27 protein-coding genes and 1 tRNA gene (2 of these 28 cut by a window edge) are annotated in these 57,671 nt (G+C 45.6%); 17 read left to right on the top strand and 11 right to left on the bottom strand.

Annotated features, from left to right (window positions below; all coding sequences use genetic code 11):
- The 3 genes from L1286_RS19440 to alr all read left to right on the top strand — a co-directional run.
- A protein-coding gene (locus tag L1286_RS19440) for a DUF4097 family beta strand repeat-containing protein (protein WP_235408677.1) crosses the window boundary here: on the top strand, positions 1-584 show its 3' portion. 358 nt of this gene lie to the left of the window's left edge; only the last 584 of its 942 coding nucleotides appear in the window; the start codon falls outside the window, past its left edge; it ends in the stop codon at positions 582-584.
- Positions 585-714: 130 nt separating this feature from the next.
- A complete protein-coding gene (dnaB, locus tag L1286_RS19435; RefSeq protein ID WP_235408676.1) occupies positions 715-2,094 on the top strand; it encodes a replicative DNA helicase in 1,380 nt (459 codons plus the stop codon).
- A gap of 25 nt (positions 2,095-2,119) precedes the next feature.
- Positions 2,120-3,202, top strand: a complete 1,083-nt coding sequence (gene alr / locus L1286_RS19430) for an alanine racemase (RefSeq protein WP_235408675.1) — start codon at positions 2,120-2,122, stop codon at positions 3,200-3,202.
- A 24-nt stretch (positions 3,203-3,226) separates the two neighbouring features.
- On the opposite strand, the gene L1286_RS19425 is transcribed toward alr, so the two are convergent.
- The 4 genes from L1286_RS19425 to L1286_RS19410 all read right to left on the bottom strand — a co-directional run bounded on the left by L1286_RS19425 (position 3,227) and on the right by L1286_RS19410 (position 7,209).
- A complete protein-coding gene (locus tag L1286_RS19425) occupies positions 3,227-3,658 on the bottom strand; it encodes a secondary thiamine-phosphate synthase enzyme YjbQ (protein WP_235408674.1) in 432 nt (143 codons plus the stop codon).
- The gene (locus tag L1286_RS19420; RefSeq protein WP_235408673.1) at positions 3,655-4,122 is read right to left on the bottom strand and encodes a chemotaxis protein CheX; all 468 of its coding nucleotides are present in this window, start codon (positions 4,120-4,122) and stop codon (positions 3,655-3,657) included. The genes L1286_RS19425 and L1286_RS19420 overlap by 4 nt, the downstream gene beginning before the upstream one ends.
- 71 nt (positions 4,123-4,193) lie before the next feature.
- Positions 4,194-4,628, bottom strand: a complete 435-nt coding sequence (zur, locus tag L1286_RS19415) for a zinc uptake transcriptional repressor Zur (protein ID WP_063356315.1) — start codon at positions 4,626-4,628, stop codon at positions 4,194-4,196.
- 43 nt (positions 4,629-4,671) lie between these two features.
- Positions 4,672-7,209 (bottom strand): putative bifunctional diguanylate cyclase/phosphodiesterase, encoded by a 2,538-nt coding sequence (locus tag L1286_RS19410; RefSeq protein WP_235408672.1) that lies wholly within the window; start codon positions 7,207-7,209, stop codon positions 4,672-4,674.
- Positions 7,210-8,157: 948 nt separating this feature from the next.
- Here L1286_RS19410 and L1286_RS19405 point away from each other — a divergent pair.
- The 10 genes from L1286_RS19405 (at position 8,158) to L1286_RS19360 (ending at position 46,962) form a co-directional block, all read left to right on the top strand.
- A complete protein-coding gene (locus tag L1286_RS19405) occupies positions 8,158-18,180 on the top strand; it encodes a non-ribosomal peptide synthetase/type I polyketide synthase (RefSeq protein WP_235408671.1) in 10,023 nt (3,340 codons plus the stop codon).
- Positions 18,181-18,182: 2 nt separating this feature from the next.
- Entirely contained in the window at positions 18,183-28,133 is a 9,951-nt protein-coding gene (locus L1286_RS19400) for a non-ribosomal peptide synthetase (RefSeq protein WP_235408670.1), read from the top strand.
- Positions 28,130-40,171: a non-ribosomal peptide synthetase gene (locus tag L1286_RS19395; RefSeq protein ID WP_235408669.1), complete on the top strand. Its 12,042-nt coding sequence runs from the start codon at positions 28,130-28,132 to the stop codon at positions 40,169-40,171. The genes L1286_RS19400 and L1286_RS19395 overlap by 4 nt, the downstream gene beginning before the upstream one ends.
- Before the next feature lie 52 nt (positions 40,172-40,223).
- Positions 40,224-41,189, top strand: a complete 966-nt coding sequence (locus tag L1286_RS19390; protein WP_235408668.1) for a TauD/TfdA family dioxygenase — start codon at positions 40,224-40,226, stop codon at positions 41,187-41,189.
- A 78-nt stretch (positions 41,190-41,267) separates the two neighbouring features.
- Positions 41,268-42,638: a serine hydrolase domain-containing protein gene (locus L1286_RS19385; RefSeq protein ID WP_235408667.1), complete on the top strand. Its 1,371-nt coding sequence runs from the start codon at positions 41,268-41,270 to the stop codon at positions 42,636-42,638.
- Between the two features lie 206 nt (positions 42,639-42,844).
- Positions 42,845-43,429: a YcjF family protein gene (locus L1286_RS19380; protein ID WP_235408666.1), complete on the top strand. Its 585-nt coding sequence runs from the start codon at positions 42,845-42,847 to the stop codon at positions 43,427-43,429.
- Positions 43,430-43,511: 82 nt separating this feature from the next.
- Entirely contained in the window at positions 43,512-43,688 is a 177-nt protein-coding gene (locus L1286_RS19375) for a hypothetical protein (RefSeq protein ID WP_235408665.1), read from the top strand.
- A gap of 80 nt (positions 43,689-43,768) precedes the next feature.
- Positions 43,769-45,430 (top strand): cyclic peptide export ABC transporter, encoded by a 1,662-nt coding sequence (locus L1286_RS19370; RefSeq protein ID WP_235408664.1) that lies wholly within the window; start codon positions 43,769-43,771, stop codon positions 45,428-45,430.
- On the top strand, positions 45,427-46,611 hold the full coding sequence (locus L1286_RS19365; RefSeq protein WP_235408663.1) for a prohibitin family protein: 1,185 nt from the start codon (positions 45,427-45,429) through the stop codon (positions 46,609-46,611). The genes L1286_RS19370 and L1286_RS19365 overlap by 4 nt, the downstream gene beginning before the upstream one ends.
- Positions 46,612-46,794: 183 nt before the next feature.
- Positions 46,795-46,962, top strand: a complete 168-nt coding sequence (locus L1286_RS19360; RefSeq protein WP_235408662.1) for a hypothetical protein — start codon at positions 46,795-46,797, stop codon at positions 46,960-46,962.
- 184 nt (positions 46,963-47,146) lie between these two features.
- Here L1286_RS19360 and L1286_RS19355 read toward each other — a convergent pair.
- The 6 genes from L1286_RS19355 to cutA all read right to left on the bottom strand — a co-directional run bounded on the left by L1286_RS19355 (position 47,147) and on the right by cutA (position 52,067).
- Positions 47,147-47,223, bottom strand: a tRNA-Ile gene (locus tag L1286_RS19355).
- A 188-nt stretch (positions 47,224-47,411) separates the two neighbouring features.
- Positions 47,412-48,752, bottom strand: coding sequence for an acetyl-CoA carboxylase biotin carboxylase subunit (gene accC / locus L1286_RS19350; RefSeq protein ID WP_023400706.1), 1,341 nt, complete (start codon positions 48,750-48,752; stop codon positions 47,412-47,414).
- Between the two features lie 20 nt (positions 48,753-48,772).
- Entirely contained in the window at positions 48,773-49,234 is a 462-nt protein-coding gene (accB, locus tag L1286_RS19345) for an acetyl-CoA carboxylase biotin carboxyl carrier protein (protein WP_023400705.1), read from the bottom strand.
- Positions 49,235-49,253: 19 nt separating this feature from the next.
- Positions 49,254-49,715 carry a type II 3-dehydroquinate dehydratase gene (gene aroQ, locus L1286_RS19340; RefSeq protein WP_235408661.1) on the bottom strand — a complete coding sequence of 154 codons (462 nt, stop codon included), beginning with the start codon at positions 49,713-49,715 and terminating at the stop codon, positions 49,254-49,256.
- A gap of 217 nt (positions 49,716-49,932) precedes the next feature.
- Entirely contained in the window at positions 49,933-51,747 is a 1,815-nt protein-coding gene (locus tag L1286_RS19335) for a protein-disulfide reductase DsbD (RefSeq protein ID WP_235408660.1), read from the bottom strand.
- The gene (gene cutA / locus L1286_RS19330) at positions 51,747-52,067 is read right to left on the bottom strand and encodes a divalent-cation tolerance protein CutA (protein WP_235408659.1); all 321 of its coding nucleotides are present in this window, start codon (positions 52,065-52,067) and stop codon (positions 51,747-51,749) included. The genes L1286_RS19335 and cutA overlap by 1 nt, the downstream gene beginning before the upstream one ends.
- A gap of 241 nt (positions 52,068-52,308) precedes the next feature.
- Between cutA and L1286_RS19325 the strand changes: the two genes are divergently transcribed.
- The 3 genes from L1286_RS19325 to groL all read left to right on the top strand — a co-directional run bounded on the left by L1286_RS19325 (position 52,309) and on the right by groL (position 55,008).
- Entirely contained in the window at positions 52,309-52,842 is a 534-nt protein-coding gene (locus L1286_RS19325; RefSeq protein WP_235408658.1) for an FxsA family protein, read from the top strand.
- A 168-nt stretch (positions 52,843-53,010) separates the two neighbouring features.
- A complete protein-coding gene (locus L1286_RS19320; protein ID WP_023400700.1) occupies positions 53,011-53,298 on the top strand; it encodes a co-chaperone GroES in 288 nt (95 codons plus the stop codon).
- Between the two features lie 60 nt (positions 53,299-53,358).
- Positions 53,359-55,008 (top strand): chaperonin GroEL, encoded by a 1,650-nt coding sequence (groL, locus tag L1286_RS19315; protein WP_063356331.1) that lies wholly within the window; start codon positions 53,359-53,361, stop codon positions 55,006-55,008.
- An 81-nt stretch (positions 55,009-55,089) separates the two neighbouring features.
- On the opposite strand, the gene L1286_RS19310 is transcribed toward groL, so the two are convergent.
- Entirely contained in the window at positions 55,090-57,228 is a 2,139-nt protein-coding gene (locus L1286_RS19310) for a winged helix-turn-helix domain-containing protein (RefSeq protein WP_235408657.1), read from the bottom strand.
- A gap of 248 nt (positions 57,229-57,476) precedes the next feature.
- Here L1286_RS19310 and L1286_RS19305 point away from each other — a divergent pair, with 248 nt between their 5' ends.
- Positions 57,477-57,671: the beginning of an alpha/beta hydrolase gene (locus L1286_RS19305; RefSeq protein ID WP_235408656.1), read on the top strand. It continues 651 nt past the right edge of the window; only the first 195 of its 846 coding nucleotides appear in the window; the start codon lies at positions 57,477-57,479; its stop codon lies off the right edge, out of view.

Below are 57,671 nucleotides of genomic sequence, written 5' to 3'. Positions count from 1 at the left end.
TTCAAGCTGGCGCGTTTATCAAAACCGTGAATGGCGATATAAAAGCGAGCCAGATAGAAGGAAAGGTGAGACTAGAAACGGTGAATGGCGACATCGATGGTACCGATTTAAGCGGGCGAGTTCGCTATGAGACGGTCAATGGTGACATAGAGGACGTAGACTCGGCGGGAAAACTGCGTTTCAATGCTGTCAACGGCTCAGTAGAAAGTAAGACCTCAGCACAAGAAATCCGTTTGGAAAATGTCAATGGAGAAGTTGAGTTTGATATTGCTGAACTGCAAGAGCTTAGATTGAACACCGTGAACGGCGAAATTGAGATCCGTACTAAAAAATTATTGCCGAATGCGAGAGTCAGCATAGAGTCTGTAAGTGGTGATTTAGATTTGTATTTTCCCACTGATATCTCGGCGCGTTTTGACATTGATGCCCATGCGGGTGGTAAAATCATTAATGAATTGAGTGGTGATAAAGTTAAAAAAGCAAAATATGGCCCTTCGCGTGAACTTGAGTTTAGTGTCTCGGGGGGGAGCTCAGATATTGAAATTGATACGGTGAGCGGGCGCATCGCTTTGAAAAAGAATTAAATAAATGGCGCAGCCTGCTTTGCCAGGCTGCTTTAATGTTTTTACTGAACCTGTCGAAAGTTAAACGGCATTCAGTTTTTTTTGATTTAGGGTTACAATAACCAATCCACTCATTTGTTTTTGTCGTAATATGGCCAAACCTGATCAACAAGTCGATACACTAAAAGTTCCTCCACATTCAATTGAAGCAGAACAATCTGTTTTGGGTGGTCTAATGCTAGATAACCAAGCATTTGACCGTGTTGCAGAGCTTGTCGTTGCTCAAGATTTTTACACGCGAACGCATAAACTGATCTTTGAAGCAATGACTAAACTCGTTGAGCTTGGTCAGCCAATAGATTTAATCACCATCTCTGAAAATCTGGAAAAGAACAACCAGCTCGATTCCATTGGGGGATTTGCCTATTTGGCAGAGATCGCAAAGAATACCCCAAGTGCTGCCAACATAGACGCTTACGCCAGTATTGTGCGTGAAAGAGCCGTTGTGCGCGAGATGATTTCAGTTGCTAATGAAATTGCAGAAGCGGGCTTCAACCCAGAAGGACGTAATAGTCACGATTTACTCGACCTAGCTGAAAGTAAAGTCTTTAAGATTGCAGAGCAGCGTAGTAAAAGTACCGAAGGTCCTCAAAATATTCACAGTATCTTGGAAAAAACCATAGATAAAATTGAAGAGCTATACCAGTCTCCACAAGATGGTGTAACTGGGGTCAGCTCGGGCTATTCAGATTTAGATAAGATGACAGCCGGGCTACAGCCATCCGATCTGATCATTGTTGCGGCCCGTCCTTCAATGGGTAAAACGACTTTTGCCATGAACTTGGCTGAACACGCTGCCATGACACAAGATAAGCCAGTATTGATTTACTCTTTGGAGATGCCCTCAGAACAGATCATGATGAGGATGTTGGCATCTCTTGGTCGCATCAATCAGACCAAAGTGAGAACAGGTCAATTAGATGATGATGATTGGGCGAGGCTGTCGTCAACAATGGGACTGTTGATGGAAAAGGGGCAAATGTACATCGATGATGCCTCAGGTCTAACCCCAACCGATGTGCGTTCTAGAGCGCGTCGTATCGCACGAGATCATGGCGGTATTAGTATGATCATGGTCGACTACTTGCAGTTAATGCGTGTACCGAGTTTATCGGATAATCGTACTTTAGAAATTGCGGAAATATCTCGTTCATTGAAAGCTCTAGCGAAAGAGCTTGAATGCCCAGTTATTGCACTCTCTCAGCTTAACCGTACACTAGAGCAACGTGCAGACAAGCGACCGGTTAACTCTGACTTGAGGGAATCGGGCTCAATCGAGCAGGATGCGGATTTAATCATGTTTATCTATCGTGACGAAGTATATAACGATGATAGCCCTGATAAAGGTACAGCTGAAATAATTATAGGTAAACAGCGTAATGGTCCAATTGGTAAGATTAGGTTAACCTTCCAGGGTCAATACTCTCGTTTTGATAATTATGCTGGGCCTGCACTGGATGATGAGTATTAAGCCCAAATAAATGAGGGTGTAGTAAATGCGATTAGCAACAGCCGAAATAGATATTAATGCGCTGCGACATAACTTAGAAATCGTCAAACAGATGGCGCCATCTGCCAAGGTGATGGCGGTACTAAAAGCCAATGCATATGGACATGGCTTGGTAAAAATTGCGCAGTGCCTAGACGGGGCCGACGCGTTTGCGGTTGCCCGCATTGATGAAGCCTTAGCGCTTCGGGCTGGGGGATTGACCAAGCCCATCATTCTGCTTGAGGGGTTTTTTGACCCCAGCGATCTGCCTATTTTATTGGCCAATAATTTCGAAACGGTTGTGCATGATGAGAATCAATTAGCAGCGATAGAAGCGTGCCAGTTGGAAGCGCCTATTTCTGTGTGGCTAAAAATAGACACCGGTATGCACCGTTTAGGGATAGAGCCTCACCAGTTTGAGCAATTTTATACGCGCCTCAAACACTCCCCCAATGTAAAAGCAGACACCAAATTGATGACACACTTTCCCTGCGCAGATGATCTCAATAATGACTTTACTGCGATTCAGATAGCCTCATTTACAGAGCTGGTAAAAGGGCGCAGTGATGCCCTCTGCCTGGCTAATTCTGCGGGGATTATTGGCTGGCCTGATGCGCACTTCGATTGGGTCCGCTCAGGCCTCATGCTGTATGGCGTCTCCCCCATGCTTGATTGTATTGGGGCGAATCATGCATTGAGGGCGGTGATGCGTCTGAAAACACGTGTGATTGCGATTAAACAGGTCGTTTCTGGCGACAGGATAGGATATGGTGGCCGATGGACGTGTGAGCAAGATACCACGCTCGCTGTTGTGGCAATGGGGTATGGGGATGGATATCCCCGTCATGCAAAAGAAGGCACGCCTGTGGTTATTAAGGGAAAACGTTATGGCATTGTAGGCAGTGTATCAATGGATATGATTACTGTAGATATAGGGTCTAATACACAGCAAATTAAAGTGGGTGACGAAGTTGAGATGTGGGGGCCTAATTTGCCTGTAGAGGAGATAGCCAGTTGTGCAGGTACTATCCCTTATGAATTACTCTGTAATATCACACCGCGTGTGAGTTACGACTACCAACTTGGCTGATATTCACACCACATAAAGCGCATATTAGTCCAGTAATTGTCCTTGCAGTGTGGCAACAACGTTGCGAGGACCACCGTGATCTCTGTGCTCACCCAAATAGATACCTTGCCAAGTGCCTAATTTTAAAGCGCCTTGATAAATCGGGATCGTAACTTCACATCCCAGTGTACTCGATTTGATGTGTGCGGGCATATCATCGTCACCTTCATAATCGTGTCTATAGTAGCTTTGATTTTGCGGCACAAAGTGATTAAAGTGGCTTTCCATATCCATTCTTACAGTCGGATCTGCATTTTCATTGATCGTGAGGCTGGCAGAAGTGTGTTGAATGAACAGATGTAACAGGCCAACTTTGTAACAGCCTAATTGTGGAAGGTGAGTAAGTAGTTCATCGTCAATAAGGTGAAAGCCCCGAGCACGAGGCTTCAACGTAATTACTGTTTGGTGCCAACTCATAGTTTGTCGAAGCTGACCTCTATGTTTGCGTTACCATCTTCAGATGTGAATGGCATAATAATTTTCGCTCCTTCACATTTATGTGTGATGGTATGACCGGGCCCTGACACAACCAAAGGGGTTGCCATGTCGAAATCATAGCCTTTTTCACCCAGTAGATTTTTGGCGCCACCAGTCACCATATTCGTAATTTCACCGACCATGTCGGTCACTTCTTCGTTAATACCATCCGGTTTTTCTCCCAGCATTCTTTCCATAATGGCCAGTGCTAAGCTTTCGTCAAAAGTGATGGAGAAAGAGCCTTTAGTTTGCGGGCCAACCATGCCAATTAGTCCCGATACGTCTCCTCTGGCGACTTCATCTTTTTTTATCTTTGGCTTACCGGGCGTTAGCTCAGTTTGTGCCATAGTAGCTAATACATTTATTAGTGAAGATAAAAAAGGGTTGATGAACTCAACATTCATATTATTGTTCCCTTGTTTTATTCATTGTTGCAGTCATTGTTTTAAGTGTAGTGGCTTTTTTAGCCGCTGCACTACTGTTGGCACTTTTCACAAAGCCCGTGGGCTTCGATTGTTTGTGCTTTAACTTTAAAGCCTTTTTCTGCTGATAAGTTATTCAATTCGTGAGAAATCGCACCAGAATGCAGCTCTTGCACGTGTCCACAGCTATCACAGATCAACAACTGAACTGGATGAATATGGTCAAAATGGTGGCACAGCATAAACGAGTTAGTGCTCTCAATTTTATGAATGAATCCAAGTTCAGCCAAAAAATCTAGCGCACGATACACGGTTGCGGGTTTTGCACTGGCTTCTGTCAATTTTAATTCTTCTAACAGATCGTATGCACCTACTCCACCTTGTTTCGTCGCGAGCAATCGAAATACTTTTTCTCTAATCGGCGTAAAACGGGCACCGCGGTTATCGCAGACCTGTTTCGCTTTACTAACAAGTAGTTCTATATTCATCTTCTAAATCCTTACACTACTTCCCAATACTAACATATTCATTTTAATAGTCTTGTATCGACAAGGATTTATTCTCAATATTCAACGGTTGGAGAGCATATTGCGCCAACCACGCTTCAAAATCAATTTTTGACATAGGTTTACCCAAAAAGTAGCCTTGACCAAAGTCACAATTCATTGAGGCCAAGGTTTCTAATTGTAGCTGTGTTTCGATCCCTTCGGCGATTACTTTTATACCTAAATTATGCGACATGATGATGATCGCATTGACGAGCTGCTGTACTTGTTCGCTGGTATTCATATCGAAAATAAAGCTCTGGTCTATTTTTAAAACGTCAAAAGGGTATTGCCGTAAATAGTTGAGCGAGGAATAACCCGTCCCAAAGTCATCCATCGAAATCAAAATACCCAGTTGATGCAACTCAAAAAGAGCATCTCTGACCAGCTCATCGCCACTCAGTAGAACCCCCTCAGTTATTTCTAATTCCAGCAGTTCAGTGTCAATTTTAAATTCATTGATTAAATGACTGATGGTATTAACCAAACTGGGATCTTTGAATTGTCTGGGGGATAGGTTAACGGCAATACGAAAAGGTGTACTTAAAGCATGTTGCAAACTATTAATTTGCTGGATTGCTGTGTGCAGCACAAATTGACCTAATTCAATGATGTAGCCCGTTTGTTCTGCCAAGGGGATAAATTCTCCGGGAGAGATCCAGCCTAACTCTTCATCATGCCAACGCAGTAAGGCCTCAGCACCAACAACATACTGACTACGCAGATCATACTGTGGTTGAAAGTAGACCTCAAATTGGTTATTCGCCAGAGCCAAGCGCATTTTTTCCTCCAGCATGAGGCGTCGATTGAGATCCTGACTCATGCTTTCTGTAAAAAAGGAGAAAGTATTACGGCCCAGTTGTTTTGCACTGTACATGGCTGAATCGGCTTTACGTAGCAACTCATTGGGCGTCATTGCATCACTGGGAAAAACAGCCAGACCCAAGCTTAAGGAAATCGTAAACGAGCGGTCGTCTATTTCAAAAGGGGACCGAAATAGGTGTACCAGCTTGGTTGCAATCGCAGATATGTGGTGTTGATCTGCAATGTCGCCGAGCAACACAATAAATTCGTCTCCCCCTAATCGCGCCACTGTGTCGTGCTTTCGCAGGGCGTTTTTCAGTATCTTGGCAGAATGCACGAGTAGTTTGTCACCCACTTCATGGCCCATCGAGTCATTCACTTTTTTAAAATCATCCAAGTCAATAAATCCAACTGCGATCAGTTGATTGTTACGCTTGGCTTCGTGGATCATTTGCTGAAGTCTATCAAGCGCTAAAAAGCGATTTGGTAGCTGGGTTAAGGTGTCATAAAAGGCATGGTGCAAGATAACCTCTTCTTGACGTTTTTTATCTGTAATATCGCGAACGGCGACAACCAGTTTTTGTGATTCAGGAATGGCACTGAGGCGTGCTTCAAAGTGTTTTGTAACATCATCGCTATCGATTCGATACTCAATTTGCGTGAGCTGTCCGCTTTGTTCGGTGGCAGAAATCGCCTTAGTAAAGTGTTTAGCTGCATGAGCAGGTAGCACATCCACCAGCTTCTGACCTAAAAATGGGGTTTCAGGGATATTCATTGTGCCGTTACTGCCATAGTGGCACTCTAAAATTTTACCGGCTTTATCTACGATAAAGAAAATATCGGGCAGGGCTGAAAAGATACCTTCAAGGACACTTTGTTTTTCCAAGGCGGTCTGCTGTGCAAGTTTTTTTTGCTCAAAGCCTTGTTGTAGGGTGCTAGAGGCTTTGTGTAAATTGTCAGACAGCTTTTTGAGTTCTCCACTTCCTGCGATAGACGTTGCATGGTTAAACTGAAAATCGGCCAAGCGATTACTGAGCGCAAGTAATACGGAGATAGGTTTGTGAATAAAGTAATAGCTAATTGTGATGGCCAACACAGATATTACCAATACTGCGCTGATGACAATCCAGATATTGCGGTTATAGTGTGCATACAAATTACTGACTTTATTTTCCAGAGAATAGTGAGTCATGATGAGAAAAGGCCGGGCAACAAGGTTGTTCACTGATTCATCCGAGTATGCAACTTTTCCAAAGCTGGTGAAAAGCTGTCGCTGTGTATCATATTGATGTTTTATCGGTGTTTCGGCTGTCAGCCCAACGAGGGTATTTGACAGTTGAGGAGAGAGTGTTAAAGCATTTTCACCTGTTTGATTAGGGGAAGTACTGAACAAAACATTGAGTCGCCTGTCGGTGACGATAATTTGAGAAAACTGCTGAGCGTGCAGTGTGTTGGCGATGATTTCAGCCAGAGAAGATGTTTGGGGTGTTGATTCAAGGCGTGTTAGGGCATGTGTAATCGCATGTGATAAGTCGCTTTGCGTGTCTTCTATTAAGAAATCCTTCTTGACTTGCCAGCTGAATAAGATCAACGAAAGGGCGAAAATTGCTGCGCAACAAGTGGAAATCAAAGTAAGCCATAACTTGAGGTTAATAGAACGCGCTTTATCCATTCTTAATCCTTCAGCACTCAGTTGGTGATCAGCGATAGCAACTATCACTCAATCGTTAATCCTTTAACTCACTACTGCTCATCGTGCGGATACACTCCTGTTAAAAAACAACACCAGCTAACAAATGATAAAACAAGGGTCTAGGCTGCTTGGCTGGTCACCTTCGAGCTAAGTATAGTTGAATTCACAAGATGTGAGCGGCTGAATTTACAAAGCAAGTAGTGTAACGATCGTTGAAGCGCATCGTAAGCCTGTTGTCGGTTTGCTCCATATGGTTTGGAGGAGCATGACGAAAATAGGTTATGCATGACCCTAACCTGTTGTAAGCGGTCAGTATATGTCTTTAGTCAGTTCGTCAAAAAATCTTCATACAAGGTCAATGTGGTGATTGTCCTACCTTAAGCAATGATTTTGTGTGAAGGCATATGTCCCTATTTGTATAAATATGTGTAATCCAGCGTAATTTACCCTCGGAGATGAATTGAGTAGTGTTCAATTATGGAACATAAAAATGATTCGGTACTTAAAATTAAGTCAATGTTAATTTTAAGTAATTTTGATTTATTTTTTTGTTTTGTGTGTTAGCATCATAAACACAGTATTTTTTCAAAAAAGAATATTCAGTATTCTAGGTATTGTAATTTGTAGTCTAGCTGTCGTGCCTGCGTGAGTAGCATTTTCTTTTAACGGCCTTGCTTTAAGCTTTTGTTATTTATTGGCTTTTCGTTGGGTTTGGCGCAGTTGGTTAACTGAATTTAAAACGAATTTAAGTTGATCAGCCATGTTAATTTACAACAACAGATCCGCTTTTGGTGACTAAACAAGGTCGTATACATTTCGGTATGTTCGTTGTGAATTTCGAATTGATTATATTTATTCAATTTTGTGGTTAAAGCTAGGATTGCGATAAAGTACCTAATTCAGAAATCTTCACTTTGTACGTTGACCTAGCGCTTAACTGAGAGATCATCTAATCACTCTTGTTGCGGGCATGGCATGAAAACAGATTTAGTGACTGCATTAGTTACATTGGCAAATACGCGTGGCGACGATACCGCTTTTCATTACTACTTTTCTGACGACCAACCAAGTAAGACTTTAACTTACAAGCAATTAGATTATCGAGCACGACAAATCGCAGCGCAGCTCAGTCTCCATTTTGAGAAGGGGGATAGGGCTTTACTGCTATATAACTCTGGATTTGAGTTTGTCGAAGCATTCTTTGCCTGTTTGTATGCGGGCGTGGTCGCAGTACCTGTTTACCCGCCGAAAAAAAATCAAAATATAGAACGATTAAGAAGCATCATTTTTGATGCGGGTGCGAAAGGAGCACTGACGAGCGAAAAAATTACTGCTATCGCAAGACCGCTATTCGAAGCGGAGCCCAGCCTCAATAATTTGGCTTTATTTGCAACAGACGCTATGCAAAATGACGTACCTGAGTGCTGGCAGATCTGTAACGTGTTGCTAGATGAACTGGCGTTTTTACAATATACCTCCGGCTCAACAGGGGCGCCCAAAGGCGTGATGGTAAGCCATGGCAATATTGTAGATAACGAAGAGATGATGAAAGTGGCATTTGGCCACGATGAAAACACGCCGATTGTCAGCTGGTTGCCTCATTTTCATGATATGGGACTTATTTTCGGAATTTTACAGCCAATCTATATTGGTGCCCCGGCTTGCTTGATGAATCCCACCTACTTTTTACAAAAACCATTTCGCTGGTTAAAACTGTTGAGTGAATTCAAAGGTGTCACCTCCAGCGCACCGAACTTTGCATATGATTTATGTGTGGATATGGTCAGTGAGGAACAAATTTCCGAGTTGGACTTATCTCATTGGCAGTCCGCATTAAATGGTGCTGAGCCCGTCAGAGCAAGTACGCTAGAGCGCTTTTACCAAAAGTTTAAACACTGTGGATTTCGACGTGAGAGTCTAGCGCCTTGTTATGGTATGGCTGAAACCACGTTGTTTGCAGCAGGTGGCGACGTGCTAAAAGAGCCAACCATACTGTGCTTAGACAGTAAAGCGATGCTGCAAAATCGTGCTGACGTTATCACGCCACCCGACAAGACCAATTTTATTAATGATGGTGATTACTATTATGCCGTATCGAGTGGCCATAGCTGGCAACATCACAGTATTGCCATTGTTTGTCCTGAGACCAAACAACCTTGCCCAGATGGAGAGATTGGTGAAATTTGGGTTAAAGGAAGTAGTGTGGCAAAGGGGTACTGGCAAAAGCCTGAACTGAGCCGTGACATCTTTGAGGCACAGATTGCAGAGGTCGAAGAGGGACCGTACTTACGTACTGGTGACCTTGGTTTTTTACAGCAGCATACGCTGTTTGTAACGGGCCGCACAAAAGATGTCTTGATATTTAGAGGTAAAAACTATTATCCGCAAGATATCGAACTGTCAGTGAGTGAAGCGGACGAAGCGTTGGATGGCAATGGAGGGGCGGCTTTTTCAGTTACAGTGAGAGATCAAGAGCGCTTGGTTGTGGTGCAGCAAGTTAAACGGACAGCCGTTCGCAAACTTGATACGGACAAGGTTTTTGCAAATATTACCGCAGCTATTGTTGCACAGCATGGCATCACACCTTACGACATATTATTGATTAAGCCAGGCCGTGTATGCAAAACCTCGAGTGGTAAAATTCAACGCCAAGAAAATAGGAAGCAGTACCTTGAAGCACGTTTTGAGCCTTTAGCATCGTATCTGCAACTTGCAGAGGCCGACCGTCTAAAGCAAGGAAACTCGATTGACACGTCGAATGACATAGCGCAGCGTCGATTGTTGCAGGCGTGCCAGCTGTTGCAGCGAGTGATCGCTTCCGAAGTGGGCGTTGAAGCCGCGACTTTAGAGTTGGATGCCTCTTTTCTCTCTTTGGGGGTCGACTCAATGAAAGCCGTGCGAATTTCTGGTGAATTGATGGAATTACATGGTATCGAGTTAGAGTCGACAGTTTTATATGAATACCCATGTATTACGCAATTGGCTGACTATTTGTGCCAATTTAAAGAAGTCTGTGAGGCGCTGGATAAGATAGAAGCGCATCATACACACCCAGTAACGCAGTCGGTGTCTAGAGATATCGTGCAAGCCCCTATCTTCACTGAGCGAATGCTTTCCCAAGAATGCCTAGAAACCCACCCGAATGACATTGCGGTCATAGGGATGGCGTGCCGTTACCCAAATGCGGAAAATACGCACGCTCTGTGGCAGCTACTTGAATCCGGCAGTGACGCCATTTCATTACCGAGTGATGCGCGCAAGGCATTGGGGCAGGAGCTAAATGGAGAACGCTTCGGGGGCTATCTGGAAGATATAGAGCATTTTGATCATGCGTTGTTTGGTATCGCGCCAAACGAAGCAATGCATATCGACCCTCAACAAAGGCTGTTGTTACAAAATAGCTACCACGCTATCCAATCAGCAGGCTATGAGCCAACGGCACTCGCGGGCCAGCAGGTGGGTGTGTACGTCGGTATTTCGCAAAGCGATTATTTCTCGTTATCTCAGCAAACGCAGAAAAGCCATGCCTATCTCGGTACGGGTACGGCGCTCAGCATTGCGGCAAATCGTTTATCGTATTTTTATAATTTCACTGGTCCGAGCCTCGCGATTGATACGGCGTGCTCTTCTTCATTGGTCGCGCTCCATCACGCCATGCAAGCCGTGCGGTCAGGTCAAATACCTATGGCCATGGTGAGTGGGGTTAACTTAATCTTGAGTGATGCGGTCAGCGCTGCATGTGATAATGCGCAAATGCTCGCCAGTGATGGTCGGTGCAAAACCTTTTCGGCTGAGGCAAATGGATATGTACGCAGTGAAGGGGTCGGCACGGTATTGTTAAAACCCTTATCTCAGGCTTTGCATGACGAGGATGTGATTTATGGCGTGCTCAAAGGCAGTGCCGTGAATCAAGACGGTCGTAGTAATGGGATCACCGCCCCCAATGGACGTGCACAACAGGATGTGATCCGCGCGGCACTCGACAGCGCACACGTATCGGCACAGCAAGTGCACTATGTCGAGGCCCATGGCACAGGTACTGAACTTGGCGATCCAATCGAAGTGTCGGCATTGCAGCACGTTTATGGCGAAAAGCGTGAGGGGGAAGCACTTTGGGTGGGTTCCGTGAAAGCGAATATAGGACATCTCGAATCTGCTGCAGGACTCGCTGGATTAATTAAAACCATGCTGTGCTTTACTCACCACCAAATTCCGCCCCAGCGCTATATTGACAAGCTTAACCCCCATATTGCGTGGGACAAGATGTCGATAAAAGTGCCTGATAAACTCGTCTCCTGGCCTAGGGCTGAAAATGGCACCGCAGTTGCGGGTTTAAGTTCATTTGGTTTTGGCGGCACAAATGCACATGTTATTTGTTCATCGGCCCCGTCGCGTCAGCAAGCGCATTCAGCACTTTGCCAAGACCCGCCATTTTACGTGCTGCCGCTGAGTGCGAAGTCGGCAAGTTCATTGGCGCAGTTAGCAAAGCGTTTTGGAGAGCGCCTAGCGAAGGTTGATGCACAAGAGTTTAATACGCTGGTTTATACCTGTGCCCAGAGCACCCCAATTAAAGGTGTACAACAGGCATTCTATGGAGCGTGTAAAGCCGACCTTATTCAACATCTACACGCATTAAATGACCCTGCCAAACTTGAGCAGTTGACGGGAAATGTACGCCATGTTGCCGCCTCTAAAGTCGTGTTTTTATTTACCGGTCAAGGTGCGCAATATCCTGATATGGGTAAGGCCCTGTATGCTTCTCAACCTGTATTTAAAGCGGCAATCGACGAATGTGACGCATTGCTTCGTGAGCATTTTGATGAGCACTTATTCGACGTTTTATATCAAGACCCTGACGGTGTTTTAATTAATCAAGCTCGCTGGGCCCAATTGAGTGTGTTCGCCATAGAGTATGCGATGGCAAAATTATGGCAAAGTTTTGGTATTGAGCCTGATTTGTTGATAAGTCACAGTGTTGGTGAGTATGCAGCGGCATGTATTGCCGAGGTGATGTCATTACCGGCCTGTTTAACGTTATTGGCGACGCGCGCACAGTTGATGCAGCAGCTACCAGAAAATGGGATGATGATTGCGGCACGATGCACTGCAAAGTTAGCCAAAGACATCGTGCATCCTTATACTACTGAGGCTGCAATTTCTGCGTATCACGGTGAAGCCGGAGTGGTCTTTTCCGGCGGTGACGAGGCAATGAGTAACATCACGCAAGCGCTTGAGAAAAGACAGATCCGTTACAAAGTGCTCAATACTGCACGTGCCTTTCATTCGCCACTGATGGAACCTGTTATTACGCAGTTTGCTCAAGTGGCGCAAAAGACCTGTTTCAATGCACCTAAATATCGTTTTGTGTCTTCACAGACGGGGCGTTTGGAAAGCGCAGCGCTAACCAAAGCTCATTATTGGGTTGAGCAGATAGTGCAGCCTGTGCGATTTGAGTCGTGTTTTGAGACACTGATCACGCAGGAGCATTTTGTTACTCTCGAAATGGGGCCAAAACCGATTTTGAGCGCACTTATCCAAGAAAATTTGCCGCGTGTTGATGCGGAGTATTTAACGGTCTTAAATGCGGTGGGCTGCGACAATGAAAGGTTGGCAGCGGATGTGGCAAGGTTATTTGAAGCGGGTTACACGTTGAATTGGTCGCAAGTTTACCCTGTTTTAAACTCGCTATCGTTACCCAAGGTACCTTTGCCGTTATATCCTTTTGAGCCAACCCGTCATTGGATTACCACTGCGCGGCAGGGGCCAACTGAAAGCTTACCGACTACCACCATCGCCTCTGGGACGGAGGGAGAAAGCCAGCGCATTGATGCCATTCGAGCGTTCGTACTTGATACATTGGCCAATGAACTTGGCACGCCTGCAACTCAAATTGATATCCATATGCCCCTGCTAGAAATGGGGGTTGATTCGTTGATGATAATGCGGGCGGTACGCACCTATGAAAAACAGTTTGATTTAGAGTTTAGTGTTAGGCAGTTTTACGAAGAGTTAAAGAGTGTTGAGCGGTTGGTCGCACATGTTGTTGAACACAGCGACTATCTCACATCTTCACCGACGAGCACTGAACCACAACATGCCCCTTCAGTTGCGCTTGATGAAACAAGCGTGTTATCGGCATCTCATTTTAGCAAACCTGAGTTAATTACCTCGATATGTCAGGCACAGCTTCAAGCGGCGGCCACAATTACCAGTGACATTGCTCGCCAGGGGGTGGAATCTGTGACTGCGCAGCAATTAAGTTGGCTGAGTGGGCAGACAATAACGCAGGATGAGCGCACCGTCCCTCAGCGAGATGCTCCCAAAGCAGAACAAAGCAGCACGGCCACTCAAGTTGCGGATCAGCACGCGCGCGCTATTTTACCCGGTTTTCAACAAAAGCAGCTTCAAGCCGTAACAAGTTCTACTGAGATAAAGACGCACGCTATCTCGCTTTGTGAAAGCTATTGTGAAAAAACAAGGGGCTCAAAGCAATTGGTGGCTGCCCATCGTAAACATCTTGCAGATTGTCGAGCATCAGCCGGTTTTCGTTTGTCGAGTAAGGAAATGCTCTACCCTGTCTTTGCGAAGCGCTGTGAAGGAGCACGTATTTGGGATGTCGATGATAATGAGTATATCGATATTACGATGGACTTTGGTGTTAACTTGTTTGGTCATAAGCCGGAGTTTGTCAACAATGCACTGAGGGCGCAATTGGATAACGGCATCCAATTAGGGCTCGCAAGTCCTGCTGCATGCGAAGTGGCTGAGTTGGTTGCCGAGCTAACTGGCTTAGAACGCGTTACTTTCTGCAACTCAGGTACAGAAGCTGTGATGACAGCGGTTCGATTAGCGAGAAATAAAACCAAACGAGATCGTATCGTGCAGTTTTCGGGCGCCTATCATGGTCACTATGATGGCACGCTTGCAACCCATGCGCCCGATGGTTCTGGTGTGGAACCGATGTGTTCAGGGGTTCAAGCTGGTGCAATAAATCGCAACTTAGTCTTGGATTACGGAGAAGCTTCTGCATTGGCACAGATCCGTCAATATGCAGATTCGATTGCGGCTGTATTAGTGGAGCCGGTGCAAAGCCGTCACCCCGATCTACAACCTTTCGCTTTTTTGAAGCAATTAAGAGCATTGACCGAGGAACTCGGTATCGCACTGATATTTGATGAAATGATCACTGGATTTCGTGCACATCCTGGTGGAGTACAAGCCTTGCTAGGGATCCATGCTGATATGGCCACGTATGGAAAAATCGTCGGTGGCGGTTTACCAATTGGTGTGGTGGCAGGAAGTGCAGCTTATTTAGATGGGGTCGATGGTGGTGATTGGCAATATGGTGATAATTCATACCCACAAGCCGATACCACATTTTTTGCAGGTACATTCTGTAAACATCCGCTCAGCATGGTCAGTGCGGCTGCGGTGCTTAAAGAAATAAAGCGCCAGGGGCCGCAATTACAGGCGCAGTTAACCCAAAAAACGACTTATTTACGAACCACACTCAATCACTTCTTTGACCAGCAGAGCATCCCCATTGGCATTGAGTCATTTTCATCTTTATTTCGCTTTACGTTCGCGCAAAATCTCGATGTTTTCTTTTATGAGTTACTCAATCGCGGTGTGTTTATATGGGAAGGTCGTAATTGCTTTATCAGTGCAGCACATAGTGACGCGGACATCGAGGCGATTATCAGCGCAGTAAAAGCCAGTGCATTGACTTTGAAAGAAGCCGGTTATTTTGGTGGTACACCCGCGCCGTTAAAGCAAGCATCATCACACACCATGACGTTTCCACTGACCGAGGCGCAGCAACAGCTATTGGCCCTTGCTCTGCGCTCTGAAGCTGGGGCATTGGCATATCATTTACAGGCGAGTATCAAACTAAGTGGCAAGGTGAATGTGGACAAACTGAGTCAGGCAGTGGCGCGTGTCGTAGCACAGTACCCGATACTGAGCCTAGGTGTGGATGTTGATGATCTGACTCATATCGAGCGTGCTGCGCCGCAACTTGAAGTTATTCATGGGGAGGCATTGGATGAGGATCAAGCTGTACAGCAACTGACACGGTGGCGTTACACCCCCTTCGATATGGCGCATGACGCCTTATGTCGTTTTGCGGTTTTACGAGTGAATGAGGCGCAGTACTATGTCAGTATTGTTGCGCATCATATTGTCAGTGACGGGCTGTCTTTACAGCTGATCATCGACAGTATTGCGACGTGTTATAACGATAGTGAGCAAACGCGCGCGCATCTTCCTCAGTACCATGATTATACCCTTGCTTTGGACACATATCGGCAGTCTAACCAGTTTCAAGTAGATCAGGCGTATTGGCTAGGGCAGTTAGCCAACAGTGAATCATTGTCTTTGCCGGTGCAGCACAACACTGTGGGAGAAACCCACTTTAGTGTTAAGCAGCTCAATGTACCTATTCCGGCAGATGTGATGACAAGTGTAGTTGAACTGGCTAAATCGCAAAGTTGCGGTTTATTTGCGACTTTATTGGCGGGCTATGTGATATGGCTTCATAAGCTGAGTCAACAACACGTGATTGCCATCAATATACCTGCTTCTGCACGGCAGCTATTGGCGAAACAATTTGATGTGACGTTATTAGACCAACAGCTAGTGGGTTACTGTACTAATATGATACCACTGGTTATAAAGGTGTTGCCGCACAGTACGTTCGCGGAAGTGATAAAACAAGTTCAGTCCCAAATGCTCAATGGACTTGATCATGCCAGTTACCCTTATTCTGCACTTATGCATCAAAATCTGATCTTACCTACGGCGATATTTAATTTAGATAGGGTGCATCAATTTCCGCAATTTGATGGCCTACAGGTGAGTCCCGTAAGAAACTGTACATTGTATGGCCAATTTGATTTGAACTGCAATGTGCTTAATGTGGGTGAGCATTGGCAGTTTGAACTTGAATTTAATAGTGACAAGTTTGATGAAGCAGTGATGCACAGCTTTGGACAGGCATGGCTCACTTTATTGGCGGGGGCAAAGGCAAATCTAACCGTGTCAGATAGGGCCTGTGCGCTGTTAAGTGAGGACGCACACAGAATCTTAGTGTCAGATCAAGTTGCAAAGTTACACACTGCGCCATCAAGTATATCGTTGTTGGATATGTTTTCAGAGCAAGTGCTTACTTGTCCTAATCGCATTGCTGTACAGGACTCGAGGGTGCAGCTAAGCTATGCGCAGTTACACCAGCGTTCAAATCAACTTGCCCACTACTTGATCCAGCAGGGAATAGATCGACATAGCCTTGTTGCGGTGGCGATGGCACGCAGCTGTGAGCTATTGGTCACGTTGTTAGGCATACTAAAAACGGGGGCGGCTTACCTACCACTGGACATATCCTTTCCGCAAGCGCGTGTTAAGGACATTTTGGCTGATTCTCAGACCGATATAGTACTTTGCGATACGCAGTGTCACGAAATACAAACCATACTCGAAAAGTCTTGCCCATGTATCAATGTCGATACTGAATCTGACTCTATTTTGGCGTGCAATCACATTGAGGTGAGCCGCAGTTTGGAGCCGCAACAGCGAGCCTATGTTATTTATACATCGGGCTCAAGCGGTCGACCTAAAGGGGTCGAGATATGTCATGATGCGCTGGCCAATTTTCTACAGTCAATGGCTCATATGCCAGGGATGCAAAGCGCAGATCGCACCCTTGCAGTGACAACCATAGCCTTTGACATTGCCGCACTTGAACTTTATTTGCCGCTGATATGTGGTGCCTTCGTTTATATTGCAGATGATACGACCTGCAGTGATCCATTGGCGATCACTGAGTTATTGGACAGGGCACAGATCACTGTGATGCAGGCAACGCCCACATTGTGGCGTATGTTACTAAAGGCGTCTGTGAGCTGTGTCAGAGGATTGAAAGTGTTAACTGGCGGAGAGCCGCTGGAATCAAACTTGGCGGACACCATGCTAGTACATGGCGCCCAAGTGTTCAATATGTATGGGCCAACAGAAACGACCATCTGGTCCAGTGTGGAAAAAATCATGGCAGGCAATGACATTGGGGTGGGAGAGGGCATTGATAATACCGCACTGTTTGTCATGCCTGAGCAAGCGAAGGATGACAGTCTACCACTGCCTGTGGGCGTGTGGGGAGAACTCTGGATCGGTGGTGTAGGTCTCGCAAAAGGGTATCTTAATCGCCCTGAACTGACACAAAACAGCTTTGTGACCCATCATTTAGATAACACCCCGACAAGATTGTACAAAACCGGTGACCGAGCTCGGAGGTTGCCGGATGGACGTTTCCAGCTTCAGGGACGTTTGGACAATCAAGTTAAATTGCATGGCCACCGGATTGAATTGGCAGAAATAGAGCATCAAATCCGTCAACTCATCGGCAGCGAAGAAGTCAGGGTGTTAGTGAAAACAGACCCAACGGGTAATGCATGTTTGTGTGCATATTGTATCGAACATGGGGAGCTTAAAGTGCAGTGGAGTCATAGCGCGATTCGCCAGCACTTGCTGATGAAACTACCTAGCTACATGGTACCTGAATACATTAGCTGGCTAGAGACATGGCCCTTAACCCCAAATGGCAAGTTGGATCTGAAAGTGCTGAGACTGCCGCAGATAGAGACCAACCAGGTTGATACGGTGCGTGCACCAGAAACGCCTACGGAAACCCAATTACATACCTTCTTCACAGATTTGTTGCCTGTGAAAACCCTTAGCACCGATGTGAGCTTTTTCGATTGCGGTGGTAACTCCGTACTTGCTATGCAGTTGATATCTAGAGTCAATCAATATTTTTCGGTGCGCTGCACGATGGTCGACGTCTTTGACTATCCGAGCATTCAGGCCTTAGCGAAACGGCTGATTGAAATTGGCAAAGATAGCGCATTAACCCCCCCTCAAGTAGAGGTTGTAAGCGATATAGTCAGTGGTCGTGATATTAGCGCCGCTTTTGATGATCAATCCATGACAGAGATGGACTTGTAAGAATGGAAAATTCAGCGATAGAAACTTTGTTGGCCGAGTTAGATGGCCAAGGGATATTTGTGTATTTACAAGACGGGCGCTTAAAGCTCAGGAGTCGCGATAGCGACCTCCCAGCAGAAAAGCTAGCGTTGATCCGGACTCACAAATCGGAGTTAATCGCCTATATGCAACGGCACCATCAAAAGGTCGGCCGATTGTCTCGAGCACAACAGCGCATTTGGTTTTTAGACCAATATGAAGGCCAATTAAATGCTTACAACATGGCTGGATTATTGAAATTATCCCAGTCATTTTCGGTATCACAGGTGGAGCGAGCGATTAATCGCGTGTTGCAACACTGTGATGTGTTGCGCAGTCAATTTCGCTTAGATGATACTGAGGTTAAGCAGGTTGTGAATCAGGATGCCGTGCTGCATATCAATGAAATTGCGGCATCGCCAAACCTTGACCGGGCTGCGGCGGCTGAACTGGTACAGGACGCACTTCAATACCGTTTTGATTTAGCCGAAGATCTCTTAGTGCAAGCGAGTTTGCTTACACACAATGGTCACGGTGAATGGGTATATTTGTGCATGCATCACATCGTCGCAGATGGTTGGTCTGTTAAGCTCTTTACTCAAGCATTGTTAGATGCGCTCGCGGGTACTGAATATCAAGCGCCTTCGCTACAGTATTTAGATTTTGTCCATTGGGAAAATCAATACCAACAAACTGCTCAGTACCAAACACAGCTTGGATACTGGCAGTCAGCTTTGGCGGATTTGACGGTATTCGAGTTGCCAACTAGCAGGCCACGCAGTACCTATAAACATTATCACGGCAAACAACTTCAGATCGGATTAAACCCAGACGACGTTTCGCAGTTTGAGCAGTACTGCCAATCTCTGGGGGTCACCCTTTCTTCGGGTTACCTCGGGCTATTTTACGCGATCCTGTATCGTTACAGCCAGAACTCGGATATTACCGTCGGTGTACCCGTATTAAATCGCGAGCAACAGGCGTTTGAATCTGTGATTGGGTGTTTCATCAATACCCTACCTATGCGGCTCAAAGTGTCAAATGCGCAATCGCTCAATGAACTACTGAAGCAAACACAAACACAGACAATTGAGGGGTTGGCGAACCAAGCTGTGGCAGTTGAAGACATCATTGATTCACTGGCATTAGCTAAGACGACATCGCACTCTGCGCTGTTCCAGGTATTGTTTAATTACCACGGTGTTGCCGAACAAAACCTTTGCAGTGGCGCACTGCATGGTACGTTACAGGCATTAGATAACAACACCGCAAAGTATGATTTAACCTTGAGCATTGGCGATGCTGAAGGTGGTCATACACTGTGTTTTGACTATGCAAATACCTTGTTTGATGAGCGGTTTATAACGCAGTTTGCTCATGATTACCGCGCACTTATTCTCAGTATTTCTCATCATCAAGGAGCTATCGCAGTGGGTGATATCTCCTTGTATTCAACGAGCCAACTAACCTATGGTGTGGCATTATCCGGCACGACAACAGACACCCCAATGACGGTAGTAGAAGCCATTTATCAAGGCGCGCAACACTATCCAAATAGCATCGCATTGATCCAAACCTATCCAGATACGTCGGATGCAGTAAAGAGCATACGTTATCAGGATTTATGCTGTCAGCTAGAGGCACTGGCGAGCCAGTTGCACGCGGTCCGTATGACCACCTCCGGGCCACTTACTTTGCTGGTGAGCAAAGACGTGGACTGTGTAATATGGATGCTTGGGGCGATGCGTGCGGGGATCACATATATTCCGATAGATGCTGAAATGCCTAAAGCGCGTATTTTAGAGGTGATGCACCAAGCAAAGAGCGATTGGCTCTTGATTGGTGGCGCGCGATTATCAATGCTTGCAGAGCTGGAGGCGCATAGCATCAAGGTGTTCACACCTGACACGCTTGGCACTGCTATGCCAAACCATAATTTGCCTGCGTTTCCAAGCGCAAACAGCATCGCCTATGTGATGTTTACCTCTGGTAGTACAGGGACTCCAAAAGGGGCTGAGCTCAGCCATCATGCACTTTCAAGTTATGTGAACGGGATTTCTGAATATGCAGAGTTTAATCGCAAAACATGTGCTGGTGTGGTGACAGGGCTCGCGACAGACCTTGGGTTGACGGGTATATTTCCAGTGCTCGTTGCGGGTGGTTCAGTTGTCTTGAGCGACACTCAAGAGCCTGTTTTGCTTGTGGACACTTTAGTAAAACAGCGCGTTAATTTCGTCAAACTAACCCCCTCTTTAACCGAAGAGTTATGGCCTTGGCTTTCATCAGCGAATGGACTAGACATTGCTCAATGGGTGCTAGGTGGAGAGTCATTGAGCACTGAACTCGTTACTCATTTATATTCGCTGCCAAAAACAACGCGCGTGTTAAACCATTATGGCCCCACAGAAGCGTGTATTGGTGTTTGTGCCTTTAGTGTACCAAAAAGCTTTGATGGTCACAGTGTGCCAATTGGGCAGCCTTTTGAACATGTTGCTTGTGCAATCTTAGACAATCAACGGCAACCAGTACCAACAGGTACACCAGGAGAGCTCTATATCGGTGGCCCTAGCCTTGCCCGAGGGTATGTGAATGATGAGGGGCAAAGTGCCAAGTATTTTGTTACCTTGACCGATAAGAGTGGTCAACAGGCGCGTTATTATAGAACCGGGGACAGAGTTAAACGTAATTTTGATAATCACATCGAATTTTTAAATCGCTTAGACAACCAGCCTAAAATTAATGGATTTAGAGTTGATTTAGTCGACATTGAAAACAAGCTTTCGGCATTGCCTGAGGTGAACTCGGCAGCGGTGATCAGTCGTGAGGTCGCTGGGAGTGCTAAGCTATTAGGGTATTTTGTGCCCAGTGTGCAGTCGGGGGACATGGTAGATCACCAGCAGTCGATTCGCCAACAGTTAAAACAATTGTTGCCTACGCACTTGATACCAACCTATCTTGTGAGTCTAAATACATTACCCAAACTCGCCAATGGCAAAGTAGATCGTAAACATCTTCAGCAACTGACACTCTCGGTAAATGGCACAAATAGACCACCAGAAACTGAACTTCAAACTCAGTTAATAGGGCTCTTTGAGTCCATAACTGGATGTACTGGGATCGGTATTGAACACAGCTTTTTCAGCGTTGGGGGCCACTCGCTGTTAGCATTGCGATTAATCAATGAGATTACCGAGATATTTTCAGTCACGCTAAGCTTAAAGGATATTTTTGCCAACCCCAGTGTCGCAGAATTAGCGCAATGTATATCTCAGTGTGAGACCAGCAATGAGACGGTCGTCCTACGCAAGGTGGCCACTCAATCTCGCTATCCGTTGTCGTTTGCTCAGCAGCGAATTTGGTTCATAGATCATATGCAAGGCCATAGCCAGCAGTATAACTTACAGGGGGTTTATACACTGCGTGGTGCACTGGACTTTGATTGTCTAGAGCAAGCCTTTAACCGTGTGATTGAATCGCAGCAGATACTGGCTTTTAACTACCATCAAGATCAGGCGGGGGCGGTTTATCAATCACTGAATCAGGCGCTGTCGTTCAAGCTTGGTTTTGAGGATTTAACGCAAGCGAGTAAATCATCTGAGTCACAGCAGGTGGCGCACGCTGTGGCGTACGATGCACAGTTGTCGTTTAACTTATCTGCTGATTTACTGTTGAGAGCAACAGTGCTAAAACTCGCCGAGGAAGAGCATGTACTGATTATTACGATGCACCATATTGTGTCCGATGGATGGTCGATTGCTCTATTGGCTGATGCCATTGGTAAAGCGTATGGTGAACTGAGTACGGTGCCTGCACTGCCGTCGAATTATACATATATGGATTATATAGATTGGCAGCTACGGAGTGCGGAGTCTGAAAAATGGCAGGCGAGTCTAGCATTTTGGCAGGAGGCGCTCAGCGATTTACCGCTGGAACATGAGCTACCCACGGACAGAGTACGACAGAATCAAGCGATCCAAGGGGGAAGTTTATATTGTATAGCGCTGCCAAAAGCGCTGCGCCAGTCGCTCAAAGAGTTTTGCCAAAGTGCAGGTGTCACTTTATTTCAAGTGCTTAAAACGGTCTTTAGTTTGTGGTTGAGTCGTGCTCAGCAACGTCGGGAAGTGGTATTGGCAACACCAGTATCAGGGCGGAGCAGGCAAGCATTTGAGTCGTTGATAGGTAACTTTATTAACACATTAGTGCTGCGAGACAGGCATACCGACAACACAGACTTTAAGACTGCTCTGGCATTGACTCAAGCCCAATTGACCACACTTCAAGATCATCAAGACATCCCTTTTGACCTTTTAGTGGAAGCGCTCCAAGTACCACGCAGTTTAGCATTACACCCACTCGCACAAGTGGTTTTTCGGGTAAACAATGACGTGAACGAAACGCTTAAGTTAGCGGGACTTGATGTCACGTTACATAATCAAACCCAACGCAGTGCCAAATTAGACTTAGAGGTTTCGGTCATTGATGGTGAGTCACACTGCACAGTTGAGTGGTTGTATGATTCTGCACTGTGGGATGAGCAAAGTATTGTGGCATTTGCTGCGCAATTTCAATTGGTATTACAACAATGCTTAGCAGATCCTGAGGTCCGCTTATCTCAATTGCAATTGTGGTCGCCTCAAGCTCAACAGTTGTTTATCGCCAAATCTCAACCAATTGAAATCGCGACCAGTGATCCAACTCCATGGTCGAGTGTGTTTTCAAGTATGGCGAGTCGTTTTCCTCAAAACACGGCCGTGTGTTTCGCCGGTGAGCGGTATTCATATCAGAGGTTAGAGCTGTTATCTAACCAGTTAGCTCACTGTTTATTAGAAATGACTTTTCCTGCGCAAAGTCGTATTGCACTCTTATTACCATCTGGGCCTTTGGTACCTTTGGCGATGCTTGGGATCGCCAAAGCCAATCACGTTTATGTGCCTTTGCATAGTGACGCACCCACTCAGGTGGTGACGCATATTGTAGAAGACGCAGAGGTGATGCTAACGCTGGCGTTGAGTATCGATGCAGAAAAGCTCATCGAAGCGGGCACAGACTTTTTATTATTAGATGATGCGCTAGATACTGACTCTGTACTCAGTGCATACCCTGGACATTTACCATCATCAGAAGAATTAGCGCCTTGTGATACGGCGCTGGCGCGTTGTTTAAGCTATATCATTTACACCTCAGGGTCGACTGGTAAACCCAAAGGTGTGCCCATCACTTATGGGAATTTGCAGGGATATTTACAGCATGCGCATCGTCAGTATGTTGCAACACAAACTCAGGCAATACGTGCAGTGATGAGTACCCCGGTGGCATTTGATGCAACGGTGACGGCAATTTTACCAACCTTAACGGTGGGCGGTGAGCTCACGATTATTCGGGAAGGGGCTGAGCTAATCCCGGATCTGATTAACCAGCTGTGGCAGTCACAATCGAGTCTCTTTAAGTTGACCCCTGCACACCTTCGCGCAGTATCAGGGTTGACCGGAGATGCCGAGGTGTGTTCGAGTGCACATACGGTCGTGATTGGGGGAGAGGCACTTGAAAGTGACGTGATTGCAGCGCTGCGGGTTAAGTTACCCTATTGTCGCTGGATCAATGAATACGGGCCGACAGAGACCACCGTGGGGGTGAGTACTTTCGAGATCCCCCATGAGATGCCAACAGAGATGCTCACTCGTACAGCGGACGTACCGATAGGCTTGCCGATTGAAGGCGTTACCATGTTAGTCGTAGATGAGTTTAATCAGCCTGTCGTACGTAATATGCCTGGCGAGTTACTTATTGCTGGTAAAGTGGTGAGTCATGGTTACATTAATCAGCCCGCGCTGAGTGCGGCTAAATTCAGCATACGGTCCCTTTGCCATACGCAGCAACAGCGCTTTTATCATTCAGGTGATATTGTGAAATGGCAAATTGACGGAGATGGTTATCCATCCGCCTTGCGTTACCTTGGTCGTATTGATGAACAAATTAAACTGCGTGGATACCGCATTGATTTAGACGCTGTTGCACACTGCATCAGATCCATACCTGAAGTAGAGGACTGTGCGTTAACCGTTGACGAGACACAGCAAAGCCTTGCTGCGCATATTGTTTATCAAACAGGCATGGCGCTCAACGAACGGCAAATGCGTCAAGCGCTAGCACAACAATTACCCCCTTATATGGTGCCTGCGGCTTTTCATCAAGTCTGTGACATTCCGCTGACTCGCAATGGTAAGGTCGATAAACAAGCGCTTATGGGGTCCTTACGTGACAGTCAAATGGTCAGTGTCCATGCTGCGATGACTCACTCCGAATCGTTGACTGACATGGAAAGGTACGTACTAGACTTATTCCGCGATGTATTGTTAACAGAGCAAATTGGGCTCGATGATAGCTTTTTTGAACTGGGTGGCCATTCATTATTAGCGATTCGCTTAATCAGTCAAATTCGACAAGAAAAGCAAGTCGATATTACTTTGCCGCAGTTATTTAAAACGCCGAGCGTCAATGCGCTCGCGAATGCAATTCCCGAATTCGAAAAGATCACTGAAGCGCACCAGATCCCCGTCGTGGCGAGAACGAATTCACTCCCGCTGTCATTTGCACAACAGCGATTATGGTTAATTGATCAATTGCAAACAGGCAGTGCTCAGTATCATATGCCTGCCAGTTTTATATTCACAGGTGAGTTAGACCTTGCCGCCTTCAACCGCGCTTTGAGTAGTGTGATTGAGCGGCATGAAGTATTACGCTCGATTATTCTGCCTGGCGCCAGTGGAGAGGCGCCAGAACAATTACCGAGAGCGCAGGTAGAAACTCCATTTGTATACGAGGACATATCGGCTTTGAGCGCTGCGCAGCAGGTGCAAAGAGAGCAGCAATTGGTTGAGCAAGTCTGTGATAAACCGTTTGATTTAAGTCAGGATGTGATGTTACGCATCACGATAATTAAGCGTGCAGAGCACACCTATTGGGTGCACTTTAATATGCATCATATTGCCAGTGATGGTTGGTCTATGGCGATTTTAGTGCGTGAGCTAATTGCATTTTATCGCCATCACAGTGATGAACAAAACTTTCCACTGCCGGCCCATTTATCAAGCCCATTACCGATTCAATATGCAGACTATGCCCACTGGCAGCGCGAAACGCATTTTATACAAGCGCAACAAACGGCACTTGAATATTGGCAGCAGACACTGCAAGGGTGCCCGGTTTTGCACCAGCTCCCTCAAGACTTTGCGCGTCCAAACGTGCAAGAGTTAGCTGGTTTACGCTATAACATGGCATTAAGTGCCTCAACCTCGGCGGCTATTCGAGCGCATTGCCAAACACAAGGCGTCACCTTGTTTATGTGGCTACACAGTGTTTTTACACTGTTGGTGATGCGTTTAAGTGGTGTCAAAGACGTGGCTATAGGTTCCCCTGTTGCAGGCCGAGATCAACAAGAGCTCAATGAGCTCATTGGTTTTTTTGTCAACACCATCGTTATTCGCGGTCAAGCACCACAAGCGATGAGTTTCAACACTTGGTTGGCACAGCAAAAAGAAGTCATTCTTGGCGCGTTTAAGCATCAATCTTTGCCGTTTGAGCAACTGGTTGAAGCGCTCATGCCTGAGCGAAGTTTAAGTCATCAGCCGTTATTTCAAATTCTTTTTGCACTGCAAAATAATGAAGCTGCTGATTTTGCGCTGCCACATCTACATATCGAAATGGAACCTGCCCACGCACCTAACATGAAGTTTGATCTTGAAGTCAATGCAATAGAGCAGGGCGATGGCATTGAGTTAGAGTGGAACTTCAGTCGTGCGTTGTTTAGTACAGAAACGATAGTTGGGTTTGCAAACGCCTTTGCTGTGCTGGTGGAATCTGCATTAAACTCGCCAGAGAGCGAAATTTTGCAATTACCTATACTTAATGGGGCAGAGCTGCAAGCCTTAGTTAAAGCGGGCGTGATGCAGAGCCATCAAGATTGCGTCCCACTGTGTTTACATGATCGTTTTGAAAACATCGCTTATTTACAAAAAGACAAACAGGCTGTCGTGGATTGCCAAGGTGTTAGTTTAAGTTACAGTGAGCTCTGGCAGCGCGCTGGTGATCTCGCAAAACACTTGTTAGTGCAAGGTATACAGCCTCGGCAACGGATCGCAGTGTGCCTCTCACCATCCAGTGATATTGCCGTGTCCTTATTGGCCATTTTGAGAGCTGGGTGTGCTTATGTGCCGATTGATCCCAAACTGCCCGCCAAGCGCATTCAATATATATTACAAGACAGCCAAGCGGCGGGGCTTATCACGCGCAATGATTTAAAGCAGGCACTGGCCAACCTATCGGATTCAATTGAGCAGACCCCATTGATTTTATGTTGCATTGATGAGTCTACACAATGGCTTAACAGCAAAGGTGAGTTACCGAAAGCTCGGGTGTCAGACTTGGCTTACGTGATTTATACCTCGGGCACTACGGGTCAGCCCAAAGGCGTGCAAATCACGCATCAAAACTTATATCACTACTTGTCTTATGTGGTCAGGGACTATACAAATTGCGACCTATCAGGCTGTATCGTTAGTACGCCACTCGCATTTGATGCCACAGTAACTTCCTTATGGGGAGGCTTACTGGCTGGACTGGGCATTGAGTTTTTGGACGACACTGAGCAAATGCTGCCCCAGCTGGCTAAGTGTTTATTCTCGGAACATGCCAAGCTATTTAAGGTGACGCCCGCCCACTTACAAGGGGTGTACGAAGTAATCAAAGGCATGTCTTTACAGCGCACCTTTGATGCTAAACATCAGGTGGTGATCGGAGGTGAGGCGCTGACTTGTGAGGTATTAACTCAGCTTCAGCCATTTTTACCGAATACCTTGTGGATAAATGAATATGGTCCGACAGAAACAACGGTTGGGACGTGTGTGTATCACTGTGACAACGAGACACTCCGTGGGCTTACGGATGCAAACCTCAGGCATGTACCGATTGGTACACCCTTACCATACAGTCAATGTGTTGTTTTGGATGACATGCAGCAATTGGTGCCTCATGGGGTGACGGGGGAGCTATACGTATGCGGAGAAGGCGTGGCGCCCGGATATGTGACGGATACGGCGCACTTTGATCATAAATTCGTGCACCTCTGCTTGGCTGGCAGCAAGACAGCGACTAGGTACTACCGTACGGGAGACAAGGTCAAATGGCTGCGCGACCCGGTTTCTAAAAAGGGGTTGCTGAACTTTGAAGGGCGCACTGATACGCAAATAAAGCTGCGTGGTTATCGTATAGAGCTACATGAAATCTCGTATTATTTAAAACAATTGCATGAGGTGGATGATGCCTGTGTGCTGCTCAATGAAAAACAGGATAACCTAGAAGCCTTCATTATCTGTCGCGGCGAAGTAGACAATGGACCTTTCCCGAGGTTGCTTGAAGGCGCACTGCATACGCAAGTGCGTTCCCAATTAACCGCGCAGTTACCAAGTTATATGCTTCCTCATCGGTTTGTATTGATAGATAAGTTACCGTTGACTTTGAATGGCAAAGTTGACAGTCAAATGTTGTTGGCATGGGCGCGCAATGTTGTTTCCACTCAAACCGAGGAAGCGCCTCAGACAGAGCTAGAAAAGTCGCTACTGGCGATATTTATGCGTGTACTTGAAATAGCGCATTGTGGCGTTAATGACAGTTTCTTCGTCAAGGGGGGGCATTCCTTGTTAGCGGTACAGTGTGTCGGGTTGATACAAGAACAGCTGGGGGTCGTTATGCCGGTACGGGTGTTATTTGAGCGGCCTAATGTATCTGCCTTAGCAAAGTGGATTCGGATTAACGCATCTTTAGGCACCGTTGCACAGGCAAGCACCAAACACCATCAGTGTGGAGATACTTCGAACGATTCTTCGAACGATTCTTCGAACGATTCTTCGAACGATTCTTCAGAGGAGATGTTCCTGTGAACAGTGCTGAGCTGCAAGAAATCGAATCACTGCTCGAAGAAGCATTGGATGCCGGTATCACCCTATATGCCAAAGAAGGAAAGTTGGCCTTTCGCCAAAAAAACGATTTTTCGGAGGCATTAAAACACCGAATCATTGCTAAAAAGCCCCAGCTATTGGCTTATTTTCAGCAGCATAACGAAATGGATAAGCGCGATCATAGTTTTGACATCCCAAAAGCGCGTGATGCGCAATGTATGCCCTTGAGTTATGCACAAGAAGGCCTGTGGTTCATCGAGCAGCTACAAGGTAGCCGTCAGTATTACATGCCCGCTGAATTTCAATTACGTGGTAATGTGTCGGTCAATGCATTAAAAGAAGCGGTGCGGTTGGTTATTCAGCGTCATGATAGTTTACGTTGTACGTTTCATGCTGACAGTGCATCGCAGGGTAAGCCATATGTCAAAACTGCTCGAGAAGTTGTCACCCCGTTCGAGTACTGTGATGTCAGCCATTTAGAAAGTGAAAAGACCACCTACATTCACTCAAAACTAGCTGAGTTTTATGCCCGTCCGTTTGATTTGTCAAAAGATAGTCTTGTCCGTGTATTGTTGATTTCAGACAATCTGCATCATTGGCTGGCTTTCAATATGCATCACATTGTCTCTGATGGCGCATCTATGAGTAATCTAGTTGCTGAAATAGAGCATTGTTATGGCGCTTTGCACAATGAGCAGCCAGTTTCTTTACCTCAATTAACATGCCAGTACGGCGATTATGCACACTGGCAAAAGACGCACCTAAACGACGCCTACTTTGCGCCACATCTAGCATATTTCAAGCGTATTCTACAGGATAAGTCACCGCTTCAGTCACTACCAGCAGATAAACCAAGAAGCGCGCAACAAACGACACAAGGCACACGGTTTATTCAGACGCTACCCAGCTCACTGAGTAAGGCGTTAAAGGTGCTGGCGGCAGAGCAGCAAAACTCCTTGTTTATGTGGTTGATGAGTACCTTTATGTTGTTCATTGCCCGGATCAACCAGCAATCTTCAGTCTTAATTGGCACCCCAGTCCTTGGCCGTGATCATTCCCAGCTTGAAAAACTGATTGGTTTATTTGTGAATACACTGGTTGTTGAGGCCGAAGTTGACCAAAATGTAACATTTGCACATTGGCAGAGTGCCCAGAAGACCCGTATTCTTGAGGCACTGGAATACAGCACGCTACCATTCGATAGGGTGGTAGAGCTGGCTGCGCAGGGACGAGATTTAAGTCATCACCCAGTCGTACAGATATTGTTTTCTCTCACTCAGGGGCAAGATGCTTCGTTGCGTTTACCTGGGCTTGAAGTCATTGAAGCCGAGCCTGAGGACAATGAGTCCGTGGCGGTAAAATGCGATCTAGAATTGCACGTCCAACAGCTTAATGACACGCTGGTATTGAATTGGAAATACGACCGTAACCTGTATGAGCGAGCAACGATTGCACAATGGGCGAAGAGTTTTGAAGTATTGTTAGCTGGCATTGTGGCTGCCCCTCATACCCTTGTTGGTCAGGTGCCGTTGTTGGACGAAACACAAAAGCGGGCAATGTTAGCCCAGCCTCAGTGTCAGCACATTCAATGGCCTCAGCAAGACAATCTTGTTTCTTTGTTCGAACGTCAAGTGGATAAATTTGCGTCTAGGGTAGCATTGACTGATACCGATAGAACTTTGAGCTATCAAGCGCTTGACCAGCAAGTCAATAAATTAGCCGCTGTTTTGCAAGCGCAGGGCGTATATTCTGAGCAGCTTGTGCCAGTGAGTTTGTCTCGAGGCGTTGATATGATAGTCACGCTGTTGGCTATTCTCAAAGTGGGTGGCGCATATGTGCCAATCGACCCCAGCTACCCCGTCGAGCGAATTGAATATATTGTCAGTGATGTTGGGGCGCGTTTACTGGTTTGTGACGCGCAAACCAAAGCGCAGTTTGCGCATTTTGCAGTGGATCTATTGACCGTGGAAGAGGCCTTAAATAGTCAAAGGTATGCGTCTGTGAAGCCCTTCCAACATGTGACAATCCATCCGCAGCAGCTTGCTTATATAATTTATACGTCAGGTACGACAGGCAAACCTAAAGGTGTGCAAATAGAGCACCGGCACGTCGTCCGTTTGTTGCACCCAACCCCCAGCTTGTTTGACTTCAATGAACATGATGTGTGGACTATGTTTCACTCGTTTTGCTTCGATTTTTCTGTGTGGGAAATGTATGGCGCCTTGCTGTTTGGCGGTAAGTTGGTCATCGTCAAACAAGATGTGTACAAAGATACTGCTGCCTTTGCACAGTTGTTGCTGTCGGAGCAGGTCACGGTATTAAATCAAACCCCCAGCGCTTTTTATGTGTTACAGACCTGCATGCTGTCAATTCAAGCTGAACGCGATATTGCACCTGCTGTTCGCTATGTCATTTTTGGTGGAGAAGCGCTACAGCCAAGCAAACTTAAGGCTTGGCATGAAATGTTGCCCAGCTGCCAGCTTATTAATATGTATGGGATCACCGAGACAACGGTACATGTGACATTCAAACACCTCTGCCATGAGGATTTAGCGCTTGGCGTCAGTAATATTGGCAAGCCAATTCCCACGACCTCTTGCTATGTCTTGGACAAACACAAACAGCTACTTCCGCAAGGTGCAATTGGAGAGCTCTATGTTGGAGGAGAGGGGGTTGGTCGAGGTTATTGGCAACGACCAGCGCTCAATGATTCGCGTTTTTTTGAGGTCAGTTTATCGTCCCAACATCGTGAACGAGTTTATCGTTCTGGTGACTTAGTTAGATTGTTACCAAGTGGTGAAATGACCTATGTCGGGCGACTTGACGAGCAGGTGAAGGTGCGTGGTTACCGCATTGAATTGGGCGAAATTGAAAATCAGCTGAGGTTACATCCAAAGATCAATGAAGCGATCGTGTTGTTGGACCATACCGCACCACAAGGCGCAACCATTGAAGCGTTCGTGACCGAATATGCCAATGCGCAATTTCAAGATTTAGCCAGTGAACTTAAAACGTTTTTAACGCTGACATTACCTGACTTTATGTTACCTCGTAGTGTCACGAGTGTGGCCGAAATACCGTTGACCAATAATGGTAAAGTCGATAAAAAACAGTTGCTTCTATTGCTCGAAAAGCGTGACCAATCAAGTCAATATGAAGCGCCCAATAGCGAGATAGAGCAACGGGTCGCCTATGCCTTTGAGCAGGTGTTGCAATGTGAACAAGCAGGCAGACACAGTGATTTTTTCAACTTGGGTGGGCACTCGTTACTGGCTGTTGAGTTAGTTAACTTTTTACAAACGCATGACCAGTTTACGGTGTCGTTGAAAGAGGTGTTTCAATTTCCAAGTGTCGCAGCGCTCTCTGTGCAGATTGAAAAATCCATGACGCAAAATCAGGAGATGTTAATCCCTCGTTCGAATGATCAGCGATGTGCGCCATTGTCATTTGGGCAGCAGCGCTTGTGGGCATTAGATGCGATTGAAAATCAGGGACAGACGACGGCGTTGTATCATGTCCCGCTCTTGTTTGAATTAGAGGGGTCACTAAATCAAGCCGCTTTTGAGCAGGCGTGGTTTGCCGTACTTCAGCATCACACGATTTTACGCACAGTATACCGTCAAAGCGCGCAAAGTGACGTGGAGCAACACGTACTCTCTATGGAAACAATGCCAATCACGTTTGTTGATGTCAGCGATAAGTGTGATGCAGAGGTCGAATTGACATGGCGCAAACTACAAAGAGACGACAGCCAACGGGCCTTTGATCTACACAATGATTTAATGCTGCGCATATATTTACTAAAGGCGTCGTCAAATCATTTTAAATTGCTGATTAATATTCATCACATTGCCTGTGATGCACATTCCCTGCGTTTAATCGTCAGAGACGTCACCCACGCCTATGCAGCGCTTTGCGAGACAATGTCTAGCAATGACGTGCTCGCTAGTGCACCAGATACCGTCAGCTATATTGACTATGCCAACTGGCAGCGTACTCAGTTGCAAGGGCAAGCATTGGAGCAACATCGACACTTTTGGCATGCCCAATTATCGGATGCGCCAGTGGTACATCAATTGCCGCTGGATAGCGCGCGTATCAGGCAGGCGCCGTCGTTGGGAGGGCTGTATGTTCAGCGCTTTGATAAACCGCTGCATACACAGATTACAGGTCAATGCCAACACCTTGGCGTTAGCATGTTTATGTGGCTTCATAGCTTATTTTCACTGGCAGTTGCGCGATTCAGTAACACGCATGATGTCGTGATTGGTTCGCCTTTTTCAGGTCGTATGACGTGTCAGCTCAATGATGTGGCTGGTTTTTTTGTCAATACCCTACCGATTCGCATGCGCTTTGATGAGCAATGTTCCATCCAAGCTTTGATGGCGCAACAAAAAGAGGTGATACTGGCTATCCATGAACATCAAGCCATGCCATTTGAGCACATTGTTGATGTCTTGCAACCGCCTCGAGATCTCAGTCATCACAGTCTCTTTCAAATCAGTTTTGCGTTCAACCCGATAGAAGAGACGACGCTAAACTTGGTTGATTTACAGGTGAAAGCCATTGAGGCAGAGCAGGTCAGTGCGAAGTTTGAGTTGGATGTTACCTGCAGCGAAACAGCAGATGGATTAGCCTTAAATTGGATTTACAATAGGTCTTTGTTTAACTCAAAGACTGTAACACGTTTGGCGCAAGCGTTTGAAACTCTGGTTTTGGGCGCGCTTGCATCCCCCGACGCAAAAGCCAGCCGTTTGCCAATGATGGCGGATTGGCAAGGTGCAATTTTGCAAGGTCGTCGTTCAGTATCACAGCCAGATGATATCATCTCTCAGATCATGGCGCATCAGGCGACTCCCGAGCTGTGGCAGCGTACAGCACTGATTGAATCAGATGGGCGAAAAATCAGTTATCAAGCGCTGGACAACGCCTCGCAACAGCTTGCGCAAGCGCTATTAACCGCTGGGGTGTCAGAGCGTGATACTGTCCTCATATGCTTGCCCGCGGGTGTAGATTGGGTTGTGACGATGTTTTCTGTTATGCGCATTGGGGCGTGTTATGTGCCCATCGATCCGAGCTACCCAGAGGAGAGGATTCGTTATATCGCCGCGGATTGTGGTTGTCAGTGTGTGGTGACATACACACTATTTGCTGACATATTGGCGCAATTACCCACCCACTCTGCACCGCTGATTTTGCTAGACAATATCAAGTTTCCCGCGCAGTCGAGTTGTGCAATCTTGCCTCACCGCCAATTAGAAAAAACGCAGCCTGCTTATGTCATTTACACCTCGGGTACCACCGGTCAGCCAAAGGGGGTAATCGTACCCCATCAAGGACTGAGTAATTTATGTCAATGGCACCAGCGTGCGTTTGCCGTGGACAAGAACAGCGTTGCGACACAAACCGCTAGCGTAGCATTCGATGCGGCCACGTGGGAAGTGTGGCCGTATTTATGCGCTGGGGCAACGTTGACCTTTGTACCAAAAGGGACCTTGAGTGATGCGCAAGCCCTAAGTGCTTATATGGACAAATTTGCGGTAACACATAGCTTTTTAGCCACCCCCATTGCGATGGCGGTGATGGCAGACAGTGCATTTAGTCCGCGTGACTTACACTATTTACTCGTGGGGGGAGATAAACTGAATGCCATCGATGTTGAGCGTTTTAATTTTAACGTGGTCAATAATTACGGTCCGACTGAAACATCGGTGGTGGCAACTTCTGGTGTGGTTAACAACACTTCAAGTGTGCCAGATATTGGCAAACCGATCGACAATACCCAGTTATTGCTCCTAGATAAACAAGGGCAATTACAGCCGCTTGGCGCGATAGGGGAGTTATGTATTGCAGGGGCAGGTGTTGCACTGGGCTACCTTAATCGTGAGCAACTCAGCGAGCAGCGCTTTATTCACTGGCAGGCGCCCAGCGGCGAAGTTATCCGCGCATATCGCAGTGGAGATATGGTGCGTGAGTTAGGCCATGGTCGCCTCGCGTATCTCGGGCGAAACGATGAACAAGTTAAATTGCGTGGTTACCGTATTGAGCTGGATGAAATCGCGGCGCAAATAAAGCAGTTAAACAGTATTGAAGAGTGTACGGTATTACTTTGCAACAATGCCAATGAACGCCAGCAATTAGTCGCTTTTTTAGTGCCGATGAAAACCGCAGACAGTCAGAGTTGCACACACTCAGTCGCGGGACATTTACAAAGCGTATTACCGAGCTATATGTTGCCAAGTCACTACATTGCATTAGAAGCATTACCACTGACAGCCCATGGCAAAGTAAACAATCGCGCCTTGCAAGAGCAGTTTGAAACGCAGCAAGTCAGTGCAAAGTTGGATGAGTTACCCGAGCAAAGTGCAGCAACGCCATTGCAAGACGGATTACTTGGGCTATATCGTGAAGTGTTAAACCGCCCCTCATTAACTGTACATTGCGACTTTTTTGCGTGTGGTGGCGATTCGATTTTAAGCATTCAAATTGTCAGTCGTGCACGGGCCTTAGGTTGTGAACTTAATGTGGCTGACATATTTGCTTTTCCAAGCGTCGCAAAACTCAGTGAACATGTGGCCGCGTTGCAGCCCAAGACGAGAGAGCATTGCGAGAGCTTACCTTGCGAGGGGGTACTCAGCCCATTACCCGCTCAGCAATGGTTTTTAGCACATACTTTTGAAGTCCCTGAGCACTGGAACCAAGCCGTGATGGTGTCGGTGAACAAAGCAACGGAAGTTACCGATATTCAGCGTGCGATGATGCACTTGATAAACCATCATGACAGCCTACGTTTAGTGGTTGAGCCACAGTCTCACTCGCTGATGTTTTCCACGGACATAGATATCACGCAGGTGATTGAGGTGGTGGATATGCGTGATATAGCGGATTGGCGTGCACAGTGGTTGGTGCAATGTGAAGCAGCTCAGCAGTCATTACGGTTCGATGGTAGCCCATTGTTGAGGGGGGTACTTGCCATCACACCCGCAGAAGAGGAGATGAATCGATTGATGGTGGTTGCGCATCACCTGTTGGTCGATGGTGTCTCTTGGCGTGTATTGTTAGAGGACTTAGCGAGTAGTCTGCAAGCCTGTGTTGGAAAATCGGCGATGCCAAAAAGGCGAGTGCAGGCAAATCTTCAAAAAATCGCGGCACATTTTTGCGATTACGCGCGCCACGGTGCAGAGATAAGCGCGTGGACAGAGTGTGTGGCAGCTGCAAACCAGCAGCAGTTTATAACGTCACCTTCGATAGACACAGCTGATGTGGTGGCGCGATCACAATTGACATTGCCCAGCGAGCAGACGCAAGCACTGCTTACCTGTGCCAATCAGCCCTATAACACGCGTATTCAAACTTTGCTATTAGCGGCATTACAACTTGCCGTGATGACACAATATCAGCAGCAATCACAAGTGGTGATGATGGAAGGTCATGGTCGCACTTTATTACAAGATGAGGTCAAAGGCAGCGAGACGGTAGGCTGGATGACGGCCATGTATCCATTGCATCTGTATGTGAATTCGAGTGCCGTAGAAGATGTGATTTGCGCCATTAAAGAAGCCTTGCATTGTGTGCAGTCTCACTCAGATGAGTACGGTATCTTGCGTTATATGCACCCTGACGAGGCGCAAAGACAGGCACTTCACATTGACACTAAAAAACTGATTTTTTTCAACTATCTCGGTCAGTTGGACACTGTCATCCGTCAGCAAGGGGGAATTGGAGATGCTGCGGAGTGCTGTGGAGCGTTAATCAATGCGCAGAACCATTGCTTCTATGCCATGCAACTGACCGCGGCAATCTCATCAGGTGTACTCACTATTAATATAGACTTCGATACAGCAACGGTCAGTGGGGCGGATGCGCGCGCTTTCAAACATGCACTCGCCAGTGCCATAGAGACTGTCATTGCGCATTGCTCGGGATTATCCAAGCGCTGGTATACGGCGAGTGACTTCCGCCTTTTATCTCCTTGTTCGACGCGTCAGCTCAATCATTTGATGACACGCTATCAGGCGGAGCAGGTTACAGATGTCTACCCACTAAGTCATTTGCAGCAGGGTATGTGGTTTCAAAGCCAGTTAGATCAAGATCATGCTCACCCTTATCTCGAACAGAGCAAAATGATCTTTAGTGGTTACTTTGATAGTGAGGCTTTTGTGTATGCTTGGCAGCAGGTCATGGCACAGCACAGCATATTGCGTACAGCATTCAATACTCTGGATGGAGAGCCCGTACAGTTGGTATTAGAAAACTGTGAGCTGCCAATTGAGATTAGCGCTTATCAAGCTATTCCCGTGAGCGAACAAAAAGACTACTTAGAAACAGTCGCAGATCAAGAGTACCAGCTCGGTATTGCGCTTGATAATGCGCCTTGTATGAAACTACGCCTGTTGCCAATGGCTGATGCGCATTGGGGGTTTGTTTGGACCTACCATCATATGATCATGGATGGTTGGTCATTACCTGTGTTGTTCAATGATCTACTGTGCTTTTATAACGCGCGGATTGAAGGGCGCGGTATGACAATGGAATTGGACAATTACGTCGACTTTATTCAATACATCCATCACCATCCCGAACCAAAGCAAGCCCAGTTTTGGCAGGCATACTTGCAAGATGCGGGCAGGCCAACCTTAATTGGCGAGTATCTCCAGACTGGTGTCGCGCCTGAAGACGTGATGTATCAAGAGCAGACCTTGCAGTTGCCCAAAGCGTTATGTGCGCAAATTAATGGACTGACAGCCAAGCTAGGAGTGACTGCAAACCAGGTGATCCAAAGTGTATTTGGCTACTGGTTAAGTGTGTGTTGTCAGAGCTCGTATGCGTTATTTGGTCAAACAATTGCTGGTCGTCCAGCGGCACTACGCAATATGGAAAATCGAGTCGGTGCATATATAAATACACAAGCGGTATGGATAGCGATTGATTTAGAGATGTCTGCCCAGGATTTTTTACTGGCATGCAAAGACAATTTTGCAGCTTTAAGCCATTACCCCCAGAGCGCCTTAAGTGATGCTCACAAAATGAGCCCAATTGACACCAACAGTGATCTGTTTGATGTTTTATATGTGTTTGAAAACTTTCCTCAATCACCACTGGGCGCACAGGCTGATGCCCCTTTTGAGGTGGTGTATCGCAGTGAGCGTGATCAAACACATTATCCTCTGACGTTGGTGGTATCGGGTAGCGAGCAAGTGTCATTGACCGCTTGCTACCAAACAAGTGTATTATTGAGAGAACAGGCTAAGCACTGCTTGGCGGTTCTCGCACAATTAATTGACGCTGTTTGTCAGGCTCCGCAGCAACCACTCCGCGCGCTGTCTCTGCTGCTGCCCCATGAATGTACAGTAGACAAATCCCTGCCCATCCCTACTGTCAAACTTGGGTTGACCAATGAAAAAATAACGTCGTCAACTCAGCATCACCACGCTATACCTGCAGTATTTTCTGACATTGTCAGGCGCTATGAACAGGAGGATGCAGTCGTCTTTTTCGATGGGCATCAGGGCGGCCCAATTCAAAAACTGAGTTATGGGGCATTGGATCGCCAATCAGACCAATTGGCCATTTGGTTGCAATCCCAGTTTAAAGGGGAGAACACACAGCCTATTGTCGGTATTTGTATCGCGCCCAGTGTTGAGTTGGTGGTGGCGATTATGGCGGTTTTAAAAGCTGGAGCCGCTTACTTACCGCTCACCACGGCATTGCCTGAAAAAAGAAAGTCTCTGATTGTAAATGATGCGAATGTCGCTTTGATCCTAGCGGACAGTGCTGTGTGGCAAACAGAGCAAGTAACGTGTCAAACCTACCAACTAAAAGACATTGAATATGAAATGATAGATACACAGGTTGAGCTCGCGATGCCCTCACCGTCTCAGTTGTGCTATGTGATTTATACGTCAGGGACCACAGGTACCCCCAAAGGCGTAATGGTTGAACAACAAAGCGTCTTAAATTATGTCGGTTTTTTATCGAATGAGTATGGGATCACTAATCGAGACAACTATTTGCAATTTGCCAGTTTCAGTTTTGACGTGTTTGCTGAAGAGCTATTTTGTAGTTTATTAAATGGTGCCACCTTGGTGCTGAGTGATCAAACATCGCTGTTAGACATGCAGCAATTGAGCGACTTAAGTTATCGAGCTGATTTAACCTTGATGAGTTTGCCGACGGCCTTTTGGCACCAGCTTAGTTCAGTTGCGTTAGACCTCAATCCTCATCTGCGCATCATCACCATCGGAGGGGAGCAAATGCAAGTTGCTGCTTTACGTAAGTGGCAGGCCCAACAAGGTGAACGCATACGCTTGATCAATGCATATGGACCAACCGAGGCAACTATCTCGACTACTTTGCAGGATGTGACCAGTTTTAAAGGGGATGAGGTGGCAATAGGTCGAGCTGTCGCAGGCATTAAACTCCATATATTGGACGCAAATTTAAAACCACTACCGAAATATATACCGGGAGAACTTTATGTCAGTGGGATAGCGCTTGCGCGTGGATATTTGGGGGATGAACAGCGCACCGCACAGGCCTTTATCACGGATCCCGATACAGGGATCAGATTATATAAGACAGGCGATAGAGTAAAATTAAATGAACAAGACGAGCTTGTTTATCTCGGACGACAAGATGGGCAGGTGAAAGTACGTGGCTACCGTATAGAGCTGGCAGAAGTGGAACGGCACTTATTGGCATTGGATGGGATCCAACAGTGCGCCGCAGTGGTTAGGCAAGATGCCAGTGAGCACGCACAACTGGTTGCTTTTGTGGAGCTCGAGAATGAATCTACTGCCATATCAGCGTGGCGCGCGCAGCTTACGTCGCGTTTACCAAGCTATATGATCCCACAGCAGTGGGTAGTTGTGAGCAGTCTACCTCATACCCCGAATGGTAAGTTAGACCGTAAAGCGCTGGTTGTGCAAGCACAGCAATTTGAAACACAACCTACTCAATACCGAGCACCGAGCAGCGTATTGGAAACAGGCCTAGCGAGACAGTTTGCCGCACTTTTGAAAGTAGAACGTGTGGGGCTTGATGATGACTTCTTTTTACTTGGGGGCCATTCGCTGTTAGTTATGCGGCTGGTAGCAAGCATTGAAGCTCAACTAAACCTAACAATTCCTCTGGCAAAAGTAATACAGCATTCAAATGTCGGCGCGTTAGCGCAGTACATTGAGCAGCAACGACAAGCGGTAAGAGAGAGTGAAACTGCAACGCGTACATTAATGTGTTTACAAGATGGAGAGGCAGGCTTTAGGCCTGTGGTTTTGATAGCGGGCGCGGGGGGGATGTTAATGGCCTTTCAGCGTTTAGTCGAGGAATTGGATCCTCGGATCCCTGTTTATGGATTGCAACCTGATGAAATCGCTTATGAATCAGAGGTTGTGGGATCCGTTGAAAAAACCGCGGAACATTACTTAGCCGCCATCCACATGTTGCCCTCGGTACACTTAGTCACCCATTCATTTGGTAGTTTTATCGGTTACGAAATGACCAAAAAAGCGAAGCTGCGTCAAATCAGCTCGCTTACCATACTGGATACTCCACTACCGAGTGCACCGGCCAATCAAATGAGTGACGCACAAATAAGTCAATTCATATTGGAGAACCTTTGCGAATTTTTCCAATTAACGCCGCGACAAACTGAGATTGACCACTATATTCAAATGGCTGAATCGACAAAGTTGGTGATACTGGCCAGTTGGTTGTCGCAAGTGGGGGTTTATTTTTCTCAGGCGCAGCTGGGACGTTTTTACCAAACATATAGGGCACAGTTGCTAGCACAAGTAACATTGGACGCCCCATTACCAGAAGTACCTGTTACCGTAATCAAAGCAGCAAAAACGGCAAAGTTTGAGGGGCGAGAAGTCAAATTGGACATGGGATGGCAGCGTGTGGTTAGGGACATCAAAGCATTTGAAGTAGACGGTGATCACCTTTCAATTTTACGAAACCAAGAGGAAGTAAAGCACCTAGTGGTAGAGATAGAAAGTAACTACATACTGCACAAGTAAATGTAAACATTATGTTTTAATTTTATCTTACCTAGTTAAGGATGGGAATAGAATGGATCAGTTACTAGCGCTCGATAGTGAGGCCGACTTGGCCACAAGAGATAGGTTTGTTCATGACCTATCGGCTCAAAAGCAAAGTGGATTAGCTTGGGTAAAGAGCCACACAAGAGAGATTAATGAATGGGTAGACAAAGATGGTGTTGCGTTGCTTCGAGGCTTGAATATTGTGAGCACTAACCAATTCAGTACCATTTTAGAAGTGATTTTCGGTGAACCATTGAGCCAGTATGTGTATCGCTCTTCACCACGCACGGCATTGAGAAATAATGTCTATACCACGACGGAATATCACGCCGATCAGGTAATTTTACAGCACAACGAGAATGCCTATTCTAACTGCTGGCCTATGAGGATGGGGTTTTTCTGTGTGGTACCGGCTAAAACTGGAGGGAATACCCCATTGGCTGACAGTCGTGAGGTCTATAAGCGACTGCCACATGCTCTGCGGGATAAATTTGAAACGCTTGGTGTAATGTATGTCAGAAATTACGGTGACATTGATTTACCCTGGCAAGAGGTGTTTCAAACCCAGAATAAGGAAGAGGTAGAAGCCTACTGTTGGAAAAATGACATTATTTTTGAATGGAAGTCAGAAGAACACTTACAAACCAAGCAAATCCGCCCAGCAGTAGCCACTCATCCTCACACCAAAGAAAAGGTGTGGTTTAATCAAGCGCATTTATTCCATTGTTCTAGCATTGATAACCAATTGCCAGAATCTATGCGCGAAAGCATCGGGCTAGATAGGCTCCCCCGCAATGCTTATTTTGGTGATGGCAGTGAGATCAGTAGTGACGAAATTGCGACCATCAACGAGGTCTATCAGTCACTTACATTTTCTTATCAATGGCAGCGAAATGACATCATGTTGTTGGACAATATGTTGTATACCCATGGTAGAGAAGCGTATACCGGGACTCGTAAGGTCTTGGTGGGAATGGCAAAAGCAGCATATTAGCCATTGTAAAAACTAGACGAGTTTTGTTAGTAGTGAAGAAGTTGGCAAATTAACTTAACAACTCTAAGGAAATCAAAAATGAACTGGCTTTATCAACAACAACTGAGAGTCATAGGCCTGTGTTGTTTAAGCTTGCTTTTGACAGCGTGTTTTAAAAATGGCGTAGCAAAAGACAACACGATCACGGCAGAACAGGTGGAGAAGTTTAAAGTCACCGTCAATGATTACTGTGACAAGATGGTGTTTTTTGGCAGTGTCTATGTGACCTCAGGTGACAGTGTGGTGTATGAGGCCAACTGTGGACCACAAAACATTCAATATAATGTGCCGAACACGTCTGATTCTAAATATCGGATCGGCTCAAATACCAAAGAATTTGCGGCAGCAATATTATTGAGAATGCTCGCTGGCAAGGACCTAAAAACAGAGACTATCGGTGATTACTTACCTTGGTACCCTAAAAACCAGTGCGCAGATGTATCGCTGCATAATTTGTTGAGCATGTCATCCGGTATCGACAATTATAGCGACAACCCTGAAGTTTACTTAAACTGGGGATGGAGACCTTATTTATATGACGATACATTAAATTTGAACGGACCTGAGGGGTTTGGCAACCGTTTTTGTACTTGCACCGAACAAGACAATAAACCAAGTTTTACACCGGGTTCTAAATTTACCTACAGTAACTGTAACTACTATCTCATAGGCAATATTATTGAGCAGATCGCCGCGGGTAAACAAGGCGAGATCGACCCCAGCTTCTACTTTAGAAATATTGTAAAAGAACAAATTTTAGATCCGCTCAGTATGACTGACAGTGGTGCATTTAACGCCATTGGTATCTATGAAAATATGACGACAGGGTATGTATTTGATGAAAACCAATATTTACCACTGACAACAGGTCGCCCGCCTGAAACAGGCGGCCCAGCACCATATGAACATATCTTTAAAAATCCTTATAGTAACCCTCTGGTCCTCTACTCCGCGGGGGATATGTACTCCACTGTCAAAGATATGCATAAGTGGGACCAAGGCTTATATGGCGACACAATTTTAAATGCTGAACAGAAAGAAATGGCATTTTCACCGTATCAAAACACCCAAAGTGATGATGAGTGTGAATACTTTGGATATGGCTGGTTCGTTACTTACATCGATCCGAACCAGTATGGCAAAGTGGCCGATTGCCCTGATGATCCGACCAGCACGAATCTAAATAAGTATGAAAAGTTTCTCCAGTACTCAGGCAGTTACCCTTACTCTTGGGTGACGAGCTTCTCGCGTTTGCTGGAGCGTGATCAAACCGTTATGGCGTTTAGCAATTATCACAAAACAGGCTATGAATCAGATTGTATCGCGGAAGAGATCCGTAACATTATTTTTTATAACGACCGCCATCGAACTGAGCAATGTCAGGAAGTGTTGGATGGGGCAATCAATTAAGTAAAGCGCAATATTAATCAGGCTGCCTGCGGTAGGGCATCAGAGAAGTTATATGCTTTTGTCGGCCTATGTTTAACACGAATTCCTGCTTTTTCTTTTGAAATTGCAGTGATAAGGGCAAGCCAGTCGCAATGGAAGTAGTATATGTATTGTACTGGTTTGGTGGGTTCAACAACTGTTTAAATCTACATCATAGAGGATGAATTATGACAGCGACAAAAACAGCAAAGGACGACAAGGCAAGTGACGCAACTGCATCTGCTTCTGCGAGCGCATCTGCGACAGAGCAGGCAAGCACTGCAGTACAGGCAGAAGACCGAGCAGCCGTGGCGCAGATCATTGTTGATAAATACTCTAAGTGGTCATTTGGCTCTGGGTTAATCCCCATTCCAGCCGTTGATTTAGTGGCTCTAACGGGTATTCAAATGAAAATGATTGGTGAAATTGCCAAGGTATATGGCCAATCATATAGCGACAATAAACTGCGTGGCACGGTCAGTGCTGTGATCGGGGGATCATTCCCGCAAACGCTTGGTGGAGCTGGCTTAAGCAGCTTCTTAAAAGCGGTACCGGTGATTGGAACTTTAAGTGCGATCGCATTTATGCCTGTGGTTTCTGCTGCATCTACTCATGCGGTAGGTAGCACCTTTATACGTCATTTTGAGAATGGTGGCACGCTAATCGACCTTAATCTTGCGAGTATTAAGGGAGATATTGCGGACATTGCTGCTAAATATCGTAAAGACAAAGGTGATGCTAGCGCACAGCCGAGTGGAGCCACTGCACCATAGTAGTGGCTAACCCTAGATAAACCAACGGGTTGGTTTCCTGTTGGTTTATCTACGCAACAACAGAACATGTTAGGAGCATATTATGATTATCGCGTTGTATTTGGTGCTATGTATATTGTCTGGGTATTGGGGGCGCAATACATTTGCAGGACCTGTAGGGTTTTTTCTTATCGGCTTGTTTTTTACACCGATTGTTAGCCTATTAATATTATTACTTGCGCAAATGCGCCAACCTCAACAGGAAAATGAGGACGATTAATTAGCTAAAAATAGATGCGCTAAACGTGCAGGGTTGCTGCAAGCAACGTTGCCCATAACAACAATGATAAGAAAACTACAATGGTATTATACGATCTGATCAGTCGGAATATAAAAATAAAGAAAAGGACTTTCGTGGCGCTAGGCTGTATTTCAGGCTTAGCAAATGCGTTAGTACTTGCTTTGATTAACAATGTGTCGGAGAACATTTCAGACATTCATAAAGAAAATCACATTCTTTATTATTTGGTGCTGTTTATTTTAACCATCTCGATTTATGGCTTGACGCAACAGCGGCTGATGACCAAAGCCGCTAAAATGGTTGAAAAAGCCATTGATAGGCTGCGTGTACAAATTTTTGAAAGTGTGCGCCACACTGAACTGTCAACCTTGGAAAAAATAGGTAAGGAGCGCATCTTCAATACACTGAGTAAAGAACTGCAGACCATCTCTCAGTCAGCACAGCTATTTGTTATTATCGGTCAATCAATTAGCTTAGTTTTTTTTACCTCACTCTATATTGCATGGCATTCGTTTGTGGCCTTTTTGGTGATCTCCATACTTATCTTATTGGGGGCCAGCATTCATCGCTTGCGTGCCAATGAAATTCAACGCAATATGCAACTCTCTTTCGAGAGTGAAAACAAGCTTATTCAGCGCCTCTCCGACTTACTCGATGGCTTCAAAGAAGTTAAATTAAGTGTCCCGAGAGCGGATGATTTAGAGCATGAGTTTGTGATGGATTCGGCACGCGCAAAACGTGCGAAAACCACTACCCAAACCTTATTTGCCACCGACTTTGTGCTGTCGCAAATCACCTTCTTTGCTGCGACTGGTGCGATGGTGTTCATCGTACCAAGTTTGTCTCATGTTTATACCGATGTGGTTATCAAAGTGACCACCGCTTCCCTATTTTTGATTGGGCCCATTACCAGTATTGTTGGTGGCATTCCTATTTACACCACTGCGACGGAGGCCGCGCAAAATGTGTTAGCGCTAGAGGATGACCTTAGGCGGGAGTCGATGCAATCACAAAGCCAAGCGCATGAGCATGTTTCTCATGTGCACGGTTTTGAGACGCTATGTCTAGAGGGGGCGTACTATCAGCACGGGCATAAAGGAGGCGACAGGCCCTTTTTTGTTGGCCCAGTGGATCTGAGTATTAAGCGGGGACAAGTCACCTTCATTACGGGTGGCAATGGTAGCGGTAAAACCACGTTCATTCGTATGTTAACAGGCTTGTACGAATTACAAGCTGGGCAAATTGTATTGGATGGACAGCCTATCACAGAGAGTTTACGAGATGCCTATCGTAGTCTATTTACCGCCGTGTTTGCCGATTTTCATTTATTTAAGCAGCTCTATGGCATCCATCATAATAGCCAAAATGAGATTGAGGATTGGCTCGCGTTTTTAGAAATGAACACCAAAGTAAGCATCAAAGATGGAGAGTTCAGCAGTACCGATCTTTCTACAGGCCAGCGTAAGCGTTTGGCCCTGTTGAGTACCATTTTAGAAAATCGGCCTATCTATATTTTTGATGAGTGGGCTGCGGATCAAGACCCAATTTTTAGACGCAAATTCTATGAACAAGTGCTGCCAAAGCTGAAAGAGCGAGGCAATACGGTGATTGCTATCACGCATGATGATGCTTATTTTCACCTTGCAGACGTGCATTTAAAAATGGTCGAAGGACAGTTAATGGAACACCATGAAGTTGAGAGTAAAGGAGTAACATCATGAACGTCATACTCCCTTCTGATATTACACTGACAATTATTATTAGCGCCATATTGGCGATCATTCTTTCTAACTTATTAATGCGTTTACTTAAGCGTTATCAACCTAAGCTTCGACGGCGTATTTTATCTTGGCGCTTTCGCGCCGGATTAACCTTACTGATCAGTATTTTTATCGTAATCGCGTTGATCCCAGTGATATTTATTAAGGTTGACTCAGGGGAAGTTGGGGTACTTTGGAAGCGTTTTTCAGGCGGTACTTATCTAAAAGAACCGCTGCAAGAGGGGACCGTATTGGTATTTCCATGGGATACGCTTACGATATACTCTAGTCGTTATCAAACTGCGCATACGAATGTATACGCTATAACCAAAGAGGGGTTGCGGATAACGCTCGATATTACGGTGCGTTATCGCCCTGAAGTAGCTTACATTCCCTATTTACATAAACTGGTAGGCCCCAATTATGTGGATGAAATCATTCTACCTGAGGTGAGCTCGGGTGTGCGCATGATCGTTTCTCAGTATGATGCTGAACAGGTATATGGTAACCAACGTAAGGAAGTTCAAGAGGAGCTGCTTGGCCAGGTGCTCAATGAATTGGAGCTCAAAGAAAAGTCGATGTTGCGTCAAGAAGCACAGGGAATGGCTGGACACCATTTAGTGAACCTCGATGATGTCTTGATTAAACGGGTCGATTTACCGGACAAAGTACACAGTGCAATTATTTCTAAGGTGAATCAAAACTACATCTTAGAAGAATACAAAATGCGTGTCGAAGTTGCGAAAAAAGAAGCGCTACGTAAAGAGGAGGAAGCCAAAGGGATTGCGTTGTTCCAAGAGAAAGTCAGCGATGGGATCTCTGAGGCGTATTTGAAATGGCGAGGCATTGAAGCCACGATTGAGCTTGCAAAGTCAAACAATGCCAAAGTTGTGGTCATTGGCAGTGGTAAAGATGGCTTGCCATTGATACTGAATACCGAAAGCAGTTTAACTCCTGACAATGCGCACTTTAAAGAGACGCATAAGCCTGGTGAGCTTAAATCGGAATTGGATGGAAAAGAGGACTACTTAAACAGTGTTGATAAGTATGGCCATAAAATAAAACCAGATCTTCGACAGCCAGATAAAACCCTCACGGATCCATCATTGCAAACTGGTGAACCAATGGAGTATTTGAAGTAGAACCTAGAGCGCCTTCGTCCTTGCTAGGCGCTTTATCTTGACCTATTTATTCTAGGCCTTGAAATACGCACCGTTGCGAAAAATAAACATCGTGTCATGGCGCCCTAGCCTTGTGTTTGCTTTTGAGTAATATAAATATTGAGTGAAGGACATAGATACTTAAAAGCATCCACAGGAGATACTATGAAAGTTTTACCCACACTATCAAAGAAACCAATGATTCACGAGTCAAAACAAGTCAAAAGATTAATCGGCGACGCGTTGCGTGAGATCCGTGGCGGTTCAGGCACGCACAAGGGAAAAGATCCCACCGAAGGCGGGCCAGATAACGCCTCGAGGTTCAACCCATAAGTGGCCTGATGGCTTCTTCTTAAGGGACGAATAGCAAGGTTCTACATTGAGTATGATTAAAGCTTGGTAGAGCCTTTATAATGTGAAAAGTGTACAGCAAGCTAGCGTATTACACTGATAGCGATGTGTATTTTGGGGCATTAGATGTTAGAAATAATATTAATTTGAAACAGAGAAAGGTAAATGGTGGCCCCACCTGGACTCGAACCAGGGACCTACCGATTATGAGTCGGGTGCTCTAACCAACTGAGCTATAGGGCCATTTATATGCGATCGTATGAAAACAATCTTTTGAAGCGCTGGCAGTATATGAATTTTTTGCGCGCTTGTCACTAATAAAAATTGAAAATTCTAGCTTATCTTGTTCAATTGATTAATAAAAAAGCAACTAGATATGTTCCTAATAAAGAAAAAGCCGGTTGTAACCGGCTTTTTAAATCTATCGTTAATTAAAGACCTAGCTTCTTCTCTAAATAGTGGATATTTGTACCACCATTTTGGAAGTTTTCGTCTGCTAAGATCTTTTTGTGTAACGGAGTATTTGTTTTGATACCGTCAATCACAAGTTCGTTTAACGCATTGCGAGCACGTGCGATTGCAACGTCACGGTTCTCACCGTAAGTAATTAACTTACCGATCATTGAATCATAGTGCGGCGGTACCGTGTAGTCAGCATAAATGTGGCTGTCCCAACGAATACCTAAGCCACCTGCAGGGTGGAAACGCGTGATTTTACCTGGAGACGGGATGAATGACTCTGGATCTTCTGCGTTGATACGACATTCGATAGCATGACCTTTGATCACAACATCATCTTGTGTGATAGAGAGTGGCTGACCTGCTGCAATTTTTAGCTGCTCTTTGATTAGGTCTACGCCTGTAACCATTTCAGTTACTGGGTGCTCTACCTGAATACGCGTATTCATTTCGATGAAATAGAATTCGCCATTTTCGTATAGGAATTCGAATGTACCTGCACCACGATAACCGATTTCGATACATGCGCGCGTACAACGATCACCAATGAACTTACGCATCTCTGCCGTGATACCCGGCGCTGGCGCTTCTTCAACTACTTTTTGGTGACGACGCTGCATTGAACAGTCACGTTCACCTAGGTGAATGGCATTACCCTGACCATCGGCAAGTACTTGTACTTCGATGTGACGTGGGTTTTCAAGGAATTTTTCCATGTAAACCATGCCGTTGCCGAAGAATTGCTGCGCTTCAGTTTGTGTCAGTGCGATTGAGTCTAATAGCTCTTCTTCTGAGCGAACAACACGCATACCACGACCACCGCCGCCGCCTGCTGCTTTGATGATAACAGGGTAACCGATGCGCTTAGCGATTTGCACGTTGCGCTCGTTGTCTTCTGTTAATGGGCCGTCAGAACCGGGTACACATGGTACGCCAGCTTTACGCATTGCTTCGATGGCAGAAACTTTATCACCCATTAGACGAATCGTGTCGCCCTTCGGACCGATAAAGATAAAGCCACTTTGCTCAACTTGATCAGCAAAATCAGCGTTCTCTGATAAAAAGCCGTACCCTGGGTGGATAGCAACAGCATCTGTTACTTCTGCCGCAGCGATAATGCGAGGAATATCTAGGTAACTCTCAGCCGCAGCTGGCTTACCGATACAAATTGTTTCGTCTGCAAGTAGAACGTGTTTAAGGTCACGGTCAGCAGTTGAATGTACTGCAACCGTTTTAATCCCAAGCTCCTTGCAGGCACGCAATACGCGAAGTGCAATTTCACCTCGGTTTGCAATGACTACTTTATCTAACATAGTGTTTGCCTTCTTGGGAATTATTCGATGATGAATAGTGGCTGATCAAACTCTACTGGCTCGCCGTTTTCAACTAGGATAGCTTTAACAGTACCAGCCTTGTCAGATTCGATCTGGTTCATCATCTTCATCGCTTCAACGATGCACAGGGTGTCGCCTACGTTTACTTTTGTGCCAACTTCAACGTATGCCGCAGCCGTTGGAGAAGACGCAGAGTAGAATGTCCCTACCATTGGAGACTTAACTTGGTGACCCGCAGGTGTTGCTGCTTCTGCTGGTGCGTCAGCTGCTGGTGCCGCCGCAGGTGCTGCTACTGGTGCCGCTGCAGGTGCTGGTACAGCGAACTGCTGAGGCTGAGCCATAACCGGTGCACTGCTGTGACGGTTAATACGTACTGACTCTTCACCTTCGGTGATCTCTAGCTCTGCAATACCTGATTCTTCTACTAGTTCGATTAGTTTTTTAATCTTGCGAATATCCATAACTTGGCCCGCCTGTTAGTTAATTTGAGTTATTTTGGTTGTGTAACTGGTTAATTGCTGCCAGCAATGCGGCTTGATAGCCAGTTGCACCTAATCCACATATCACGCCCTTCGCCACATCAGAAAAATAGGAGGTGTGACGAAATGGCTCGCGTGCGTGCACATTAGAAATATGCACTTCGTAAAATGGAACGCCGATACTGAGCAACGCATCGCGTATCGCGACACTTGTGTGCGTGAATGCGGCTGGATTAATAATAATGCAATCCACTTTGTCGTAATGGTCATGGATAGTATTAATCAACTCGGCTTCACTGTTGCTCTGAAAATGAGTCAGCGTCACATCATGTTGTTCTGCGCACTTTATCAGTGACTGCATTATCTCCGCTAAGGTCTGTGTGCCATATTTCTCAGGCTCGCGTCGCCCTAACATATTCAAGTTTGGGCCATTTAATACTAAAACCTTAAAATTTGCTGACATAATGCGTGAAATTCCTTTAAATGGGAAATAAACCGACTTTTCGTCTTTTGCTTTGCTTAACTTAAGCGCTTGCGCGGTAAATAGCAAATATTTCTCACGTTCGTGAACTATTATAGAGTGTTCGAGGTAAATAGCAGCAAAATACTGGTCTAATCAGAGATAAAGTGTCGCCTACTTGCTGGTTAAACTCAAGTAGGCGAGGGGAAGGGGGTCAGAATTACTGGTAATCACGCACTTTGCGCAGGTGTTCGGCAAAGTCTTCTGCGTTCATAAAGCCCGTTACGCGAAGTTCTGGGATTTCATTACCATCTTTGTCAAAGAACAGCATGCTTGGTAAGCCAAAGACAGTAAAGTGGTCCATGATTTCAAACGTCGTATCATTGCTTTCAGTCAGATCGAGTTTTAATAACTCAAAATGTTGAAACTCTTTTTGTACTTCGTCTGCTGGAAAGGTGTACTTCTCAAACTCTTTACATGCGACGCACCAATCTGCATACAGGTCAACAACCGCAATTTGACCCTGTTGATTCGCTTTTGCTACTTCAGTACTTAAACCATCGAGCCCTTCAATAAGCCTAAATTTTTTCTCTTGTAACTGCGTGTACTCCATGACTGGTTGAGAAGCTGGTTGCTTAAACAAAACTGATTGCGCCATCAAAAATGCAGTCACGAATAACGTCATAGACATTGCCCATAAGATGGTTTTGCCTTTACCTTGCTGTTGACCACTTTGCCAGTAGTGTAGATAAAGTGCTGTGACAATGGCGAGTACAGATGCCAACATAACAATGATGTCAAAGTCTAAAATACGTTCTAACAATATTAGCGGTACGAAGAGCATTAAGAAGCCGAATAGGGTTTTCACTTGCTCCATCCAGCCGCCCGCTTTCGGCAGTAACTTTCCACCTGACGTGCCGAGTAATAACAGGGGGAGACCCATACCTAAACTCAGTGCATACAAAGTTAAACCGCCGACGAGGTAATCCCCGCTTTGCGCAACATATAAGAGTGCAGCAGAAAGTGGTGCGGTGGTACACGGACTAGCAATAAGGCCCGATAAAACCCCCATCATAAATACACCTGTATAATTGCCGCCTTGTTGTTGATTACTGATCTCAGTCAGTTTACTCATCATGCCGCTCGGTAAACGCAACTCAAACCAACCAAACATGGCAAAGGCCAAAATAACGAACAAGATACTGAAGCTAATTAGAACAGCAGGATGTTGAATATAGCCTTGAACATGGCCGCCAAAATACGCAACGACTAACCCAAGTGCCGCATACGTGACTGCCATGCCTTGTACGTAAACAAAAGACAGAGAGAATGCTTTTTTGGTCGAAAGGTTCTTCTGACCAGCGATCAAGCTAGACAAAATAGGGAACATTGGAAAGACACAAGGCGTAAATGCCAATAGCACACCCACTAAAAAGAAGGCGCCAAGGTTAGCCGCAAAGCTCTGTTGTGCCAAACGTTCATTAAACGACAATTCACCCTCGTCTTTCGGTGCTGAGGTTTGTTTGCTCTGCGATTGGGTCTCAGCTGCGGGGGCAGGCACAGCGGAATCGTTACTTACGCCGCCAAATGCGGTCAATGGAATTTCGATGATCTCAGGTGGGTAGCACAGCCCAGCTTCGGCGCAGCCTTGATAGCGAATCTTGACCACCGCATCTTGGCCAACATTGGCAAGCTTAGACACAACAGAGAGTTCGTCAAAATAGACTTCTGTGCGACCAAAGAACTCATCTTCTATCATTTTCCCTTGTGCCAACTCGGGCACTACAATGTCAGCTCCCTTACCTACAAATTCGAGCTTATGCTTATATATGTAATAGCCTGGCGCGATGTCCCAACCAGTGAACAGCACGCTCCCTTGCTGGTCAAAATCAAATTGAAACGCCTGATCGACCGGCAAAAAAGTTTGTTGCTTCGGGGCAAGTAAGCTATCTAGCACATTATTATTGGCCTGAGCCTGAAAGCTGCCTACAAACAGCAGCGTAAAAAAAGAAAAAATAAGCGTCGTCAGTCGCATTAATTCAGTACCTCTTCCATCCAGTTAAAGTATTGTTGTGCACCATCGGTTATTTCTATGACCTGTACTTCAGGCACATCGTAACGATGCTCTGTTTGGATCACTTCAATGACTTCACTAACCAGTGCGGATTTTGTTTTGATCAGTAATTTAAATTCGTCACTTTGTGTGACTTCTCCTTGCCACATATAGATTGACTCTAATTGGGGCAATATGTTCACACAAGCTGCTAATTTATTTAACACTAAATGCGCTGCAATATGCTTTGCATTGTCTTTGCTATCACAAGTCGTCATGACCAATCTATATGGAGTACTCATCGTATTTTGCCGACTATTTCGTTGTATCCATATAGTATCGAAAGACCACTTAGATCCCAAGGTGTGCTCGTTGAGTTGCATTTATATACTCTGAACTTTCCTGCTTGGTTTTGCTCTAAACAACAAAGTGTTGTATAGCGTCACGTAAAACGAAAAAGTCAAAGTGTCATTGGATGCTGACCATAAGCTTGAAATTAGACCTGACAAGCCATACATCTATTTCAGTTTATTTGGAGAATCTATGTTTAAAGTTCTTTTTCTACTCTTTATTGTTGTACCAATTGTTGAAATCGCTTTGCTGATCCAAGTTAGTGATGTCATTGGCGGGTTTGCTACGATAGCACTGGTTATTGCGACAGCTATCTTAGGTGCTAAGTTAGTAAAGCAACAAGGGCTTGGTGCCTATTCCAATGTGCAAAGACAAATGGCGTCGGGCCAATTACCCGGACAAGACTTATTTACTGGGCTATGCGTTATCATCGCAGGTGTTTTTTTAATGACACCGGGTATTATGACGGATGCGTTGGGCTTTATGTTACTGACCCCGGTCATTAGACAAAAAATTGCCAAGACTCTAATTGAACAAGCCAGTGTTAAGATGCAGAGCTCAGCGCAAGGCAGTATGTTTGGCCAAGGGTTTGGTCAACAACATAGGCATCAAGATGCACATGCGCAGCCTCATGAGCCTAAATTTGATCCTTTTGAGCGCAAAGCCCCGCAGTCTGAATCTCAGTCAACGACTACAATCGAAGGTGAATATCAGAGAAAAGATTAAAATTTTTTAATTTTTCTCTTGGGTTTTAAATATCCACCCCCATCTAGAATTGCAAGTTAAGTTTTAATCCAGAGAGTCGCGTTTACAGCCGTATCATTCGGCGGCGACTCACTGTGAATAGAAAGATTATTTCTGTCATTGTTCAGAAAAGTTAGGAGAACTAAATCTATGAACATTCGTCCTTTACATGATCGCGTTATTGTTAAGCGTCTAGAAGAAGAAACTAAATCTGCTGGCGGTATCGTATTGACTGGCTCAGCAGCTGAAAAATCAACTCGTGGTGAAGTTGTTGCTGTAGGTAACGGCCGCGTGTTGGACAGTGGTGAAGTAAGAGCACTAGAAGTAAAAGCTGGTGATACAGTACTTTTCGGCTCATATGTTGAAAAGACTGAAAAAATCGAAGGTCAAGAATACCTGATCATGCGTGAAGACAATATCTTAGGTATTGTTGGCTAAGCATCCGCTTGTAAAAATACAAAGTAGCTTTTAACGAAAAGAATTTAGAGGAATAAAAACATGGCAGCAAAAGAAGTTCGTTTTGCAGGTGACGCTCGCACTAAAATGCTTCAGGGCGTTAATGTATTAGCTGACGCAGTAAAAGTAACACTGGGTCCTAAAGGTCGTAACGTTGTACTTGATAAGTCATTCGGCGCACCAACAATTACTAAAGATGGTGTATCTGTAGCGAAAGAGATCGAACTTGAAGACAAGTTCGAGAACATGGGCGCACAGATGGTGAAAGAAGTTGCATCAAAAGCAAACGATGCAGCGGGTGACGGTACAACAACGGCAACGGTACTTGCACAATCAATCGTAAACGAAGGCCTTAAGTCTGTTGCTGCAGGCATGAATCCAATGGATCTTAAGCGCGGTATCGACAAAGCAGTCGTTGCAGCGGTTGAAGAACTAAAAGCGCTTTCTGCACCTTGTGCTGACACCAAGGCAATTGCACAGGTAGGTACTATCTCTGCAAACTCAGATAAAGAAATTGGTGACATCATTGCAGAAGCGATGGAAAAAGTAGGTCGTGAATCTGGCGTTATCACAGTTGAAGAAGGTCAATCTCTAGAGAATGAACTAGACGTTGTAGAAGGTATGCAGTTTGACCGCGGTTACCTATCTCCATACTTCATCAACAACGCTGAAAAAGGCCAAGTTGAGCTAGACAACCCACATATTCTGCTGGTAGACAAGAAAGTATCTAACATCCGTGAACTACTTCCTACACTAGAAGGTGTTGCTAAGACAAGCAAGCCACTACTTATCATTGCCGAAGACCTTGAAGGTGAAGCATTGGCAACGCTAGTTGTAAACAACATGCGTGGTATCGTAAAAGTAGCTGCTGTTAAAGCACCTGGTTTCGGTGACCGTCGTAAGGCAATGCTACAAGATATCGCTATCCTAACGGGTGGTACTGTGATTTCTGAAGAAATCGGCCTAGAGCTTGAAAAAGCAACACTAGAAGACCTTGGTACTGCTAAGCGCGTTGTTATCACTAAAGACGACACAACAATCATCGATGGTGTTGGTGAGCAAGCTGCTATCGACGGTCGCGTTTCACAAATCAAAGCACAAATCGAAGAAGCGACTTCAGATTACGACAAAGAAAAACTACAAGAGCGCATGGCAAAATTGGCTGGCGGTGTTGCAGTTATCAAAGTTGGCGCAGCCACTGAAGTTGAAATGAAAGAGAAGAAAGACCGCGTTGAAGATGCATTACATGCAACTCGCGCAGCGGTTGAAGAAGGTGTGGTCCCAGGTGGTGGTGTTGCACTCGTTCGTGTTGCTAGCAAGATCGCAGGTCTTGAAGGTGACAACGAAGACCAAAACCACGGTGTTAAAGTTGCACTACGTGCGATGGAAGCGCCACTTCGTCAAATCGTTTCAAATGCAGGTGATGAAGCATCAGTGGTTGTTAACGCGGTTAAAGCTGGTGAAGGTAACTACGGTTACAACGCGGCAAACGGCCAGTACGACGACATGATTGAAATGGGTATCCTTGACCCAACGAAAGTAACACGTTCTGCACTACAGTTTGCAGCATCTGTTGCTGGCCTAATGATCACAACAGAAGCAATGGTTGCTGAAATTCCAAAGGATGAGCCTGCTGCGGCACCAGACATGGGCGGCATGGGTGGTATGGGCGGCATGGGCGGCATGATGTAATCAGCGCTTTCGTTTATACTGAAAAAGCCCGAGCAAATGCTTGGGCTTTTTTGATCTTGCGGGCGGGTATTTTACCGACCGCTATTGCTTTAATACGAGTTCAGCAAGTTCTTTTTTGGCTTCGATCCGCAGTGAAATAAACGCGGTGTCGTTATGCACATCACTTAAGTAATCGAGGTTTCTAGGCATGTCACCGATGAGTTTAAATTGCTGGGTTTCAAGTTCATAACGCCACAACTGAAATTGCTCATTGACGCCGTAAATAATGTCGTTATCAATGATAAATCGCAAGTTACTGCCTTGCTCATTGAGAGCATCTATTAGCGTATCTTCTAATGAACCAGAGCGCCAAAATCTATCCAGCCCATCGGTATAGATGAGTCCGCCTTTACTGTCTTTTTGAGCCCAGTTTACCGGACTATTTGTTAAAACTTTATGGCTTAATTGCGCCAGGTTGAGTTCGGCAAATTTAGTTATGCCGTTAATACGTATATTCGCCAAGGCAGTGTGATTAAGGCTATCCCAATAAAATAGCTGTTCTATTGGGTAATTAAATGCAAAGGTTTGAATATCGCCCGTAAGAGAAAGGCGTTGTAATTCCTTTGATACATTGACCAATAAGCTCTGTCCATCCCTAGCCCAATGCATCCCATATAAATATGAATCAAGAGGGAAATTAGAGAGTTGCCTGACTTTGCTGTTCTCCTTTATCCACACTTGCTGAATACCTGAACGAAAAGTATAAAACGCCAATAAATGGCCATTGGGTTGAAAGGTTGCCCCGCCCTCTGATGTGATTGACCGTGACTCTATGGTATGTAACTGGCGATGTTTATCTCGGAGTGGGTTTTCATAATGAGCTGCCATTTCAGATAGAGAAAAGCTTGCCATGTCTCTGTCGTAAAACCCTTTGATCACCAGTAATCGAGAACCATCTGGATGAAACCTTGGCGCGCCCATTGGTACATCGATTGGTAAGTCAATAGTTGAGATATCCCCCGCGTATGAGAGGGTAAATAATTGTCGTCCAGTGCTAAACATCAGCTTTTCTTTAAATGGTGAAAAGTTAGGATAAATAAAGCGGTGTTTTGCGATTTCAGGCGGACGCTTGATACGGTTTTGTGATATGACGGTGCCATCTGGTTTTAACATCGTTAAATTATAGGTGCCATCGCCGTCCACATGAGTGAGGGCAATTAAATCATCAGTGAGGGAGTAATCGTAATCAATAACGCTGCCCTGCGCTGGGGAAAATATATCGCGGCTTTGTTGCTCATCAATCGCATAGCTGATGAGTTTCCAGCGTTGTTCGCTTTGTTGTAGAAGCGCGATTTGATTACCTTGCATCCAAATCGGTGTATTAATTCGGGTGTTTTTACACTCCATGAGCGTTGAGGGTAACTGTGCACTATGCAATGACTTGGCAAAATCCAAGCCCATCAACTTATAGCATTGCTTTTGTGTTATGGGTTGTCGACAGTCTTGTTCCTGAATGAAGTAAAGTGTACTGCCATCTTCCGAGAAAGTGTGAGAACCATGGGAATTGAGCTGTTGTGTGAGCTGAAATTCTTCCTGTGTTGTTGTGCTTTTAGCCCAAATATTATTGATACAGAGCCGTTCCTCATAACGGTGAAATACCACATATTTGCCATCAGGAGAATATACCCCCGCATTTTCTCTGTGATCAGTCGCGGTTAGCGCATTGAGCTTGGCAATCTCTAACTTTGTGGGCGCCCGTTCGGGTATAGAAAAGAGCGCCAATGAGAGCAATGCGGCACTGCCAAGGATTAGAGCGGCACGTTTGAGCACGGTTGGATGATTTACTTGGGAAACCCCAGGGGTTGATGGGGAGGATTGATTGAGAGCTTCAGCCGTTGGTTGTGACGTCTGGGTATTGTCTTTATGTTGCCATTTGACCGTGCTTTCTAAGCTGTACCCCTGTTTTGCATGGGTTTTTATGATGACTTGGACCTTGCCATCATCTCCCAATGCTTTTCGTAATTGAGCAATACTACGCTGTAAGGTATTTGGTGAAACAACCGTGTTCGCCCAAACCGTATCTAGGAGGGTATCCTGGCTCACAACATGACCTTGGTGTTGCGCTAATGTGGTCAGTACAGCAATGGCTTTTGGGGCGAGTATTTGGGTGTGCTCTTGGTATGTGATTTGGTTGCGAGAAATATCAACAAAAAAATCACCAACCCAGTATTGTTGCGTCATAGTCCTTCTTACTCAATCTGAAACTAATCAATAAATGTATTCTAAATCCGCAAAATGAGAGTAACACAAACTGCTCTTTAACAAAATCACATTTATAATTTGTTGATTATTATGCTTTTTTGTTGGTTTGGCATAAATCACTTAAACATCAGTTTAACGTCATGCAAGGTGATGGGGTCATCGTTAATTTAGCTCAGAGATTATTGAACAGCATACATAATTTCGTGTGTATTAACTGAGGAATTGCAATGAAGAAATATATCGTGATTGTAGTCATGGCATGTTTGCCATTTTTAAAGTTACAAGCAAAAGTATTCGACGCCTATTCGATGCCTAGGACGGAGGTCGTACCGATAAAAAACTCTGTGAATGGTGGGCAATATGAACTGTTAATAAAACTGCCAGAGGGATATGCCGACAAACCCAAACAGCACTTTCCTGTG

This window comes from Pseudoalteromonas sp. SMS1, assembly GCF_021530565.1.
Classification (GTDB): domain Bacteria; phylum Pseudomonadota; class Gammaproteobacteria; order Enterobacterales; family Alteromonadaceae; genus Pseudoalteromonas.
This window is presented reverse-complemented; position numbering and strand designations above follow the sequence as displayed.

Excerpts from the sequence above, each read along its gene's own strand:
- dnaB (WP_235408676.1), top strand. The coding sequence starts at position 715 with ATGGCCAAACCTGATCAACAAGTCGATACACTAAAAGTTCCTCCACAT.
- alr (WP_235408675.1), top strand. The coding sequence starts at position 2,120 with ATGCGATTAGCAACAGCCGAAATAGATATTAATGCGCTGCGACATAAC.
- L1286_RS19425 (WP_235408674.1), bottom strand. The coding sequence starts at position 3,658 with ATGAGTTGGCACCAAACAGTAATTACGTTGAAGCCTCGTGCTCGGGGC.
- L1286_RS19420 (WP_235408673.1), bottom strand. The coding sequence starts at position 4,122 with ATGAATGTTGAGTTCATCAACCCTTTTTTATCTTCACTAATAAATGTA.
- zur (WP_063356315.1), bottom strand. The coding sequence starts at position 4,628 with ATGAATATAGAACTACTTGTTAGTAAAGCGAAACAGGTCTGCGATAAC.
- L1286_RS19405 (WP_235408671.1), top strand. The coding sequence starts at position 8,158 with ATGAAAACAGATTTAGTGACTGCATTAGTTACATTGGCAAATACGCGT.
- L1286_RS19400 (WP_235408670.1), top strand. The coding sequence starts at position 18,183 with ATGGAAAATTCAGCGATAGAAACTTTGTTGGCCGAGTTAGATGGCCAA.
- L1286_RS19390 (WP_235408668.1), top strand. The coding sequence starts at position 40,224 with ATGGATCAGTTACTAGCGCTCGATAGTGAGGCCGACTTGGCCACAAGA.
- L1286_RS19385 (WP_235408667.1), top strand. The coding sequence starts at position 41,268 with ATGAACTGGCTTTATCAACAACAACTGAGAGTCATAGGCCTGTGTTGT.
- L1286_RS19380 (WP_235408666.1), top strand. The coding sequence starts at position 42,845 with ATGACAGCGACAAAAACAGCAAAGGACGACAAGGCAAGTGACGCAACT.
- L1286_RS19375 (WP_235408665.1), top strand. The coding sequence starts at position 43,512 with ATGATTATCGCGTTGTATTTGGTGCTATGTATATTGTCTGGGTATTGG.
- L1286_RS19370 (WP_235408664.1), top strand. The coding sequence starts at position 43,769 with ATGGTATTATACGATCTGATCAGTCGGAATATAAAAATAAAGAAAAGG.
- L1286_RS19365 (WP_235408663.1), top strand. The coding sequence starts at position 45,427 with ATGAACGTCATACTCCCTTCTGATATTACACTGACAATTATTATTAGC.
- L1286_RS19360 (WP_235408662.1), top strand. The coding sequence starts at position 46,795 with ATGAAAGTTTTACCCACACTATCAAAGAAACCAATGATTCACGAGTCA.
- accC (WP_023400706.1), bottom strand. The coding sequence starts at position 48,752 with ATGTTAGATAAAGTAGTCATTGCAAACCGAGGTGAAATTGCACTTCGC.
- accB (WP_023400705.1), bottom strand. The coding sequence starts at position 49,234 with ATGGATATTCGCAAGATTAAAAAACTAATCGAACTAGTAGAAGAATCA.
- aroQ (WP_235408661.1), bottom strand. The coding sequence starts at position 49,715 with ATGTCAGCAAATTTTAAGGTTTTAGTATTAAATGGCCCAAACTTGAAT.
- L1286_RS19335 (WP_235408660.1), bottom strand. The coding sequence starts at position 51,747 with ATGCGACTGACGACGCTTATTTTTTCTTTTTTTACGCTGCTGTTTGTA.
- cutA (WP_235408659.1), bottom strand. The coding sequence starts at position 52,067 with ATGAGTACTCCATATAGATTGGTCATGACGACTTGTGATAGCAAAGAC.
- L1286_RS19325 (WP_235408658.1), top strand. The coding sequence starts at position 52,309 with ATGTTTAAAGTTCTTTTTCTACTCTTTATTGTTGTACCAATTGTTGAA.
- L1286_RS19320 (WP_023400700.1), top strand. The coding sequence starts at position 53,011 with ATGAACATTCGTCCTTTACATGATCGCGTTATTGTTAAGCGTCTAGAA.
- groL (WP_063356331.1), top strand. The coding sequence starts at position 53,359 with ATGGCAGCAAAAGAAGTTCGTTTTGCAGGTGACGCTCGCACTAAAATG.
- L1286_RS19310 (WP_235408657.1), bottom strand. The coding sequence starts at position 57,228 with ATGACGCAACAATACTGGGTTGGTGATTTTTTTGTTGATATTTCTCGC.